Below are 57,671 nucleotides of genomic sequence, written 5' to 3' on the forward strand. Positions count from 1 at the left end.
AGTAAAAGAGCAGGGATTCGCATTGTTGACGGAATCTAAAGTTCCTACGGCTATAATAACCTTACTCTGCTCTTTTGCTCTTTCTGATTAATAGGTCTAATTTAATTGAAAACAAACTTAGGATGGCTATAAGTAATTGCTTGTTCTCGCCTACTTCTGAAAATCCGCAAGGATTTTCAGTTTGGTGTGTACTTGCAAAGTTCCGTGCTAACCCATGCAACTACTCCTAGCCGAGACCGTTAGCCTCAATTACTAAAAAAATAAATTATATGATTAATAAGCCATTAATAATACTTATAACCTCACTAATAATGATTATTCATAATTCATTATTTTCTCAATCAAAAAAGGACCAACAATATTTATTTGAAATAGGGCTTGTTGATAGTTTATATTCAAAAACATTAGATGAATACAGAAAGATTTGGGTACATGTACCGGAAAGTGTAACATCTGACAAGAAAAAAAAATATCCGGTTCTCATCGTTTTAGATGGAGATACACAACTACTTAAAATTAGTGCAATTCTGCAGCAACTTGAAAGGGTTAAAGTACCCGAAATGATTATTATAGGAGTGGATAATAATACTAACAGACTAAGAGATTTAACACCAACAAAACCCCACAATCCAAGTCCGGCTTCCCCTTTACCTGGTGACGGGGAGAAGTTTACTCAGTTTATTCAAAATGAATTGCTTCCTTATGTAGATAGCAAATATCCTACAACACCTTATCGCACCTTTTTTGGACATTCTATTGGGGGGTTACTTGTATTAAATTCATTATTTTTAAATTCCGCTAGTTTTGATAACTATATAGCAATTGACCCCAGTCTATGGAGGGGTGGCGATTACGATTATTTAAAAGAGTATTCGACTTATTTAGAGAACAATCAATTTTTTCATAAATCACTTTTTGTAGGAGTTGCCAATACGATGTCAATATTAAATTTAAATCTTGACACGATTTCTGTTTTAAAAGATAACTCAAGAGCAACAGAACATATTCGTCATATTTTGACCTTTGCAAAGACAGCAAATGTAAATAGGCAAAATAAACTAAATTTTGATTGGAAGTATTATGACAATGAAGACCATAATAGTGTTGTTCTAAGATCAACCTATGATGCTTTATGTTTTCTCTTTAGTTGGTATCCGGAAAATAAAAATGATTTGATGAAAATTAAAAACGCTGATACGCCTGTTGATGAAGCGCTCAATATATTTAATAAACGATATAAAGAACAAAGTAGTCATTTTGGATATACAGTTATGCCGGAAGAACAAGTAATAAATCGACTTGGTTATCAATTATTATCGATGGGGGAGAGTGAAAAATCATATGCTTTCTTTAAAATGAATATTGACTATTATCCCAAAAGTCCTAATGTATATGATTCTATGGCAGATTATTTTGAATCTGAAAAAGACAAAGAAAACGCTTTAAAGTATGTAAGAATAGCATATGAAATTAGTGGCGAAGACTACTATAAGGATAGAATCAAAAAGCTTGAATCAAATAAATAATAGAGGCTAACAGCACCTAAGAAAACATGGGTCGGACAGTGGTTCCCGCAAGGTTCGTTCTTCGTGGCTTTCTTTGTCACAGACGAACAGGAAAGTACTCCGAAAAGCCCCACGTTTCTTAGCTGCAAACCGTTAGCCTTCATTATGAACAACCAATGACCAAATGATAAAATTTTTTAGAAAAATAAGACAAAACTTACTAATGGAAAACAACTCTGGAAAGTATTTCAAGTACGCAATTGGAGAAATTGTTTTGGTCGTCATTGGAATATTAATTGCACTTCAGATTAATCAATGGAATGAAAATCGAAAGGAAAATAATGCGTTAAAAACATTAACTGAAAATCTAAATAATGAATTCCAAAAGAATTTGAAAGAACTTGAGATTGACTTATCACGTGTTAAAAATTCAATTACTGCGAGTAATACTTTATTATCATATACCGGTATAAAAAATATTGAGGTGGATAACATAATAATTGATAGCTTAATTTATTATGCTGTCTCTAATCCTACTTGGAATCCAAGTTCTTATGTATTAAATGACATCAAAAATTCTGGTAAATTATCAACTTTGAAAAATGAAAACCTTAAACTTCTTTTATATGATTGGGATAGACTTTATGAAGATATCCTAGAATGGCATGCTGGCTCAACTAATAATACAAACCGACTAGTTTATTTTGTAAGTGAAAAAGGGTCTCTAGTTAATATTGACTACCATAATAATAAGAATAAAAAGGGCACAAAGTTCGACATTGAAAATATAGACTTATTACAAGAAATACGTTTTGAAAATGACCTAGAGAACAGTTTATATTCTTTAATAGAATTGGAGAAAAGGTATAATAAAGCAAGTGTTTTATTAAATAAAATTATAGAGCTCTCGAATAGTAATGATATTACAAAATAAAATAACGAAAGGCTAACACCATGTATAATTCATTGCTATGGCTAGTGCTCATCTGGAAAATTCCTTCGGAATTTCCTCTGGCTAGTATTTGTTTACTAAATTAGTTGCGGCACACGCAACTAACCATACACCAAACGCTGTAAACAATTTAAAACAAACATAACAAATGAAAAAAAAATGAAATTAACTTACGTGGTTTTAATTAAAAAAATTTTCGTTTATTTACATAAGAACATTTGATATAAAAAAAAGTGGTTACCCTATGAGTTACCCTATGGCAACTTAAAAAGCGGAACCCTTTGATATCACTGATAAAATTTAAAGGTCATCGGAGCCTCTTTTGCTTCCTGTAAATGAATCGTATCTAAAAACAAGGTTGGGTTAGGTAAATTAGTGAGCATACCATTAAGTTGTGCTAATGCTCTACTAGCATCAATAGTCTTTCGTAATACTTTAGTGGTTTCTAATGTTACCTTTGGTGGTAATAGTGGTAAGCTATTACAGGGTATATTTCTATTAAAATCTGTCATTTTGAACAAGGGTAATAATTACTTGCGTTATATAAACGAGGGTAAATATACTAAAAATCTACCTTTGTTTATACTATAAGGGTAAAACTTACGCTCGTTAATTCTTGTGTTGCCAGTACATAAATAACAACTTTCATCATAACTTGGTCTCACTTCTTTTGAAACGGTTTCATTTTGTCCTTGCCAGGGTCTTTTGGCGCGATGTGGTTATACCAAGACCCATTCTCCTGTTAAGATATTTAAACGTTTATGAGAATAATCTTGTAGGTCTGTGTTCATATTTAAATTAAATTGTCTTTTAATTCATTATTTCATTCTGTTCTGAACGAATATTTTGTTCCCATTTCCATGCAGAATCAATCATATTTTCCAAGTCTCTTTTTGCTATCCAACCTAATTTCTCTTTTGCCAAATTTATATCCGCATATAATTGAGGTACATCTCCCAACCTTCGGTCAGTAATGGTATAATTTATTTTTTTACCTATTATTTTTTCAAAAGTATTTAGGATGTCTAAAACAGAATAGCCATTTCCTGTACCCAAATTAAAAATTTCAAAAGGTGTTTCTTGATTATGATTTAAAAGCCTTTTTAAAGCGATTACATGTGCCTCTGCTAAATCTACAACATGAATGTAATCCCGAATTGGTGTTCCATCCTTAGTTGGATAATCATTACCAAATACCATCAACCTATCCCTTACTCCTGCTGCTGTTTGGGTTATATATGGCATTAAATTATTTGGGATGCCGTTAGGTAACTCGCCAATGTGTCCTGATTCATGAGCCCCAATTGGATTGAAATACCGTAAAGAAATAGCTGATAAATTTGAGTTTGAATTAATAACATCTTCAATGATTTCTTCAGCAATTTTTTTTGTGTTACCATAAGAAGAAAATGGTCGTTGTGTTTTATTGTCTTCAGTTAAAGGTAATGTTTCAGGATTACCATATACGGTAGCTGAGGAAGAAAAAATAAAATTACTTATATTATATTTTTCCATAGCCATTAACGTATTGATTAATGCATACAGATTATTATGATAATATTTTAAAGGCTTTTCTACAGATTCGGAAACAGCCTTGTGAGCTGCAAAGTGAATTACAGCATCTATATTTTTATGATAACAAAACATATTATCACACAAAAAACCATCCTTTAAGTCAACTTCTAAAAGTTTTGGCTTAACACCAGTTATTATCTTAATTCTATCAATTACATCCTTGTTTGAATTTGATAAATCATCAATTATCAGTACTTCGAAGTTATTCTCTATTAAAGCAACTACAGTATGCGACCCAATATAACCACATCCTCCTGTAACTAAAATCTTTTTTTTCATTGATATTCATTATTATTTATTTAACTCATTTTAATCTTTGGCTTTTGCATTCCATACTAACAAGGCTAATATTAATGAAAGAATTGCGGCACCTAACCAAAATATTTTAACTGTTGAAAAATCATAAGCATCTACACCATTTGTAATGGTATGATTATCTCCTATCAAAAAGCCACTAATGGTATCTTGAATACCTGCACCAATATAACTTGCTATACCAATAAGGCCTAAGGCAGCACCTGATGCTTTTTTTGAAGCAATATCAACAGCCATTAACCCTCCTAAAAAGGTTATTAAAATGCCAATTGCAAAGCCAAAAATCAGCATACTTGCTGTATCTACCCATGGATAACCGTCTGGATAAAAAAGAAATAATGAAATAGCTGTTACATTTAAAATACCTGCAATCAATACTGGGACATTCCTGCTTCCATTAAAAAATTTATCTGATATTATACCTGATATTATAGTGCCTACAATTCCACTAATGGCACTCACAGAAACAATAGAACTTGCCTCTAAAGTTGTATAGCCTTTTTGTGCTTCTAAATAGTAAATACCCCAACTTTCTATACCATATCTACTCACATACATTAAAGCACTAGCAAGAGCCAATATCCAGATGTATGGATTTTTTAATACTTCTTTCTGTAGGGCACCAACTGATTTTCCTTTTACAGAAATTGGGGCATGATCATTTTTATAATCCGCAATTGAAGGTAACCCTTTACTTTCTGGAGAATCGTATAAAAATAAGGCAACTATTATAGCTCCTACTAATCCAAGAAGACCTGCTCCCCAAAAACCCCATTGCCAACCTGAAATACTCACTATAAACGCAACTAATATAAACGTGATAGCTTTTCCTAACCCATGGCTAGCACTCCAAATACCGTAATATGTTCCTCTCTCTTTATTACTAAACCAACGTGACAAAGCAACTACGCTTGGGGCAGCACCCATAGATTGAAACCAACCACTAAAACCCCATAAAATAGCAAACGCCGTAAATGATGTAATAAAACCTAAAGCCAAATTTATGAGAGCGGTCAATAACAGACCTGTTGACATAAAACGGCGAATATTACTTCTGTCTGCTAAAAATCCATTTGTAAGTTTACCTATAGCATAGGCAAAAAATAGCGCAGAACCTATCATTCCAATTTCTGAATCACTTAATATACCTGAATCAACAATGGGTTTTTTTACTACACTTAAACTCAACCTGCAAACGTAAAACAGACTATAACCAATGGTTGCTGCCATAAAGACAGACCAACGAGAACGATTATATTTTTTCTTTATTTCATTAGGATTTTCTATAACTTCAACAGCTAATAACGCTGTGTAAAAACTTGTGATTTTTTTTATCATACGTAAATTTTAGTAAGTGATTTTTTAAAGAAAACAATGCTATTATTAGTGCCATTTAAAAAGGCACAGCAGGACACTACGCCAATTCAAATTCTACTAAACTAATAAAACAAGCTATTAATCATGGAGACCTTTTTCTCTTAAATATTTTAATAATAATGCTGGCCTGTCTGTCTGAATAATATCGATGTGATTATCTATAAACCAATTATAAATTTTTGGGTTCTGAACAGCTTTTTCGTCATCGTGCCCAGCGTTATGTTGAGGCCAAAGTGCATTAACCCAAATACTAGCGCCTTTTTCTCTAATTGTTTTGAATTGATTAATGAATTTAATAGTATCACTCTCAACAGTAAACTCAAATGCAACAGGTAATTTATTAGATGATAAATATTCATCAACTATTATATTAGCCTTACCATTTGGCAAGCTTATTATTGGCATAAAATGAACTTTCCCTAAATAGTTTCCAAACTCCTTTTCAACGGTTGATAATTTTTTTGAGCCTTTAATAACTACTTGATCTTGCGTTCCTGTTTCTTTTATAATCTCATAACATTTATCAAAAATTTCATAACTTTTGTCTAAGTTCACTAAAATTTTATCCTTAGATAGCTCAAGTGCCTGCCTTAATGTAGGCACTAAATGTTGAGTTGCTACACCTAACCCATCAACTAAACGCAAGGTTTTGAGTGAATCTAAAGTCCATTCACTTATAAGTCCTTTTCCAGTTGTAGTTCTATCTATAGTTTTGTCGTGCATTAAAACCAACTGGCCATCTTTAGTTTCTCGTATATCTATTTCAACCATATCGACCCCCATATCAATACAATTTTGGATGGCTTGAAGAGAATTTTCTGGTGCATTTCGCCAATCTCCGCGGTGTGAAACCACAATAACCTTATTATTCTTTGAATCTTCTAGGTTTGCTACTTTATCCTCAATAGAAGATTTTACTGTTGCTTTTGCATCGTTGGATTCAATTGAATCACACGGACACTCATTTTTACAACCAAAAAAAACGAGTAATAAAACTATAACTAGCGAATTTGATAATCTCATAATTTAAAATAGATTAATGAACTTAAAGTAAAGCAAACACAACATCTTTCAAACAATGCTGCATCTGCTTTATTTATATTCTTTTTAAATAATTACTTAATAACTAATTTAGTTGTTGCTAACTTATCGTCTTCTACTACCTTCAAAATATACACTCCAGTTCTCAAATTTGAAGTTGTAATTTTTTCATTTGCTTGGATATTTTTTGAAAAGAGTTGTTTACCTAGCATATCAAAAATTTGAACTGATTTAACTCCATTTGATACCGTTGATATGTAAAATTCCCCATTTTTAACAGGATTAGGATACACTTTAAAACCATTAATAGCAGATACTCTATTGGTTGATAAAGTGATGGCATTAACATTTGATGTATGCTTTGCGTTTTTACCATACATAGGCCAACCTCCTACTTGTAAACCTGCAGAAGATGTAGTTAAAGCACTTAATTTACCACCAGAAGCTGTCTCAACACCAACGTATATTTTACCATCTGAATCAATAGCTGCTGGAGATGTAATTTTAGTTCCTAAACTTAAAGGAGTGTAAGCTTCTGTCCCATCACTATTAAGGACATAAAACATGCCACTTGTATCACCAAAATAAAGTCTTCCTAAATTATCAATTGCTGGTACAACTTCAATTGCTACATTTCCAGATGTATTATAAGTCCATAATATTGTACCATTCGCAGGATTAAACGCTTGCATTTTCCCTCCAGCATTACCTAAATACACCGTACCATCTGCAGCTACAGCAGGACCTCCTTTTTCAGCATTTTCACCCGTAAAAGTTACAGACCACTTTTCAGTACCATCTGCTGGGTTATATGCTTTTAAAACACCATCTCCCGCGGCATTTAATTTGGCAGAAGCATAAATCGTTCCATCATTTGCAAGTGCTATTGCTGAACTCGCATACCCCCCTGATCCATAAGTTGCAGACCACTTTTGAGTTCCATCTGTATTAATGGCATAAATATTATCATTGGTCGCTATCGCATAAATAGTACCGTCTGATCCAATTGCTGGAACACTATTAAAATCTGTACCTATCCCAAAAACCCAATTTTGTACCGTTAAATCCAGAGAAAAGTTACGTAAACCTCTATCGTTATTATTACGAGTTAGTATATAAATTTCTCCATTGGTTGCAAATGCAGGAGCTGAATAACGTACTCTAGAGTCCATGTAAAAAGTACGTAAAGTATCTCCAGTTGCGGCATTAAATCTATGTACTCGTCTTCCAAAATGTCCACTTATATAAACAGATCCATCAGCATTTATTGAAGGGCTGGATATAATTTGATCTACTTTATCTTGTAAAGCACCTTCATTTACATGCCCTTGCCATTTTAAAGTGTTATTTGGATTTATAGCAAAAACATTTTGAGGAGAAGTGTCATAGGTTAGTGTATTTCGTGTTGCGTAATCACAGGCTATGTAAATGGTACCATCGTCTGCAATGGCTGGGCCCGAGTAAGATACTTTATCTGGTAATGTGTAAGACCAGCTTTCCACTAATTGACCATAAGTGGCCATAGATAATAATAATCCGAGTACTGTGTAAATTTTTTTCATAATGTTTAAGTTTAAAATGTTAGCTGTTAGGACGGTTCATTTTACGAACCGTCCGATATATAATTAAGTAATTGAATATAAAGTGTTATCTACCCGTATGCTTCGCGTCTTTAGAACGCATAGGCCAACCTGTTGTGGCTGGACCTGTAGCATTAGTTTTTAAAGCATAAAGCTTAGCCGTACCATCTCCTTGATCTGCTCCTACGTAAATGACACCCTCATTATCAATTGTAACTGAACTCCAAACTCTGGTACCTAATTCCTTTTCTTTCCATTTTTTATTTCCCTCAGAATCTATTACGTGTAAGAATCCAGATTCGTCTCCCACATAGATATTACCATCATTGTCTATTGCGGCAGTAACTAAAGAAGAGCCAAATAAGTCATAACTCCATTTAATTGAGCCATTTGTTCCATTATAAGCAATAAGTTTACCGTCTTCTCCTGCTAAGTAGATGGTGCCATCGGGTGCAATAACCGGACCTCCTCTTGAAACTTTTGCACTTCTTGCTACCCGCCATTTTTCAGTGCCATCAGGATTATAAGCTATTAATACCCCACCTGCAGTTGGGTCTAAATTATTACCTTCGCCAGAAAAGAATATTGTTCCATCTTCACCCAAAGCTGTTGCACATGCAGTCCAACTACCATATTGAGATTTCCATTTCTCAGTGCCATCAGGATTGATAGCATAGAAAAAATCATCAGTACTTCCAATAAATATTGTACCGTCTGTTCCAATAGCAGGTGTAGCATTTATATCACCCCCTGATAAAAAACTCCATTTTTCAGTGCCATCAGGATTTAGTGCAAATAATCTGTCAGATTGTGAACTGATATAAATAGTTCCATCTTGGGCAAAAACCGCTCCATTATAACGTGGGTTACTTCCTGTATCAAACTGAAAGCGTAAAGACCCATCTGGGTTAAATGAATACAAATTATCATCATAAGAACCTATATAGATATTCCCATTAGCATCAATAGAAGCAGTTGTTCTATTTATATCACCTGCTGCAAATCCCCATTTTTTTGTTCCTCCTGGATTTATGGCAAACATATTTTCTAAACCATTTTTAGCGCTACACGCCATATATACTGTACCATCATCACCTATAGCTGGAGAGGCACTTTCTAAAACACCTGGTAAATTAAAACTCCATAGTAAGGTAGGTTCTATGGTTGCTGTGGAGGGCTCTACAATTTCAATCGTTTTTGAAAACTCATTTCTGTTAATGTTACCGGTGTCATCGGTAACCGTTAATGCCACTACATATATACCAATAGGCAAAATAACTGATGGTGATTGTTCTGTAGAAGTTATTCCATTTCCAAAATTCCACGACCAACTAACAATAGTGCCATTTTGATCAAAGGACAAATCTGTAAAAATTGCTGGTTGCCCTTCATTAATTAACAATTCATTTACTTTGAATGCCGCTACCGGTGAAGTATCTATCGTTTCATCATCATTGTTACACGATAAAACAAAGAAAAAGATTAATATTGAACTGTATTTTAATATTCTTTTCATATTATTTTAGTTTAAGTTTTTTTGTTGTAAATAATTCTTAATATACTCAGGGTAATCGGTCTGTAAGACACGACCTTCAAGTAGAATGAACTTATCAATTAAACGATTACTATCTGATTGAGGTGTTGTACTAGTGTTCACATACACATTGGCATATACAGCCCAACCTTTGTTTTTTGCCTCTTGAATTAAGGTTTCATTAAATGAATTATCAGAATAATGCACAATACTTAAATTTGTGCTTGTATAGGCATTGAATTCTGAAACATTATCTATATATGGTAATACCACCAAATCTTGGTTTGTATTTAGCATGCTTCTAATTAAATTATTGTCTTTGGTGTAAAATTGTACTTGTTTTAACATGCCATATTGTTTTACTAATGCATACACTCTATTAAAAGGTGCTTTATCATTGATGTCTAAGTTTATATAAATTTTACCTCGTGCTTTTTCAAACACCTGATTTAATGTTGGTATCTTCTCATTGGTCAACGTACCATTTTCTTTATACAGATTGAATTGCTGTATTTCTTGTAATGTATAGTTACTAACATTTCCAGTGCCGTTTGTTGTTCTATCAATGGTAGCATCATGCATCAAAACTAATTCTCCGTCTTTGGTTTGCCTAACATCAATTTCAATCATACCTATATCGTTATTAATCGCCTTTTGAATACCGGCTAAAGAATTTTCAGGCGTATCAAGTTCTGTTGCTCTATGAGCACAAACCAAAATCTTATTATTAAGCATAATACCATTTAATTTTTCTTTTAGGGTACTTCTACCACTAATGTCGTTAGACAATGAGACAACAAATTCTTTGGAAGAAGTCTTTTCTTGGGTATCATTTTTTACTGTAAGATTTACAATATAATCTCCAAGTTCAGAATATGTATGTGATGGATTTTGAAGTGTAGATGTTGTTCCATCGCCAAAATCCCATACTATTTCATTAATAGTTCCTGTTGTCGTGTTATTGAACACAATGGACTCTCCCACTAAAACATCTTGAGTAATCACTGAAAAAGATACATTTAGAGACTCCTGTTTTACAGGAGCCTCATCTTTAGAACAAGAGACTAAAACAACTAAAGCAATACAATAACTTGCTATTCTTTTAAAGCTATATAACATACTTTGAGTTATCATCTTTTTAAATTGAATTAAATTTTATTACCAATTAGGATTTTGAGCTAAATTTGGATTTAGCTGTCTGTCACCCGATGGAATGGGATATAAATAATCTCTAGTCTCATCAAAGTTTTTTGATCTATCAGCAAATGGCACTAAATTTCCACTCGACCCATTTGACAAAGTAATAACTCCTCCTATTTCAACTTTTTGAGGCGCAGCTGTAGAAGGAGAGCCTGTATACAACTCTACATCAAGAGAACCATTACCATCTAAATCAAAAGCCCCTAACCCAGAGAAATACATACCATTAAAATGGTTTTCAAGAAGTTTTCCGTTTTTCCATCGCATCAAATCATCATATCTAAAGCCTTCAAGAACTAACTCTACTCTTCTTTCTCTTCTTATTTCTAAAATAACACCAGCATTTGCTCCAGAAACATTAGAATATCTAGCTTGTAAAACAGGATCTGGAGAAGCATTTGCTATACCTAAATTGAGTAAAGGCATTCCCACTCTGGCTCTTAACAATCCTATAGAATTATCGATGTCTTGCTGGGTTATCAAACCTAATTCTGCTTTAGCTTCTGCAAAATTTAATAACACCTCAGCAAATCTCAAAATAGGCAAATCTTGAAAACCAACTTGGAAACCATCTTGGGTTTCATCTGTCACATATTTGGCGATTTGATAACCACTAATAGCTGCTGAAAAATCTGGAAGTAAAGGAGATGCACCATCAATCCTAATATATCCAGGAGTTCTAACGGTTTGTGACATTCTAGGGTCTCTATTCTGAGACTCCTGAAGAAAAGTTTTAGTTTCATAATCTACTTGATTTGTAAAGGAATTACCATCATTCATCAAATAGGTGTCTACAATAGATTTTGTTAAACCTATGTCCTCTTGTGTTGGTGAGGTGAAGTAATAATTTACACTGTTAACAACATTTAAATCTTTACTATATCGTCTTGCCAGCATGATTTCTACCTCTTTAGCATCGTTAGATGCAAATAAATCTCTGTAGTCATCATTAGTATTGCCTGTTGAATACAAAGCGTAAGGCCCCTCAGTCATAACTTTTTGTGCTGCTTGAAAAGCTAGTGTTAAAAGTTCATCTGCTCCAGAAAGATTACGGTATTTTCTATAGGTACCTTCAAACAAGCAAATCCTTGATTTTAAAGCTAAGGCTGTCCAAATATTAACTCTATCAGATGATTGGTCAGTATTTAAGTTAGCAATCGCTCTATCTAGGTCCTCAATAATTTTTTCTGTTATAAATACTCTAGAGTCTCTTGGTTTTAATAACAGGTCTGTGTCCTGACTTCCAATCACTTGGTCGTACCAAGGTACATCTCCAAAGCGTTTTAATTTGTTATAGTAAAAATAGGCCCTAAAAAATGACGCTACTCCACTAAATTCCTTTTTTGCTGCTTCATCTTCACATTGCTCATAATATTTAAAAAAAGTATTAATTTTTCTTAAATCATCCCAACTCCATCCACTACTTCCTGCAGTAGAAGGTACAAGTCTTTCCCCTGACTGTTCTAAAGGCACACCATTGTATAATATATTATCTGAAAGTTTATCTAATCCAATAATACCATCAAATCCAGGTAAGTCATTGTAAAAACTGTTAGTGTATAATTCTAAATCCGAAGCTGTTTGAAATGAATTTTCAGGAGCAATTTCAGATAAAGGTGTTCTGTCAAGAAAATCATCGTTACAAGCAACCAATAAAATACTTATGAATAAAAGTTTAACTATATTTTTCATCTTTATCTTTTTAAAATTTAATATCTAATCCAAATGCGTAAGTCTTAGTAAAAGGATAAGCATTCCCATTACCCAATTGTTCCGGATCAACAGTTCTGTCAGGGTTATGGTCATATAATGGAGAAAACGTAAATAAATTAACTCCAGTAGCATACAATCTAATATTATCCACATGTAATTTACTCACCAATGTTTGAGGAATTGTATACCCCAAAGTGATATTCTTAATTCTTAAATAAGCAGCGTTTTGAAGGTATTTATCCGAATTAACTCGTAATTGAGCTCCTTCATAATCACCACCTCTTTCGGCATAAACAGCTAATCGAGGAAAATATGCATTAGGATTATCAGGAGACCAAGTCATACTCTCTATACTTTTAGGATAAAAGTTTTCATATTGTCGAGCGAAAGGACCCCAAAAGAAACCATTATCAGTGCCTGGATTCCAATCGCGCTGCATAATACCTTGAGCAAAAACATTTAAATCAAAACCAGCAAATTCTGCACCTAATGTGATACCGTAGTTGTATCTAGGATTCGTATTTCCAATTTTCTTTAAATCACCGGGATTTGATAAGGTCCTATCACCAGAAGATATTACGCCATCACCGTTTAAATCTGCAAACTTAATATCCCCAGCCACTGGATGATTTATTAGATAGTTATTGCGAATACGCTCATTTACTAATACTTGATCTGCGTGATTTAAATATTCATCATCTGTTTGAAAGAAGCCTTCCACAGTATAACCCCAAATTTCACCTACTTCTTGACCTACATAGAACTGTTGAATATCTCCATTAGGATTATCAAATTTTGTAATATGAGTTCTACTGTCGCCTAACGTAAAACCAATATTATAGCTTAATTGTTTTCCTGCTAATTTCAATTCATCTTTCCAGTTGATAGAAAGTTCAAATCCTTTAGTTCTTAAATCAGCTGCATTTTCCAATGGTTCATTAGCACCAAAAACAGAAGGCAATTGCTTCCCTTGGGTCAACATATCTTTAATATCTCTTTGATACCAATCATAGGTAATATTAAATCTGTTTTTAAATGCAGATACATCCACACCAAAATCTAACGTTTCAGACGTTTCCCATGTGAAGTTTGAAGATACTGGGTCAGGCGTCGTGAAGTAATTAGTTAAACTACCATTTGAAATATAACTCCCTTGTCGAACAGATAAGGTTGAGATATAATCATACGCTCCGATGTTTTGATTTCCTAATGACCCAAAAGATGCTCTTAATTTTAGATTACCTACATATGGCTTTATGCTTTCCCAAAAGGCTTCATTACTAAGCTTCCAAGCAACAGATGTAGAAGGGAAAAAACCAAGTCTGTTATCTACTGGAAATCTTGAAGACAAATCAAATCTACCGTTAAACTCAATCAAATATTTATCAAGCAAATTATACTTTACTCTATAAAATCCAGCTCGAATTGCCCACTCTTCTTCAACAGAATTCAAGAAGATATTATCTCCTGTAGCCAGATTAAACGAATTAAGATTTTCCGATAAATTTCCGTTTCTGCTAGCAATATTTCTTTTAAATGAGTTCCATTCTTGATTAAAACCCACTAAAGCAGAAAAGGTATGATTCTCTAATGGATGAAATTCAAAATCAGCATAAGCGTTTATAGCCTGATATAATTCATTGCGCTCTAATTCTTTATAAGTTTCAGTGTTGGTCTTATATAAGGAAACCCCTTCACCATTAGGTTGGTTAGTATAAGGGGCTGAAATTATTCTAACCCATTCGCTTTGCTGTCTTTTTCTAAAACTATAATCTCCGTGCAATTTGAGCCCTTCAGTTACATTAACCGTAAAAGATGAAGTATTGAAGACTTCAAAATCTTTTTCTTCTCCTTTACTTTTCCCATATATTAAGTCAGCAAAGGTTCCATCCGCTATGTCTCTATTATTTGTGTAAGCCCCTTTTATTATTAGAGAGCCATCTGGATTGGTTGGCAAATACAATGGTGCTGCATGAAATGTGTATTTCCTCCAGTCTTCACTATTACTTGCACCACTTAAATTTCTAGCATTGGTAGCTGGGTGGCTATAATTTTTACTAAAAACGTTAATTGAATTACCTATTTCTAACCATTCATAAGGCTTTGCATCAATTTTTGCCCGAACTGTATAGGTATCCAATACATCCTTATTTATTTTGTAAATTCCGTCTCTCGTATAAAACCTGCCTGATAGATAAACGTTTACTTTATCAGTTCCTCCGGAAAGGTTTAAATTATGTTCTGATGACGCCTGAGAATCACTAAACAATGTATTCCACCAATCTGTATTTCCATAATGAACATAACGTTCAACACCATTTACCGTTTTAATTAAAACGGAGGGTAAAGTGGGGTCTTGACGTCTAGCTTCTAAATAATCATAATCTTCTTGAGAATACCCTAAATAGGTACTTGAATTTTCTAACAAACTTAATTTATCGCTCAATCTTGCCCAATCTAAACCATCTGTAATAAAATTATCAGTTCTAATTGTTGGTGAGCTCCAGCTATAATTAGTATTGTAGTTAATCTTTAATTTACCTTCCTTCGCATTTTTTGTAGTAACTAAAATCACACCAAAAGCAGCACGGGCGCCATATATGGACGCAGAAGCGGCATCTTTTAATACAGAAATAGATTCTATATCTCTAGGGTTTATTCTATTGAGATTTCCTTGTACACCATCAATAAGAATCAATGGGTTACCACCATTTATTGAGCCAATCCCTCTGATATTAATATTAGCTTCTTCATTAATACCCCCATCATCAAGGGTTACATTTAAGTTAGGAGCAATCCCTTGAAGTAATTGTCCTGTATTGGGTCCTAAATTATTTTCTATTTGACGAGAGGTGATTTGCTCAACGGCCCCTGTTAAGTTCTCTTTTTTTACAGAACCATAACCAACTACCACAACCTCATCAAGTGCAGCCGTGTTTTCTAAAAGTTTAACCGTTATATTAGATTGCCCGTTCAATGGAATTTCTTGAGTAGTAAATCCAATATATGAGATTACTATTGTAGCATTTTTGTTGGTAACCTCAAAGGAGAATGCACCATCGAAATCAGTTTGTGTACCATTGTTCGTTCCTTTTTCTAAAATATTGGCTCCAGGTAATGGTTGTCCAGATTGATCAATAACAATTCCATTAATTAAATGTTGCTGAACCTTCTTATTCGGTATTTTCTCTTTTACTACAACCGTATTATCTGCTCCAACAGATACCACAAAATTACCGCTAGATAAACTTTTTTCTAATAACTCATTTGCTTGAATAATTCCCTTTTTAACTTCAACATTCGGAAAATCTTTAAAAATTCCTTCCTGATAAATAAACTTGTAATCTGTTTGTTGCATTATTAAATCAAAAACCTCATCAACCGTTAGAGTTTTATCTGATTCAATTTTGATTTTAGCATTTTGAGATAACACGTTACTAGGTGTAAAGCTAAAAACTGCAGTAAAGCAGAAGAAAATAAAGGTTCTCATCATGTTAATTAGTAACTTCCTTCTTATATAAAAAAGGACATAGTTTAGTTTAATTTTCATAAATTTGATTGTTATTAGTTAAGCATTTGATTAATTAGTAATTGTTAAAAAAGGGGATATAAGTTTTATACTTTCCACGGTCTAAACTTTGTTCCCTTTGTTTTTTATTTCAATATTATTTGTTTACCATTTATTTCATAGGTTTTTATTACACTTAAACTTTTGATTGTTTCAAGGATTTCCTTAATATCTTGATTTTTACCTAAGACGCCTTTGAATGTTATGTCTTCAAGTTTTTCGTTCTCAAAAGCAACATCTACGTCATACCATCTAGAAATCACTTTCATGATTTCTTTTAACGATTTACCTCTAAAACTAAAAATACCATTTCGCCATGATGTTTCTGCGTTTACATCGACTTTAGCGATTGTTATACTCTGATTTCCTAAATTTAAGTTTGATTGTTGACCAGGTATTAATTTATTATACTGACTACCAGAACTAATAGCCACTTCACCTTCAACCAGAGTAGTATAGATATTTGTTTCATCTTTGTAGGCTTTAATGTTAAACTCTGTGCCTAAAACCTCAACTTCTTGTGATCGATTAAATACTTTAAATTCAGCTCCTTGATGTTCTGTGCTTGGTGACACGTCAAAATAAGCTTCACCATAAACTAATTCTACAACACGCGCTTTTCCTTCAATAAAAGTAATAGGATATTTTAACTGGGATTCGGAATTTAACCATACCTGAGTACCATCTGATAATTTAATAAAAAATTGACCTCCTCTTGGAATGGTTAGGTAGTTGAATGCAATCTCTGATGTTTTTTTATCTCCTGCCTTATACACAATTTGTTGTCCGTTACTATTAACATTTTGTGATTGGTAGTCATTCCCTTTTTCTAAGATTACAACAGAACCATCTTCTAAAGTTAGCGTTGCTTTATCTGAACCAGGTAAAATAACCTTAACATCTTGCTTAACTATGATGGGTGTATTTTCAATAGGCTTATTAATTAAGGTTTCCTTTAATAAATAGGCAGTAGCTAAAATCCCAATAATTAGGGCAGCAGCAGCATATTGATACCATTTTTTATTGCTGATTTTGAAAACAGTTTTGTCTTTTATTTTTTGAGATTTCTTCTGAATAGACTCCCAAGCTTTTTCCTTATTAATAGCAGCATAGTCATCAATGTTATCAACTAAATCTTCAATTTTAATGTTTTTTGAAAAGGGATATTGTTTATTGAATTTCTTTAATTGCAATTCTTCAGAAAGCGTTAAGATTTTTAATCTTTTCTTGATTAAAAGTTTTGATATATGAAAAATATCGTTCATTCTATTTGTAGTATTTATATATAGAACAACTAAGCTTTAATAAGGTACTATTAAAAAGTATCTTTTTTTATGAAATATGGAAAATATTTAGGAATAACTCCCGGAATCCCAATTTTAAAATAAAATCGAATTGGTTTTAAATAGCTATTGAATACTACAAATACCTAAGTTTTAATTGAGGCAAGAAAGAAAATTATGCCAATAAAAAGAAGATAATGGTGCTTAAATCTTTAAACTGTTCCCTTAATATTTTATAAGATTGAGATTTTAACGTTTTAACGGTTTGTAGTTTTATATTTAGTTCATCAGCTATCTCACTATTTTTAAGCCCTTTAAGGCTTAATTTAATAATTTGCTTTTTCCTTTCGGGAAGGACTTCAATAGCATGGTATAATTGGCGAACAATTTCTTCCTCAAGAATTTGTTTTAAAAATAAATTATCGTCTTCTATTGACTGAATTGTAATTTCAGCGTATTTATTTTTTACTTTATTATGTTTAATCACATTGTAGCATTTATTGCGTACAGTTTTATATAGATAAACCTTCAATGATACCTCATCAGGAAATATGTTTTCCTTTTCCCAAAGACTAACAAAAACATCTTGAACCAAATCCTCGCATTCAGCTTTTGTATGCAAAAATCGATTAGCATATTGTACGAGTGCTTCGTAATATGCATCAAATATTTGCTTCAAATTACTTTTACTGCTTTTATTGTCTTCTGTAACCAATATATTATTTAATATGGATTCAATAATTCGCAAATTAAGTAAAATAATAGGAATTACTTAATAATTAAAACATCAACATTATATAAATTGAACAAATATGTATAGATTATATAATCACTAAATATTTACTTTTTTAAATTTTACAACCTATTACCATATTAAAAAAAAGAAAATCATCTTAAATAATTAAAAACGAAACATATTTTTAAGATTTTTTTACTAAAAGTTTGCTGCAAACAAAAAAACCCCAACCAAAAAAGGTTGAAGGTTTTACTTGTAGTTGGAACTAGACTCGAACTTTTAGTTAGCAACACTTAGATTCTTATAATTGAAATTAAAAAATTAGAGAAGAGTTTAACTTTTTAAAATAATTTTCGTTTATTTACATTAGAACATTTGATATAAAAAAAAGTGGTTACCCTATGAGTTACCCTATGGCAACTTAAAAAGCGGAACCCTTTGATATCACTGATAAAATTTAAAGGTCATCGGAGCCTCTTTCTCCGCATAATTTAAACCTTAACAATTGTTAATCAATTTGTTAGGGTTTTTTGTTTTTATATTTAGTCCATTATTAGCCGATATATAGATAAAAAAATACTCAATTTCATTAAAATAAACGGTTAAATGTTCAGACGACTTATAAAAACTCTATGTAAAAAGTAACAGGTTAGAAAAGCAATTAAAAGACCTTTACCAAACTAATTCACCAAAAGAAATATTATTTGATATGATAGAGAAATCAAGTAATTAGTATATTTATAACTTATTGAAGTAAATCAAACCAACCTTATGATACCATTCTTCAGGAAAATCCGTAAAACACTTGCAGACGATAACAAGCCTATAAAATATTTTAGGTATGCCATTGGAGAAATTATCCTTGTTGTAATAGGAATTTTGATTGCGCTTCAGATTAATAGTTGGAACGAACAGAGGAAAGAACGCATTCAAGAAAAAATATTCCTTAAGCGTTTTGTAGTTGAGTTAAACACCAATCTAGAAAACATTTTGACCGCTATTTCTTTAAACAAAAGCCGTATTCATCGTGCTGAATTTTTGTTGAGGACGATAGATAAGCCACAGCTGGCCGTAGATTCTTCCAGTTACTTTATGAAAAGTATCGAACATGCTAGTTATACCAACATACCGCTTATTTCGGACAATGCTTTTGAAGAACTCAAATCTAGTGGAAATCTTTCTCTAATTAGTAATGAGGCTCTCAGGGCAGCACTTCAAAAATACTACTCTTGGACATCATCCGAAGGGCAATATAATTTTCTCCAACAAGACATTCAACTTAATTATTCTCAGCTTAAACAGGGCATTTTTACAACAAGTCAAGTTATAGACATGGGCGATTATTATATTACTAAAAATTATAGTGCGATTGAGGCAAAAGAAACATTTGAACGCATGTTGAACAAACCCAAATTTTTGGAGTTCATACCTTATGTTATCCAAAACAAGCTGATGGCTGGAAATAGTTATGACGATATCTGTAATCAGGCCAAAGCCATAAAAATATTGCTTAAAGCAGAATTAGACAAACAAAATGATGATTAAAATCTTCAGCAAAAACCAATGATACCATTCTTTAGAAAAATCCGTAAAACACTTGCAGACGATAATAAACCATTGAAATACCTGAGGTATGCTATTGGTGAAATTGTGCTTGTGGTTATCGGTATTCTCATAGCCTTAAGTATTAATAATTGGAATGAAGATAGAAAACTTCAAAATGAAGAACTAAAATTGCTTTTTGATATAAAAACCAATTTAGAATCTAATTTAGCTAATTTTAAACGTGACACCATACGTAATCATGAAGATCTATACAACTATCAAAAAATTGAAACTTATATTAAAAATAACCTCCCTTATAATGAAGAACTAGATACTAGTTTTGGAAGGTTAACATTTTGGGCAAGTCCATATATAATAAATACTGCATATAGTTCTTTACAAACTAAAGGTTTAGACCTCATTTCAAATGAGGTTCTTAAAAATGCAATTGTAAATATGTACGAAATAGAATTAGCAAAAATTATTCAAGATTATGACACAAGTGAAAGCGAACTCATGTCAAATATTGTGACACCTTTTTTCGCAAAGCATATGAAGCGTTTCCATGAAGAAAATTTAATGCTCTCAAGACCGAATGACTTTGAGGGTTTAAAGCAAAATGAAGAATTCAAAAATATATTAAGTATGATTTTAAGGCAGCGCAAAAGAGGCTTTGAGTTTTTTAGAGATATCATGATTTCAATGGATAATTTAATTAATGAAATAGATAAAGAGCTACAATCAAGACAATAAAAATTAACGAAAGCACAAACCACTAATCAATGATAAAATTCTTTAAAAAAATACGATACGACCTTATGGAAAAAAATAAAACTGGTAAGTATTTTAAATATGCTGTCGGAGAAATAGTCCTCGTAGTTATTGGAATATTGATTGCCTTGCAAATAAATAATTGGAATGAAGAGAAAAAAGGAAAAGCAGAATTAAATCAATATTTGTTAAGTTTAAAAGAAAATATAAAAGGAGATATCAAAGTTCTAGATTCTTTAATTAAAAAAAGAGAAGTTATCGTAGCATACTGTAAAAAAGAGCAGCTTAATTTTTTAAACAAGACATTTGATTTTAACGATACGCGCTACGCATTATATTCTTATAGAGATTTTTATTTCAAACCAAATACTAGTGCTTATGATGGCTTAAAAAACTCACCATATTTAGGAAAATTAAATGGGTCTGATTTAAATAACCTAATCATTGACTACTATGCCAAAACGCATCAAATGGCAGAAGCAGAAAAAAGTTATAATGATTATGTCGAAACATTAGAAGCTAAAATGGCATATGACGTTGATAGAACTTTAATGATGGCTTACATTTTTATGAATAACGATGAACTGAAAGCCACAAAAACTACTCAAGAAGAAATTAACAACGTATTTAAAGATATACATGATTCGACGGCATTTAGGAATATCGTCAGTCAGGCAGTAGCGCAAGAATGGAATATAATTACACCTTATAAAAGAGGAAAATCCATAGGATTACATATAATTACTGAAATAGATAAAATGACAGATTATTGATGATTGATGATTGATGATTATTTAAAGCTTTAAAAATAATGAAAGCACAACAACGTATAAAAATAATTGCTATTTTGTGCTTAAATATAGGTAGTTGGGTATAAAAAACAGTTATGCCTTATTGTTTTTATCAACAAATAATCATAAATGAAAATATTTACCGTCTTATTCAGAATAGTACTGGTCATTTTAGGCTGTATAGCTGGCTTCATTGGAGGAGCGCAAATTGGTGCAAGCATGGGATACACTGGTGGAAGCTCAATAATCTCATTTTTCATGGCTTTAGTGGGTATTCCAGTTGGTGCTGTCATTGGACTTTTGATTGGCATATTTATTTTCAAAAACAACAAACCACAACAAACACTTAAATAAATATGCGTCCTTAGTCACCTGACGTGGCGGATAATCATAGTGCCTCTAAAAACTTAGTCGCATACTGGTTTTAGTTGGACCTTATGTGACATTAAACATTATAAAAAAAATCAAGAGTTTGCGTCTTATTTAGGGGAAGAAGGACAGAGTTTGCTTTTAAATATTAAATATCATAAATTATATTGAAATAGAATTCAAAATAAAGATGAATAACAAATTTAAATACAGAATTTCCTTCGTTATTGCATGCTTACTTCTCAATAGTATTATACCAACAAAGCTATGGTCACAGGATCTTAGTGATAAAATTGACAGTAAGGAGTTTGACCCCGCCACTTTGATGTGGTACAAGGAACCAGCAAAAATATGGGAAGATGCATTGCCTGTTGGTAACGGAAGGCTGGGTGGCATGGTGTTTGGAGGTATTGAAGAAGAACAAATTTGCCTTAATGAGGATACTTACTATTCAGGTGGACCTTACAGCACCGTTGTTAAAGGCGGCCACAAAGTATTACCCGAAATTCAAAAATTACTTTTTGAGAGAGAGCCAATAAAAGCACACAAATTATTTAGCCGAAATCTATTGGGTTATCCAATTGAGCAAATGAAATACCAAAGCTTAGGTGCACTTCATTTGTTTTACAAAAAAGGGCAAGAGTATAGCAATTACAAACGTTGGTTGGATTTATCAACTGGCGTCGCTGGTGTGTCTTACAAAATTGATGGAGTGACATACACAAGAGAAGTAATTTCATCACATGTAGATCAAACAATCGCAATTCGTCTCACATCCAATAAACCAGGAATGCTCTCTTTTGAAGCAGAACTCAGAGGTATGAGAAATAATGCCCATTCCAACTACGGAACAGATTATTTTTGGATGGATGGAGAAAATGAAAATGAATTGGTCCTTAGAGGAAGGTCTGCAGATTATCTCGGTATTGACGGCCAAATGTTATACGAAGGTAGAGCACGATTTCTCAATGAAGGCGGTAAAGTTAGTCTGGACGACAGCCGACTTATTGTTGAGAATGCAGATGCAGTGACCATCTACTATGCAGCAGCAACCAACTTTGTTAATTACAAGGATGTAAGCGGTGACCAGGCACAAAGAGTTCAAGACTACATGAAAAATGTGGATAACAAGCAATACAAAAAAGTTCGAGAGGAAGCAATTCAAGACTTTCAGCATCTTTTCAAAAGGGTAAGCATGAGTTTTGAATCTACTCCTTCCTCCTATCTTCCTACTAATGTTAGGGTTGATAGTATTCAGAACAATCCTGATGCACAAATGGCAGCCTTGTCTTACCAGTTTGGGAGGTATTTACTAATCTCTTCAAGCAGAGTTGGTACACAACCAGCCAATCTCCAAGGTATATGGAATTATAATCCAAATCCATCATGGGATTCAAAATACACAACCAACATCAACACGCAAATGAATTATTGGGCAACAGAATCATCCAATCTTTCAGAACTTCACGAACCTCTCTTCAAGATGATTGAAGAGTTAAAAGATGAAGGAAGCAAAGTTGCTAAAGAGCATTATGGTGCTAAAGGATGGGTTTTCCACCAAAATACAGATTTATGGAGAGTTGCTGCGCCAATGGATGGTGCACAATGGGGAACATTCACAGTTGGAGGGGCGTGGTTAACTACGCATATGTGGGAACGCTACTTATACTCGCAAGACAAAACATTTTTAGAAAGAGCATATCCTACTATGAAAGGAGCAGTTGACTTCTTTATGGATTTTCTTGTAGAGCATCCAAATGGGAAATGGTTGGTTACCAGCCCATCTAACTCACCAGAGAATCCACCAGCAGGACCCGGTTACAAATACTTTTATGATGAAGTTGTTGGATATTACTTCACCACCATTGTTTATGGTTCTACAATAGACATGCAGATTCTTAAAGACCTTTTCAGTTACTACATTCAAGCGACTGAGATCTTAGGTAAAGATGGTTATTATGCCAACGAGGTAGCCAAAGCAAGAGAACGGTTGGTTCCCTCACTAGTTGGTAAAGACGGAACACTTCAAGAATGGACTGAAGATTATGGTCAGATGGAAAAACACCATAGACATTTCTCACATATGTATGGAGTGTATCCTGGCAATGTACTTTCTGTGAAAAGAACTCCAGAACTTGTAGCGCCATTAAAAAAAGTAATGGATTTACGTGGTGATGAATCAACAGGTTGGTCTAGAGCTTGGAAGATGGGAATTTGGGCAAGGTTATATGATGGTGAAAGAGCTTTAAGAATTTACAAAGGATACCTCAAAGATGTATGTACCAAATCACTTTTTGCATTATGTTCAGGGTCAATGCAAGTTGATGGCTCTCATGGGGTAACCGCAGGAATTACAGAAATGTTGGTACAGTCTCATGAAGGTGTAATTGATATCCTTCCAGCCTTACCGAAGGAGTGGGGTACTGGAAAATTTGATGGTATTTGCGTTCGAGGTGGATTCCAACTAAAAATGGTTTGGAAGGATAAAAAAGTTACAGATTTAGAAATCCTCTCTAAAGCAGGTATCCTATGTAAACTCGAAATAGAAGGTAAATTCAAAATAATGGAAGGAGGACAAGAAGTTGCTTTTACAACAAATAAAGACGGATCTCTTCAATTTAAAACCACCAAAGGCAAAACCTATCAATTAATAAAAATTTGATATAAAAAGAATAGAACTATCGATTCATTTATTCATGGGAAGTTGAATCCTCTCTTTTCAGTAATAAAGAATACAAAGCTTTGTTTTTTGAAATATAAAGTAGTTAACCTTTTGGTTACCCCTCGGTAATTAAAAAAAAGTAAACTCTCTATTTACTAATAAAAACATAACAGGTTCCTGAGGGGAATTCTTTACAGAATAACAACCTTAACATTTGGAAATCAATTAGCTAGTGTTTTTTGTTTTACTTAGTCACACCACATTATTCCCGAATTATTTATATTTATAACATTCAGAAATATTTTCTAACTACCATACAACAGTTTTCTTTAATTTATTAAAGGGCCGCCAATATTCTTTCTGGAGTGATTGGCATGCGATATACCCTGGCACCACAAGCATCAAAAACAGCATTGGCTATTGCGGCACCTACACAAATAATAGCAGGTTCTCCTCCACCTTGCGCTTTGGCATCCATTTTATCGATAAAAACACATTCAATTTTTGGTGTTTTTGAAAATCTAGTAATTTCATAACGATTAAAATTCGTAGTTTTCATTTCGCCTCCGTTAAACTCTATTTCTTCATATAAAGCATATCCTATGCCCATAGTAATACCTCCTTCGGTTTGCAAAATAGCTCCATGTGGATTTACTACTTGGCCCATATCCTGAGAACAAACGATTCTGATTGGTTGAACCACGCCTGTTACTTTATCTACAAATACCTCAGCAATCATGGCCACCAGAGTACCGGCATCTTGTCCGAGTGCAATACCATAGCCATGTCCCGGTTTTTTTTCTCTGTCATAACCAAAGGTTTGAGAAGCCAGTTGCAATGTTGCAATCATTTCTTTATTTTCCAGATTGTTCAAGCGGAAATCCAACGGTTTAATTCCGGCTGCATGTGCCACCACATCGATGTGAGATTCCCGTGCAAAAGTAGTGGTATTATTTCCAGGAGCCCTCCAAGCACCAGTTCCAAATTGATGAACACCTGATTGATTGAAAGATCTAATTCGTTTGTTTGGAATGGCGTAAAACAATTCTGTACCCCTTGTTCCGGCACAGTAAATATCAAAATCCCAAACCTTTAGTTTCCCATTGTTATCAGTACCCCCTGCTACTTTTACCACAGCAGCAGTACGGAAATTATCGTACATAAATTCTTCTTTCCTGCTCCATACCAATTGGACCGGTTTCCCACACAATTTTGCAATGGTAGCTGCCTCAACAGATTGTTGGCTGTTGGATTTTCCACCAAAACCACCGCCCAAAAATATTTGTTTGACATGTACTTTCTCCAACGGCATCTCCAAAGCCTTAGCCACGGAAGACCGGGTGCCAAACGGACTTTGCGTGGAGGCCCATATAGTCACTTTATCCCCTTCAAAATAGCAGGTAGCCACATGGGTTTCGATGGAGGCATGTGCTTTATAGCCATCATGGTAGGTGGCTTCTTTGTAAATCATTGAAACTTCTTTCCCTAAAGGTAAACTTCCTTCTTTTTCAAATACTTTATTGTCTTGAATAGTATCTTCCAAATATTGAAATATGGTTTCTTGATTTGCTTTTGCTTTCGGAGCCTCCCAAGTCACCTGAATGCTATTAGCTGCTCGTTTAGACACTTCTGGATCAGCATGTACTACAGCTACCAAATTTTCCCTTTCTATCAACTCCACGCCTGCAAAATCAGATAATTTTGAAGCATCGACTTTTACTTTTCTAGAACCAAATACTTCTGGTCTCACAATAGTGGCATGCACCATTCCAGGCAAAATGATGTCTGCCGAATATTTAGCCTTTCCTGTTACTTTAGCCTCTGCATCTAAACTCCTGATAGGTTTACCTATTAACTTAAAATCTTTAGCTTTTTTTAATTCAGGTTTCTTGGTCAAACTCCGAACAATCTTTTTGCCTTTGGTCAATTCCGCATATGCTATTCTTTTAGAGGAATCATTCTTAACTGAAACGATCCCTTCTGCTACCTGCAGTGAAGTCTTATTCAAACCAAAATGGTCTGCAGCAAGATCCAATAATACTTCCCGTGCTTCTGCAGCTGCAGCTCTCAATACCGGATCTGTAAAACGTGTTGTTAGGGAACCCCAGGTACCTGCATCATAAGGACACAATTCTGTATCACCCATAATCATATCCACATCATAAATTGAAACTTCCAATTCCTCTGCCACGACCTGAGCCAGTGATGTAATAATCCCTTGTCCCATTTCAATTTTACCGGTAAAACAGTCTACTCTACCATCTTCTTTTACCCGCAAATAGGCATTAAAATCTAGTTCTTCTATAGGCTGACCATCTTGAGCAAAAAGAGAGCTAAAAGATATTTCACCCAAACAAAATACAACCAACACACCGCCACCTAAATTTTTTATAAATCTTCTTCTGCTATACGCCGTTTCGTTTTTAATTGCTGATTTCATAATTTCACTTTTTTAGGCATTTCTTTTCCTGCTGTTTCGATCGCATCCACAATACGATTATAAGCACCACATCGGCATAAATTAGATTCCATTCCAACTATAATTTTTTCCCGACTAGGATTTGGGTTTTGCAATAGAAAACCATAGGCATTCATAATCATTCCGGAAGTGCAAAAACCGCATTGCAAGGCATCATGAGAAATAAATGCCTCCTGAATGGGATGCAATTCCCCATCAACACTTAATCCTTCTATTGATATAATTTCTTTCCCTTCAATATCTTCTGCAAGTGTCATACAAGAACGGACCGGTTCTTTATTGATAAGTACCGTACACGCACCACATTCTCCAATACCACAACCATATTTGGTACCGGTTTGCTCTAAATATGTTCGGATGATTGTTAGTAAAGACTCCTGGCCCTGCACTTCTAAAGATACTGGCTTGCCATTTAAAGTAAAATTAATCTGTTTCATCTTTTACTCTTATTTATATGATAGATTGAATTTGCTTATTTTTCAACCATAAAAAACCTATTCAATTTAAGAAATAAATGCCAAATTCTGAAAGACTTTATTTTCTAAACAATAATAATATGGTCTTATAACCCTTTAAAACATACTGATAGCAAGGCTTAAAGTGATTAAAAAGAATCAAAATAAATAAGAAGAAATAACAAATCTTGAGTACTCTTATAACAACGCCTCTAACAATTTAGCTAATATTAAATATGTTTCACTTTTGCATCCAATCGGTTAATCACTTTTCCATAAATGATTAAAGATATGGCAGATGTTAATGCTATAACTGCAAAGAAGTACCAAATATAATGTGCATTGCTAGATGCTATTGCCCATGATTCATGTGAATCAAATAATCTTGGATCTGGACAATATTTGGACAGTAACCAACCTGATAGGCCAAAACCAATTATAGATGATAAAAACGAGTGTAAATGGCTAAAACCAAGATATAGACCTTCTTCGCCTTTGGGTGCTTGCAATGAAAAAAACTCAAGATAACGTGGTGAAATGAAGGACTCTGCTAAAGCTTGCAATGCAATACCGGCTACCATCATTAAAGCAATTGGATGCATACTCATAAATCCTAAGTCAATGTCCCCTCCGCTCAATAAATTCCCTGAAGCCATCGCTAAAGCCGATAAAGGCATAATGAACATTCCTACTGTCATAGATATCAACGGCGTTTTACTTGCCATTATTCTAGTTACAAAGGTTACCGTTAACACTACAACGAGTGGATTTACATTGGCGTACCAAGATGGTGAAGCGCCTTCACCTGCCATACGTAATACGTATTTTGGCATGGTTGCATATAATTGATGCTGAACCATCCAGAATCCCGTAATAATCAAAATGAGCGCAAGCAATCGTCCATTAGTACAAACTTTTATTAAAGCCGTCCAAATTTCACTAATTGTCTTTCCTTGACCTTCATCTTTAGCACTCTTATAAAAGAAAATAATCATGATCAAGGCTAAGGCAGTTAAACCAGCAGAAAAATAATTGATATACACCAGCCCCATATCCCCCATGGCCATTCTTAAGGGTTTCACTATAGTTTTACCAGAAAAAGCACCAATATTCACCATCATATAAAAAATAGAGAATCCCTGCGCTCGCGTAGCTTTTGTGGTTTCTTTGGCTACAGTTCCAGTAATAACTGACTTAATAAACGAACCACCAATCATAATAATTATCATGATCGGAACAATGGCCCATTGTTGTGGAGACTCCAATAATCCTGTAAATTTTATAATCTCATTTGAATAATCTACTAAGCCATTAGACTCTAACACAGTAGGAATCACTGCTAAACCAAAATAACCAATACTCAATAAGGTAAATGCTATTAAAAGGGAATATTTAAATCCTATTTTATCTGCTAATGCCCCCGTAAACGTTGGTAGTAAGTAAAGACCACCTGAAAAAACACCAGAAATTAATCCAGCTTCAACATCTGTGAAACCGAGAATTCTCGATAGATATAAGGTTATAACTATAAAAACTCCGTAATAAGCGCCTCTTTCCAGTAATTCTACAATATTAGCAGTCCAAAATGCACGTGAAAATCCTTTTAATCTTGCAAACATGTTATATTTTTTTTGAGATTTATAAACAATTACCGAAAGTAACAAATTTTGATTAAACCCTGATTGATTTAAAATGCAGACATTTGAAACAGCCATTAATCAGATTAAAAATTAATGATAATAAGATTAAATGATTTAAATAATTAGAGGTCATAGTTTATAAAAAGACTTCTAACAATTTAGCATTATTAGATATGAGTTCAACATTTAAAATGGTTGCTGGTAACAGCATGGTTTGTCCAAGATGTAATTGACAAGTATTATGACCATACTTAATTTCAGCAGTGCCTTCAACACACATATAGATAACAAAGGAATCTAAACTTGAATAATCTTGTTTTAAGCTTCCTTTAAGCTGAATAATATTGGTTTTAAAATATGGAGAATAAACTAATTCACTGGATTTATTTTCCTTTAAAGTATAGGATGTTTTATAATTATCATACAATTTGTAGTCAATCGCTTCAAGAGCCAATTCAGTATGAAGTTCTCGTTCTTTACCCGTTTTAGCATCCACTCTTTTGTAATCATAAATTCTATAAGTAACATCAGAAGTTTGTTGAATTTCAGCTAATACCACTCCAGCCCCAATAGCATGCACTCTGCCTGTCGGGATATAAAAGGTATCGCCCTTTGAAATTTCTTCGCTATTCAAAACCTCTAAAATTTGTCCTTCATCAAGTTTTCTTTTATAACTTTCTCGAGTGAGTTCTTGATTAAACCCTACTATCAATTCAGCCTTTTCCTCAGCTTCCATAATATACCACATTTCATTTTTTCCAAAAGAATTATGGCGCGTTTTGGCCAATTCATTACTTGGATGTACTTGAATGGATAATGGTGTTTTAGCATCGATATATTTTATGAGTATAGGAAAATTATTTCCAAAAGCGTCATAAACCTTTTCCCCAACTAATTTACCCTTGTAGGTTTGAATAAGGTCTTTAAGCGATTTACCTTTTAAAGGACCATTTGAAACAATAGAAATATCTCCATCAACATCAGAAAGTTCCCAGCTTTCACCAATTCCCGTTTTTTCTGAACCCTTTTTAAAAACGGTAGTTAACTTGTTACCACCCCAAATACGTTCTTTCAAAATAGGATTAAAAGTTAAAGGAAAATCTAATGTCATAATTCAATAATTTCTAGCAAATGTATTAAAATTATATCGCTCTGCGGAATGACAAGTCCTTGAACGCTATTTTTTATATTTACAACAAAAAATAGGGTACTTTTGTAATATAATTTTATAAAAATGCGAGTTTTTGAGTCTATTATTACTGTAACTGAAAAGGATTTAGATGAACTGAATCATGTGAATAATATTAGATATGTGGAATGGGTTCAGGAAATAGCGAAACAACATTGGTTAAAAAATGCTTCACAAGATACGCTTGAAAATTATTTTTGGGTCATGACAAATCATTGCATTGAATATAAAAATGAGGCCTTTTTAAATGATAGCATTAAACTTAAAACCTATATTAAAAAATATTCAGGCGCCACCTGCACGCGGGTTGTTCAAATTACTCATAATCAAACGAACGCCCTATTAGCAATATCTGAAACAAAATGGTGTTTAATTAATGTGCAAACAAAACGTCCTGCCAGAATAACTTCAGAAATAACTGATTTATTCATGTAATCTATATTGAAAAAATAATTGATATTAAAAGGTAACTTTTATATTTGTGTTATGAAGCGTCTCTTATATTTTATAATCACTTTTTCTTTAGTCCTACTTTGGAGTTCTTGTAGAAAAGATTTTGAATTTTCACCGAGTAAAGGAGATCTTCAATTTTCAAAAGACACGGTTTATCTGGACACCGTTTTTACTAATATTGGGTCTAGCACCTATAACTTAAAGGTTTACAACAGGAGTAACAGTGATATTGTCATTCCTTCAGTAAATCTGAGTTTAGGAGAAGGCTCATCCTATAGATTAAATGTAGATGGTGTTTCTGGAAAAACGTTTGAAAATGTTGAAATTCTTGCAAAAGACAGCCTGTATATTTTTATAGAAACTACTATAGATATTTCAACTTTTGCCAATTCAGGAACCTTTTTATATACGGATCAAATAGAATTCAATTCCACTTCAAATGTTCAAAAAGTGGAACTGGTTACCCTTGTTCAGGATGCCGTTTTTATTTATCCCAATAGAGATAATACCACCAAGGTTATTGAAACCTTAAGCTTAAATATTGGCGGAGAACTGGTAGAAACAGATATTCAAGGACGAGAATTATTATCTGAAGAACTAACTTTTACAAACACAAAACCTTATGTTATTTACGGTTTTGCTGCAGTACCCAATGGTGAAACGGTCACTGTCAATCCTGGAGCACGATTACATTTTCATAACAATTCTGGGCTTTTAGTGACTGAAGGCGCATCTATTAAAATTAACGGTGAATTTAGTACCGACCAAGATCTGTTAGAAAATGAAGTTATTCTGGAAGGTGACAGACTGGAACCCAATTTTTCAGAGATACCCGGACAATGGAGCGCTATCTGGCTTTTAGATGGAAGTATCAATAACTCCATTAATTACACCACTATAAAAAACGCTACGGTTGGTATTCTTAGCGATGGTAATCCTGATGAAGCCTCAAATAAACTTAAGATTAACAACACTCAAATATATAACTCCAGTGCTTTTGGTGTTTTAGGTAGAAATACCTCAATTGCTGGCGAAAATCTAGTGATAAACAATTCCGGGCAGTCTTCATTTGCGGGGACTTTAGGAGGAAAATATAATTTTACACACTGTACTATTGCTAATTACTGGAATAATAGCTTCAGGCAATTTCCTTCGGTCTTGCTAAACAACTTTATTGTTGATGCAGATAATAATGCCATTCTTTCTGATTTAACCGAAGCCAATTTTAATAACTGTATTATTTACGGCAATGATAACCCTGAGATTTTATTAGATGAAATTGAAGATGCTGCGGTGGTTTTTAATTTTAAGTTTACCAACTGTTTAATACGTTTTGAAGATAACGGCAACAACTTTACGGGCTACAATTATGATTTTAATGACACCACGCATTACGAAAGCGTTATTTTTAATAAAAACCCGGATTTTAAAGATGCTTTCATAAACCAATTGATTATTGGCGATAATTCTGCGGCTAATAACCAAGGTAACATCATGTTTTCAAGCCAGGTACCCTTTGATATTTTAAATATAAACCGGACAGCTTCACCAGATTTAGGGGCTTACCAGCATATTACTTTTCCAGAGTAAGATTAAGGTCTTTGCTGGGAGTAAGTTTATACGGTGCACAGGCTAAGTAAAACAATCTCACAATACTTTACTAAAACAAATCTATTTCACACAATAAACAGATTGCTTCATTCCATTATATTTCATTATCAATGACTTGAGTTTTTTGTTTGTGTATGGCTCGACTTTAAAGGGGAGTTCTACTTAAGTATTTTTGCCTACATCTTCCATAAAACTGACCTGAAACCAGAAAAATTTATCTTTTCCCATTTCCTGGAATTTGACGAGATGTTCGACAAACATGGAAGTTTTAAGCTCCCAAACAAAAAAAGATCACAGAATTAAACGAGGAACAAAAAACCTGACATCCCTTGCTGAATCTTGTTCAACAAAGGTTATCAGGTAATTCAAAAATAAATAACTTATTTTATACTTTAATCTCTGTATCTTTAATTTCTACCACTTCAAGATCAAAAATAAGGTCTTTGCCTGCTAAAGGATGATTTCCGTCTATGACAATACTTTCCTCTTTCACTTCAACGACACGTACATTGTTTTCTTGCCCATCTGGAGATTTAGAAACAAGCCCCATACCAACTTCGGGTGTAATATCTTGGGGAAGTTCGCTTCTATTTACCTCTTGTCTTAAATCATTATTGATATCTCCATATGCCTCCTCTTTAACAATTGTAATGGTTTTTTTTTCATTTAATTTCATATCGATTAACCCTTTTTCAAAACCAGGAATTATCTGTCCTTTTCCTAAAGTAAATTCTAAAGGTTCTTTTCCTTCAGAACTGTCAAAAACCTGTCCGTTAGATAATTTACCTGTGTAATGTACTTTTACTGTGTTGTTCTCTTTAACTTGATTCATACTTTAAATTTTAATTTTTAAAAAATACTCTTTGCATAATTCTTACGCAGCAAACATTTTTATTTTAACTTACTTTAGCAGTAGCTGCCAAAACCAGGCCAAAGCACTAAAAATTTGGAATGGATATATAGTAAACCTATGTATTGATGAACTTAAAATGTAAAAATTGTACTATAGCCCTTTAATGATGGTAAAGGACAATTTTTGAGCCTTTGTCAAAATAAACTCATAAAAAATATTTATAATCGGTAAATATGTCAGTTAAATCAAACCTTCACAAAATAGTTAAGTCAAAACCATAAAAAAATTACTGTGTAGATTAGGTCTATAATTATTTCAAAAAAAATTAGAAACAATAAAACAAAAGTTAAATCAAGAATAATTGTAATCAGATTAAGTAAGTTTCTAAAAAAAGAATACGCAATAGTGTGGATTAAAATCGTAGCAATCTTTTAAACTTCCAAAAACCGTCTTTCAAATTAAAATTTTAATACTATTCGAAGCTTTTATTTGTCAGAAAAAAGACTTGATTTTGTGTCAGATTCGTTATAATCAATTAAATCTCACCATCTATTTTGGATATACCTGACCTTTTATTTGATAAAGGCTATATTCACCCGTACTTTAAAAAACCCAATGATTATAAAAATTACTGTCCTCGCTATTTATGTCTCTATTTTATTTTTAATCGGAATTCTTGCCTCACGGCGAGTTAAAAGCATGAGCGATTATTATGTGGGAGGAAAAAATATGGGCTTTTGGGCTGTTGCTTTTTCTGCCAGAGCAACCGGCGAATCAGGATGGCTATTAATTGGTTTAACAGGAATGGGCGCGATGGCCGGCTTTTCAGCCTATTGGGTTGTTATTGGAGAATTGCTAGGGGTTTTAATTTCATGGCAATTTATGGCTAAACGATTTAAAAAGAGATCAGACGATTATAAAGCCATCACCATACCAGACTACCTTGAAAGTCATTTTAAATCATCAACAAACAGTCTTCGGATTATTTCGGCTTCAGCCTTGGTTATTTTCGTTGTTATTTACGTCGCATCTCAAATGGATGTAACAGGAATTGCATTCGAATCCCTGCTTAATATAGACTATCGCATTGGTGCGCTCATTGGTTTTGTTATTGTGCTAATTTATATTTTTATTGGTGGATTTGTTGCGGCCGTCTGGTCAGATATGTTCCAAGGGATTTTAATGTTTTTTGGGCTGGTTTTACTACCAATTGTGGTGTGGTTCTCTATGGACCATGGATCCGGAATCACGGAAGGATTGAATGCCATCGACCCAACGCTAACACAAATAATGGGACGAAGCGAAGACGGGTTGATGAACCTGTTTACTATTCTGGGTTTCTCAATGATTGGATTGGGCTTCTTAGGATCCCCGCAAGTTTATGTCAGATTCATGTCCATTAAAAGTGAAAAAGAAATTGATAAAGGAAAATGGGTTGCCCTTATTTTTACCCTCTTAACAGATGCAGCGGCAGTAACCATTGGTATTCTTGCTCGCATTTATTTCACAAAAGAAGGGCAGAATCCGGAAGCCATATTAGGAAATGGTGGGGAAGATGTTTTAAGTATGATGACCCACGAATTCTTACCAACCATACTGGTGGCCATTTTTATTGCCATCGTCCTTTCAGCCATTATGTCTACTATAGATTCGCTTCTCATTATTGCTTCTAGTGCCATTACGCGGGACTTTTATCAGAAAATATTCAGACCCGATTTAAATGATAAAGATTTAACAAAATTATCAAGATTAGTAACGGTCGCGATGGCATTAATAGCACTTGGGATTGCTATTCTTTTATACAATCTGTATCCTGATAGGCAGGTTTTCTGGATCATGATTTTTGGATGGTCTGGAATTGCAGCCACATTCTGTCCGGTCATTATTCTATCACTTTTTTGGAAAGGATATTCTGAAAAAGGCGCTATTGCCTCAATGATTACAGGTTTTACATCCGTCATATTTTTTAAGTTTGTGGTCGCAAATATGGAAGGCTTCGGTGTTTATTTTAAAGAATTAGATGTGCTGGCGCCTTCCTTTGCCTTAGCCATGTTGGTTGGTTATATCATTTCAAAAATAGTCCCTCCCAAGCATATTGCTAAAGCCTTAAAAGAACCCATTGAATGAGGGGAAGCATGATACTTTATTTAAGTGCGTATCGTTTTTTAAGCTGAAAACCCTAACTTCGTTTACAATTGATATAAACCATTGATTTTATTTCAAAGTGACGGATAGTATCCCTTTTTTGTCATAAAATCATCAATAAATTTTTATCTTAGAAAAAATTAATCAATCAAATAATATGAAAAAAATAATCACAGTCCTTTTCACTCTGGCCAGTTTAATTTCTTTTAGTCAAATTAACGCGAAACTCATGAGGTACGTTGATGTTTCGGAAACTCAAATTTGCTTTGTCTATGGAGGCGATATTTGGGTGGTTGATAAAAACGGAGGCATGGCAGTCCAATTGACTAATTCACCTGGTGAAGAGTCCTATCCAAAATTCTCTCCAGACGGTAACGAAATAGCGTTTACAGCTAGTTATAGAGGAAATCCAGATGTTTATGTCATGTCCACTTTAGGAGGCGTTCCGCATAGAATTACTTATGGTTCTCATTCTGACAGGATGGTAGAATGGCATCCCTCTGGTGATAAAATTCTTTTTGCGTCACGTCGGGAAACTGGTATTCCTTCAGGAAGGGTAAATCAGCTCTTTCTTATTCCTAAAACAGGGGGAATGCCAGAAAAATTACCTATCCCCTATGGTGAAATAGCAACTTATTCAGCCGATGGAAAGCAGTTAGCTTACATCACAAAAATTACAGAAACCTATCCTTTTAAAAGATATCGTGGGGGCTTGACTTCTGATGTTATCTTATTTGACTTAGAAAATAAAACAGCCAAAAACATTACTGATAATGTGGCTAACGATGGTAAACCTGCATGGGCCAACAATAAGATCTATTTTTTATCAGATCGTTCAGACGATATGCGTTTGAATATTTGGAGCTATGAAGTTAGCACAACATCAATCAAACAAGTAACACATTTCAATGACTTTGACATCACCTATTTATCAGCCGGACCAAAAGACTTGGTCTTTGAAGTAGGAGGCACATTACACCTTATGGACCTGGCTACGGAACAATCAAAAGAAGTAAAGGTATCCGTAGTGAGTGATTTGACTTTAGAGATGTCTCGAAGAGTTAACGTAGATAAGAAAATCAATAATATGACGGCCTCACCGGGTGCCAACCGAATTGTTTTCGAAGCTCGAGGTGAATTATTTAATGTACCGGTAAAAGAAGGTTTTGTGCAAAATATTACTGGAAGCTCTGGAGCCTTTGACCACAGCCCAACCTGGTCCCCAAATGGTGATTACGTTGCCTATTGGAGCGATAAATCAGGAGAATATGAGATTTATTTACAAGCGATGCGCACTGACCAGGAAGCGAGAAAACTAACCTCAAGAAATAAAGGCTACGGATATACACTTCATTGGTCACCAGATAGTAAAAAGTTAGCTTTTATCGATGAAAAAAATAATATCAGTGTTGTGGATGTGACTTCTGGTAACATCGAGATTGTAGATAACTATAATTGGAATTATGGTCATGGTGGCCGCTATAACTATCCAATCAATTGGTCTCATGACTCTAAATATTTAACATACTCCATTGGTATGGAAAATGAAAATGAAGCCATTTTTATTTACGATTTTACAAACAAAAAAGCCCGAAAAGTAACGAGTGGCTTTTACAATGATCATCATTCTATTTTCAGTGCGGATGGCAAATATTTAATGTTTTTAACGGACAGAAACTTTAATGCTGAGTATAGTGGTTTACAGGATGGCACGTGGATTTATCCCAACACTACGCAGCTGGCCGCTATAAGTCTAAGTAATGATTCACCTTATCTACTGCTCGCAAAAAATGATGATTTAAAAGACGAAAAGAAAGAAGAGCCTGCCGATAATAAAGACAAGAAAAAAGGCAAAGAAGAAAAAACAAAAGAACCGGCAGTTAAATTGGACCCCATAAAGATTGATTGGAACGATTTAGAAAGCCGACTTGTGATTCTTCCTGTAAAACCAGGTAATCTGTCTGACCTCATGGCATTTGAAGGCAAAGTTGTTTACATGCGTTATCCAAATTCCGGATCTGCTGGAGGAGACCCAGAACTCATGTTCTATGACTTAAAAGAAAGAGAAGAAAAATCCATCATGGCAAAAATCAGTGGTGTGGTGGAATCAGCCGATGGAAAGTCTTTATTGGTAAAAAGCGGTCCACAATTTGGCATTATCAAGCCAGAAGCAGACCAAAAGATTAAAGATGCCATCCCAACTGATGGCCTAGTCATGGAACTGAACCCAAGAGAAGAGTGGCGGGAAATTTTTGATGATACCTGGAGACGCTATCGAGACTTTTTTTATGACGAAGACATGCAACAAGTCAATTGGGAAGCTCTGCGCACACAATATGGTGCCTTGATTGAAGATGCCCGTTCACGCTGGGACGTAAGCTACATTCAATCAAACCTTTCTGCTGAACTGAGTGCAGGACACACTTATACTTTTGGGGGTGACAACCAGAATGTTGAAACTGTTGGCACAGGTTATTTAGGGATTGACTGGGCTTATGATGCCAAAGGTTATAAAATCAAGAGAATCGTCAAACCCGCGCCATGGGATGCCGAAAACAGGTCACCCTTCGATCGTCCGGGTGTTGGGGTTTCTGAAGGAGACTACATTCATTCCGTGAATGGCATGGTACTTCCATTAGACAAAGAACCTTTTGCAGCTTTTGAAGGGCTGGATGGCAAAACAGTGGCTTTAAAAATTAGTAAAACAGGTAATGTAAGTGATGCTAAAGAAGTTATTGTCACCTGCCTGACTGATGGCCAGGAAAGCAATATCAGGTATCTGGACTGGATTGAACAGAATAGATTGATGACTGAAAAACTTTCAGACGGAAAACTGGGCTATGTTTATATGACCAATACTAGTGAACGCGGGCAACTTGATCTGGTAAAAATGTATTATGGTCAACTTGATAAAGAAGGGTTTATCATTGACGAACGTTTCAATGGTGGAGGTCAACTTGCGGATCGCTTTCTGGAATTAATGACCCGACCTGTAATTTATAATTTATATTGGCGCCATGGTAAAGGAACGACCGTTCCTTCAAAAACCAACACAGGTCCTATGGGTATGTTAATTAATGGCTGGGCTGGTTCAGGAGGTGATGGACTCCCCTGGGCTTTTAGAGAAATGGATGCTGGCCCCATTGTAGGCGAGAGAACCATAGGGATTTTGGTAGGACCCGCAACAGGACATCAACTTATTGATGGCGGTGGCATTACAGTGCCAGGCGCAAGACTATACTATAATAATGGCAATTGGTTTGATGAAGGCGTTGGGGTTAAACCTGATTTTGCCGTCTGGGATGATCCAAATTTAATAATGCAAGGACGTGATCCACAAATGGAAAAAGTGGTACAAGAGGTTATGGACTTATTAAAAACCAAACCAGGTATTGCCACGCCGCCGCCAACTAGACAAGATCGCACCGCTAAGGGATTAAATAAAAAAAACAACTAGATTATATAAAAATTTATTATTTATATATACTCATAAGTGTGTATAGCGCTTCTAAGTCTAAAAACTTAACTTTGCTTATAGTTTGATATAAACTATTGAAAAGGATTCATATCATACTGTTGAATCCAATTTAAAAACCAAAAACATATGAATAAGACTAGATACCCAAGATCGTTTTCACATATCGGAATTACTGTTCCAGATATAAATAAAGCTGTTAATTTTTATCAAGAGATTATGGGATGGTATATAATTATGTCACCATCAAAAGTCCTCAAAGAAAATGATACAGCAATTGGACAAATGTGCATTGATGTTTTTGGTGAAGACTGGGAATATTTCGAAATTGCTCATATGTCAACTTCAGATGGAATAGGAATAGAATTATTTTCATTTCTTAACGGTAAAAAGGAAGCACCAGAGTTTAATCCATTCAATACAGGACTTTTTCACTTTTGTGTTCAAGATCCAGATATTGAAAATTTGACAAAAAAAATTGTGGAATATGGAGGAAAACAAAGAATGCCAATAAGAGAGTATTATCCTAACGAAAAACCTTTTAAAATGGTTTACGTTGAAGATCCTTTCGGAATCGTATTCGAGATATATACTCACAGCTACGAACTAACATATTCTTCTGGAGCTTATCAGAACTAAAAACTGTATGCTACAATTACTAAAAGTAATTTTTTGTTCTCGACTACCTTGAAAATTCCTAACGCATTTTCCAAGAGGTTTGTATTTGCTATTGTTAGGTGATTAAACAATGCAAATAAACTTATAGATTCACGTTAAACGCAGCTTCCTTTTTGCGTTAACGATTGAACGGTCTGTTTGAAATCCTTTTTGCAAAAAGCAAAAAGATTGAGTAGTGAAAGCGTGTTAAAACGCCCAAAAAACAAAAAAATCCCGCACAGAGCAGGATTTTTTTTATGCGATACATTAAAATACTATACAAACAACGGTTTGCCTTTCATCATTTTATTAACTTTAACTTTAACCGCTTCTAAAACCACTTCATTCTCATAGTTTTCAATCACTTCGTCAATTAAATCAACTATGACTGACATATCTTCCAACTTTAATCCTCTGGTAGTAATAGCCGCAGTTCCCACACGGATTCCTGAGGTTACAAACGGAGATTTATCATCAAACGGTACCATGTTTTTATTTACTGTAATATCGGCCTTCACTAACGCCTGTTCCGCATCTTTACCAGATACATTTTTGTTGCGTAAATCTATTAACATCATATGATTATCTGTTCCGCCAGAAATAATATGATAGCCTTTACTAACCAGGGCTTTTGCCATAGCATCGGCATTTTTCTTTACTTGTAATTGATAATGTAAAAATTCATCTGTTAAGGCTTCTCCAAAAGCAATAGCCTTAGCAGCAATGATATGTTCTAATGGTCCGCCTTGATTACCTGGAAATACCGCTGAATCTAATAAGGCTGACATTTTTTTCAAACTACCATTTTTTAAGGTTTGGCCAAAAGGATTATCAAAATCTTGACCCATCATGATCATGCCTCCACGAGGACCACGCAAAGTTTTATGCGTTGTTGTGGTAACGATATGACAATGTGGTAACGGATCATTTAAAATACCTTTAGCAATTAAACCTGCAGGATGTGAAATATCTGCCAATAAAATGGCACCAACGCTATCTGCTATTTCTCTGAAACGTTTAAAATCAATATCACGTGAATAGGCCGAAGCCCCTGCAATGATTAATTTTGGTTGTTCTTTAGTAGCAATCTCTTGTATTTTGTCATAATTTAAAACACCTGTTTCCTGCTCTACGCCGTAAAACACTGGATTATATAATTTACCTGAAAAATTAACAGGTGATCCGTGTGTTAAATGCCCCCCATGAGATAAATCAAATCCTAAAATTTTATCTCCTGGATTTAAACATGCATGATACACCGCTGTATTTGCCTGACTTCCGGAGTGTGGCTGTACATTCACATATTCTGCTCCAAACAAGGTTTTTGCTCTGTCAATAGCTATTTGCTCCACTTCATCCACCACTTCACAACCACCGTAATAACGCTTCCCAGGATAACCTTCTGCATATTTATTTGTTAAAACTGAACCAGCTGCTTCCATGACCTGATTGCTTACAAAATTTTCTGAAGCAATGAGTTCTATACCGTGTAATTGTCTTTCTTTCTCAGCTTGTATTAGTTCAAAAATCTGTTCGTCGCGTTGCATAAATTATTTTTGTAGTTAAAGAATGGCGCAAAAATAACAAATAGATTAGTTTAATTCATTAAAAAATATATATTTACCTATAAGTTTTTAACCGTTTTATCAACGATTAAAAAGAACATACATTTTGATTGTTTTTTTTATTTAAAATAAAAAAAATGTGTAGGTTTGAATAGAATTTCATAATAAAATTAAAAACAAAAAGACATGTTAATCTCAGCAAATAACCCAGATAGAAAATCATGGTTACACGTGGATAAAAATTCTGATTTCCCAATACAGAATATTCCTTTTGGTGTTTTTCTTACGCGCGACGATATCATTACCATTGGAACACGTATTGGAGATACTGCCATAGATCTTGGTGCCTTGCATCAATTAGGCTATTTTGAGGGAATTGCGTTAACCGATGATATTTTTCTTCAGGATTCTTTGAATGATTTCATTGCCGATGGCAGAAAAACGTGGAGAGCCGTTAGAGGTAGAATCGCCGAAATTTTTGATTATGAAAACGAAACCCTTAAAAACAATAAACAACACAAGGAAATTGTTTTGTTTAGATTGGATGAAATTGAAATGCAATTACCAGTTCAAATAGGTGATTACACAGATTTTTATTCCAGCATAGAGCATGCAACTAATGTAGGCACTATGTTTAGAGATCCTGACAATGCCTTATTACCAAATTGGTTACACATTCCTGTTGGTTATCACGGCAGAAGTTCTTCTATTATTCCCTCCGGAATACCGGTACACAGACCGCAAGGACAAACTTTTTCAGAAGGTGCTCAAGAACCAACTTTCGGACCTTCCAGATTAGTTGATTTTGAATTGGAAATGGCCTTTATCACTACGGATGCGAATGATTTAGGAGAACCTATACCTGTTAATGAAGCGGAAGAATATATTTTTGGATTGGTTTTATTTAATGACTGGAGTGCCAGAGATATTCAAAAATGGGAATATGTGCCTTTAGGACCCTTTTTATCAAAGAATTTCGCATCTTCTATTTCTCCCTGGATTGTGACTTTAGATGCATTAGAACCCTACCGAGTTGAAGGGCCTAAACCCATTAAACCGCAATTACCCTATTTACAATGTAAAGGGAAAAAGAGTTTTGATATTCAGTTAGAAGTGGCCATTCAGCCAAAAGGTGCTAAAGAAACAGTTGTTACTAACACCAATTTCAAGTATATGTATTGGAACATGTCTCAGCAACTGGCACATCATACAGTCAATGGTTGTCCCATAAATTCTGGTGATATGATGGGTAGTGGTACCATTTCAGGGCCAACGCCAGACTCCTATGGGTCTATGCTTGAATTAACCTGGAGAGGTGAAAAACCCATTAAAATGAAGGATGGTACTGAGCGAAAATTTATTAACGATTTTGATACTGTGATCATGAGAGGACATTGTGAAAAAGACGGAACACGCATAGGTTTTGGGGAAGTCAAAACACAATTACTTCCTGTCTATATTCCTAAAAAAAAATAAACTAAATTTTTAAATTTTAGAAGAAAGCATTTTAATTTAATTAAAATGCTTTCTTCTTTTATACTCAATCTATTTTATAAACTTAGAAGTTAAGGTATTTACGAATAATACATTGCCAATTTTATCATATCCCTCAAAGAATTGAATATCAATACCTGTAGTTCCTTTACTTTCCTGAAAACCAATAACCGTAAGGTCTGCATCCTGAGAATACTCATTTATTAAATCTAATTTACTACCTCCTTTATCTAAGGCAAGAACGCGTATGTTATTAGCTGAAATTGGTAAACGACCACTGGAAGTTAATTGAATTAAATGTTCCTTTTCTTGCTTTAAACTTTCAGTTGGAAACGCCGCATAAATCTTAATCTGACCTTTTTTCCAATCCCGATGTCCCAGGATTATATAAGACAGTAATATCATTAAATTGGCATTTTCATAGTCGTCTTCGCTAATCCAAACATGAATATCCTTTTTATAACCAAATCCTTTATCAGAGGTTGCTAAAATACACAAATCGTATTCTGCTGTTTTTAACACACTGTAATTATCAATGATACTTTTCAGCCATTCAGTTTCTCCTTTTTTGTATTCAAACAACATCATATTATTAGGTTGCCCAGAAATACCTGGTTGCTGAATAGCTTGTACAATAGCAGCAGTATTTGAGGGAGAAATAAGAGTTTCTAAAAAGACATTGGATTTACTTGAGGAAGATATTTTAATTAATTTTTCCAAATTTTTCTCTGCATTTAGTTTAGACTCTTTCGAAAAATTATCTTTTTCAAAATGAATGTAGGTCCCAAATCCATATCGATAAGAAATCCATTTCATCATTTCAAGTGCACTATACCTTTCAAAACTATCTTTGGATAAACATAAAACCGCAGGTCTCCAATCTTCCTCCGCTTTAGCCTTTTCCGCCTTTTGCAAAAATACTTGCAAAGTTCTGTTAAACTGATGAATAACACCTTGGAAAATATTTGCCATCCCTTTACTGGTATTGCTCTTTATTGAAATGTAAAAATATAGCACAACCATAAGCGCTATCGCTGCCATAGCATATGGCGTATTTATTTTAAACATCAGATAAATACACATAATGGCGCCAAGCAATGATAAATACCATTTTGATTTAAAGGATGGTCTGTAAGAAGGATCAGCCGCAAAATGCTGCATAAAGGAAATCAAACAGAGTGACCCATAGGTCACCATAAAAAACATAGATATAATTTCGGCAACGGCATTAACATCTCCCATTAAAACAAAAATAAGAGCAATAACACTAGTAAAAATAGTGGCATTCCTAGGCTCGTTATTTTTTTTGCTGCCTTTAGAAATCCAAAAATTTACAAATTTATTATGAAATACCTGATCTCCACCTATTGCCTGAAGCGTTCTTGGAGCCACCATAAATGATCCTAAAGCAGAAGAAATAGTCGCCGCTGCCAAACCAATAGGGATGATTGGGCCCCACAAGGCAATTTTACTCATTATTAATTGATCATTTACTAAATCTGTGGGTGATGCAGAGCTAAACAATTTATAAGCAATAAAAACATAAATGATCATACCCGATATGGTAGCCGTTAAAGTCCCATAAGGAATTGATTTTTTCGGATCCTTTAAATCACCCGAAAGTCCAACACCTGCGGTCATACCGGTAAAAGCTGGAAATATGATGGCGAAAACGAAGAAAAATCCATTTTCAGAATCTATACTTTTAAATAACAATGAACTATCAAAAACCTCATTATATGGCGTTGAACCCATAAAGAATAAAACCAGTGAAACCGCTAAAATAGCCACAACAACATATAAGGCCTTCATGCCTAAATCGGCTCCTTTGGTAACCATTAAGGATATTAACAACAACAATGCAGGAATAGTGAATAACCGGTTATCATATAGAATGTAACCGAATTCTGATTCTACCCAAGGTTTTATGGCATCAAAAGCTTCGCCAAAAGCAATGACATAAAAGGCGACACTTATAGCCTGTGATAAATATAAAGCAATGCCAATAGCAGCACCAATATTTACCCCAAAAGACCTTGAAATAATGAAATACTCGCCACCACCTTCAACTTTTTGATTGGTTGCTATTTCTGCTAATGCCATAGCGGTTGGGATGGTTACTAAGTGTCCAATGAAAATGATAAGTAAAGTCCCCATAAACCCAACGGAACCTGTTGCGTAACCGAAACGAAGAAACATGACTGCACCGAGAATAGTTGAAATAGCCGTTAAAAAAACTGGAAGCGTTCCAAAATTAGCTTTTACTTCATTAAGAGATTTACTCATTTTTAAAAGAAATTAATTAATAGTTCATTTCTAAATTCAATATACTTTGTATTCTTTAAATTTATGCAATATTTAAACACAACTATATAAAAATACCCCGTTATAAAGATTTCCCTTATGTAACTCAATACATGAATGAACTTGGAGCGTTGAAAATATTTAAAAATGAAGCATGATATTGAGCTGAAATTTATTAATGTTTAATCCGATTATCATAAGGAGACATTATGAAAGGTGCCCAGAATCGGTTTTAGTGAAGTTTCTACCAAATACTTGCCAATTTTCAAGAAAAAAAATAAGATAAAACCTACATATATTTATAATATATTACATTTTAACGGATTTATTAGCTTTTTATCTGTTAGTTTTGTATTTTGGCACTACTATTGGAATAAAACTTCAATAACCCAAAATCTTGAACAAATGAAAAAAATATTACTTTCTACCCTCATTTTCACACTAATACTTTCCTGTAGTACTAGTAAAAAAATTGAAAAAGCAGTGAGCATTGGTAATTACGATCAGGCCATTTATGATGCCATTGGCAAATTGCGAACTAACAAAGACAAAAAAGGAAAAGCAGAATACATAATCATGCTTCATGAAGCTTATAATAAAGCTACTGTGCGTGATTTAAGTAATATTGATTTCCTGAAAAAAGACAACAATCCTGAAAACTATATCCGCATTTATGATGCCTATGTTGGTTTAGATGCCAGACAGGCCCGTATTAAGCCTTTACTGCCTTTATACGTAAATAATAAAGAAGTACGTTTTAATTTTAATAATTACAATAATGACATTATAAATTTTAAAAATAATGCCTCTGAACAACTTTATAAAAATGCGACTGCCCTTTTAAAATCTAACAACAAGTTAGATTTTAGAACTGCATATCAATCTTTGAGTGATATTGAAGATATCAATCCTAATTATAAAGATGTACGCGAACTCATGGAATTAGCACATAATAAAGGAACCGATTTTGTTTTGGTTATTATGGTCAATGATACTCAAAAAGTAATACCTACCAGACTTGAAAATGATTTATTAAATTTTAGCAGCTACGGTCTTAATAACTTTTGGGCAGTGTATCATAGTACCCCTGAAGATAAAATCACTTATGATTATAATATGCGCGTTAACTTAAGAGATATCAATGTATCGCCCGAGCAAATTAAAGAGAGACAAGTTATTAAAGAAAGGCAGATTGCCGACGGTAAAAAGAATTTGTTGGATGATAGAGGGCAAGTTGTAAAAGACAGTCTTGGCAACAATATTCAGGTAGATAATTTAAAAACGGTACGTTGTGAGTATTATGAGTTTACACAGTTTAAAGCCACACAAGTAACGGGTAAGGTAGAATATGTTAATTTAAATACCAACCAGTTAGTAGATGCATTTCCAGTAACCAGTCAATTTGTTTTCGAACATATTTATGCGACTTCCAGCGGTGACCGTCGCGCTTTAGACACTAGCCTAATACCCTTTTTAGAAAGACGTGCTGTACCCTTCCCATCTGAAGAACAAATGATTTATGATACAAGTGAAGATTTAAAACTCCAGTTAAAAAATATTATAAATTCTTATACTTTTAACTAAAACAAAAACTCCCAATTAATTTTGGGAGTTTTTGTTTTAATAATTTTAACTTTCTTTCAAATAGTCTCCAGAAGCTATTAATCTTAAATGGTCTGTAGGGTTATTATATAAATAAACCCAAGTTCTTAATATTGTGCCATCATTCAAAAACGTCTCAATCAATTCTCTTCTATATTCATTGGGATATTCAGTAGAAGCTTCACCAACACCTTCATAATCATCTAAGATTTTGAAAGTTTTAATATGGTCATGAATCTTAAAAATATGCCCATAAACCCTTTCTGATGCTATTTTACTTAATACAGCCCCAGGGTACCACGAAACCTCAAATAATTTTCCATTAAAATAGCCTTCTCCAACAAACTCAGAGTTTTTATCCAAAAATTTAGACATGTAACTATTAAAACCCTTTAATAGCGTTCCATAAACAAATAAGTAGTCAGATTTCATAGCAGGATAAATTATTGATTTTTTTGCACATAAAATTCACAAAGCGTTACTTCTTTTCAATCCACCAAACCCAAAACACAAATAGCCACATTAAATTTGCAGACCAAGCTACCGCATAGATTGACGGCGGTGGTGGGCCAAAAATATTCATAAAATGAATCAATAAAAAAACAACAACCAAAGACCAAAACACCACTTTACGTTTAAAGGTTACAGTTTTATAGTATAAATAAACACCAATTAGAAAAAGTCCGGTTTCTAAAATAATTTCAATTATGGGGGTGTTCCATAAACCCATACCAACTTTTAAATCGGTGAAAGGCGACAATGGTAAATCAGGTCTGTGTGTTATAAAATCTAAAATCCAATGGCTAAAAACTAAACATCCCAACAATAAAGATCCTTTCTTGTTTTTAGTAAATGCTAAATAAAAACTCGCAAATAAAATTGCCCAAACAACAGTCATAAATAAACTATGCGAGTACGGATAAGAAGTGAAATTAAGAGGCGTTAATGCCGTGTTACCAGGATCTATTTCAAAGGTCTCAAAGCCTAATAAAACAAATATTGGCCATAATAAATCTAATAATTGCACTGCTACAAACATCATTACACGTGATGGACGTTTGTCTATTTTTTTAGCTCCGAAAGCCAAAGCGTAATGCCCAATAAACACAGTATAAAAAATATTAAAGGTTGAAAATAAATATAGTTATTTCAAACGAAATTAATTATTTAATGCAATATTCCAAATTTAAATTTTTGTATTTAAAATTTATAAAATGTTCAAGTTTAAGTAATCTGAAGTAAATATTTAACAAACCTATCCTTGATTGATAATGAAAATACTTTGCTTTTGTATTTGTAATATTGGCCCTCTGTTTCATACTCACTTATCAGATAATAACTTGAAGTATAATACTAAAATAATTATAGAATATAATAAGATATGTTTATATTTTATTAATTTAATTTTTATGATTTAAGTCGTATATTTGAGAAAAGGTAGTTCTATGAATAATTTTTTCAATGAACTGAAGCGTAGAAATGTTATCAAAGAAACCATAGCCTATATCGTTGTGGCTTGGGTTTTTTTGCAAGTCACTACTATGGTGTTAACCATTTTTGAAGCCCCTTCCTGGGTTTCTAAAACCTTAACATTTCTTATTGCCATGGGTCTGCCTGTCTGGATCTTTTTTTCATGGGCCTATCAGGTCACTCCTGAAGGATTCAAAAAAACAGAAAGGATTTCAGAAGATCAGGTCATTACTGTAGCTTCCAATAAGCGCTTGGATATTCTGATTGTTATTTCATTGATAATTGCCATTGCTGTAGCCTTTATTAATAAACCATCAAATAGCATAACTTCCAAAACAATAATTTCGAAAGACCTTGCTTCTTATCATTCTATTGCTGTATTGCCTTTTACTGATTATAGCCCAAGTAAAGACCAGGCCCATATTACTGATGGAATGGCAAAAAACTTAATCCAAGAGTTGGGAAAAATAAGTTTATTAACCATCCCGTCTGCTACTACAATGAAAACATACAAAGAAACGAACAAAACCTTACCTGAAATAGCCAGAGAGCTAAACGTAGATGTACTTCTTGAAGGGTTTACTGAGCGAAGAAATGATAGGATGCGTATTACCACTTCATTAATTAGTGCAAATGATAAAACATTGTGGACCCAAGATTATGAGGTAGCCATGGAAGAATTTAATGTATTGAGTTATAATATTTCCCAGAAAATAGTCAAAGAATTAAAACTTGTACTCAGTCCTGCAGATTCAGCAAGATTTACAATGCCGGCTCTGGTAAATCCAGATGCCCTGGAAGCATACCTCAAAGGTATGCAAATTATAAAGGAGGGTCAAAGTTTTGAAGACATCAAGCTGGCTGGAAAGTATTTTCAGAAGGCTATTACATTGGATTCCACATATGCCCGCTCCTATGCCCATTTGGGATTTATTTATAACCTTTATCCCTATTTTTCTGAAAAATCACCTATAGAAGCCGCAAAGATGTCAGAAGCTGTAAATAATATCGCGTTACGACTGGATCCTCAATTAACATTGGCATACCTCAATCAATTCAAGAATTTATATTCTACAGAATGGAAATGGGAAGAAGCACTTCCTATTTTATCTAAAGCCGAGTCTTTATCGCTCAATGACCCCGAAGTCCTGGATTTGTTTATAGAATATTATGTTACTTCAGGAAAATTTGACAAAGCGTTTAGCACCCTGGAAAAACTAGGTCAAAAAAAGGAATTTCGCGATTGGTATTTTTCTAACAAGGTATATATTCAGTTTCATAGCCGCAATTTAGAGGGTGCACTAAGAACTGGTGAGGAATTCCAGAATTTATATCATAAAGAGTTACCTGCTCCCAGGTTGCATATGTGGGCCCTTTCTTTATTGGGCCGGCATCAAGAAGCAGTGAGCACTGCTCGACAAATTTTGACTAATGAGGCTAATTTAATACCAATTAATCGCGGAGAGATAGGATGTGTTTTAGCAAGAGCCGGTTTAAAGAAGGAAGCACTTGAGCAGCTCATAATACTGAAGAGTTCTAAGCTAAAATATATCGATCCGGTTTCTATTGGTCTTTTATACATGGGGTTGGGGGATAAAGATCTGGCTATGCAATATTTTGAGCAAGGTTATGAGACACATGCCCATTGGATGATCTATTTAAAAAGAGCACCTCCTTTTGATACTATGCGCGGTGACCCCCGATTTGAAAAATTGATACAGAAGTTAAAATTTCCGTAAAAAATTAAATAAAACAGTATCAGAGAATAAAAATAAAGCACCATCTCATTAATGTAAATATTACCTAAAATGAAATTTTTCGAAGAACTGAAGCGTAGAAATGTTATCAAAGAAACCATAGCCTATATCGTTGTGGCTTGGGTTTTTTTGCAAGTCACTACTATGGTGTTAACCATTTTTGAAGCCCCTTCCTGGGTTTCTAAAACCTTAACATTTCTTATTGCTATGGGTCTGCCTGTCTGGATCTTTTTTTCATGGGCCTATCAGGTCACTCCTGAGGGATTCAAAAAAACAGAAAAGATTTCAGAAGATCAGGTCATTACGGCAGCTTCGAATAAGCGTCTGGATATTCTGATTGTTATTTCATTGATGGTTGCTATTGCCATAAGTTTTATCAATAAAGGGGATTCTAAAAGTACAAATGTAGTTGCAAGCAGTGAAGTAATCATAGAAAATTCGATTGCCGTACTGCCCTTTCTGGACATGAGTCCCAATAAAGATCAGGAATACCTAAGTGATGGTATTGCGGAAGAAATACTCAATCGTTTGTGTAAATTCAAAGAATTGAAAGTAATGGCAATGACTTCTTCATTTTCTTTTAAAAACAAAAATGAAGATATAAGAACCATTGGGAAAATTCTTAATGCGTCCCTTATTTTAGAAGGTAGTGTTCGTAAAAATGAAGACACTATCATGATTTCTGTAAGACTTACCAATACCGAAAACGGAAATATACTCCTGTCTGAATCTTATTCAGATGATATACATAATATTTTCGGTCTGCAATCAAATATTTCTATTGATATTGCTAAAAAAATAGACGCCAAATTATCGCTTAATGGGAATAAACTCCTAAATAGAAAAAAAATTAATCCAATGGCTTATGAAACCTATCTAAAAGGAAGATCACAATTTATTAATGGGCCATTAAATATGAATGAAGGCGAAATATTTAGGGCAAAAAATTATTTCGAATCCGCAGTTCAACAGGATACTACTTTCGTCGAGGCCTATGCATATCTCGCTCTTACTTATTATAATTTGGCAGACTGGGCATTAGATCGAGATGAAAAATCAAAAATTAAAATAGCGCTTGATTCAGCAGAAATACTTGCTAAAAGGGCTTTATTTCTTGATTCTCTGAGTTCAGGAGCACATTTGGCTATGGGGAGCTTCTACTTCCATCAATATAATTGGTTGGAAGCTGAAAAAGCAAAAAGAAAGGCTGTTGAATTAAATCCAGGTGGGACAGAAGAAAAATTTATACTGGCCTCCTTTTTAGGCCAATTTGGACAAGTTGACGAGGCACTGAGGCTGGATGAAGAAGCTTTAAAACTAGATCCTCTAGATGTCAATAGCAAAATTAAATATGCCCGCGATTTGTATCGTGCTAGACAATATGATAAAGGGATAGAACAATGCAATCTTATTCTTAAGGAAGAGCCAAATTCAATTGGAGCCTTACAGTTCCAATATCTTTGCTATTCAGGCAAAAAACAATTTCAGGAAGCCGGAAAAACTTGGGCAAAAATTTTAGAATTAAAAGGCGAAAATAAATTTGCAGAAATCTATAAGACTTTTGAATATAAAACGGCCATAAAGAAAGCACTTTTATATATTAATGATTCCATTTCATTAGGGGTTATTCATCCTATTGAAATGTCAATGTTCTACGCAGAACTTGAAGATAAAGACAAAACATTTAAGTATTTAAATTTAGCATATGAAAATCGTTTACCTCAAATCAGTTATTTGAGTCAACATCAGTTTGATTTCATAAGAGATGACCCCAGTTATTTAGATCTTTATAAAAAAGCAGGTTTTAAAGCTTATTACGAAAATAAAAGATAATTTAAATCTAATTTTTATATGTGTTGAATTACTCCATAAGAGCATTTCAAATTATTTATATTATTTAGATTTGATCATAACGAACCCAAAATAAAGGAATTCATATCCAAATTATAAATACTTCGATGGCTTTGATATGCCAATGCAAACTCCCCTTTTTTTATGACCAATAATTGAGACGATTCATGTCAACTTCACACACTTTTAAAAGCTGTCTTAAGAAAAATACCCAATTTATTAATGGGCCATTAAACATAAATAAAGGTAAAATATTGAGGACGAAAAATTAATAAAAAACATTAAACACTCCTTGGTATGTGCTTAAAAATTAAATAAAATTCATAAGCTTAACAAGTACATCAAATATTAATTAGATTTACCAAAATCAATCATTTTTTCCAAAAAGAATGTCTAAAGAAAATTTACGAAAAGATAAAACTTGTTTAAACTGCCAACATAAAGTAGAGAAACGCTTTTGTCCCAATTGTGGGCAAGAAAATTCAGAAATAACCAAATCGTTTCACCACCTATTTCTTCATTTTTTTAAAGACTTTACTCATTATGACAGTTCTTTCTGGAAAACCATTTTTTATTTATTCTTTAAACCTGCCGCTTTAACTAAAGAATATTTATCAGGCAGGCGTTTGTCCTTTTTAGCACCCATACGTTTATATATTTTTATAAGTTTTATTACCTTTTTCTTGATTTCATTATTCCCAAATAAAACTATAGAAATTAGTAAAGAACCTCAAGAAACTTTAAAAAATATAGTTGTACTTCCTTCTATAGATTCTTTACATATTAAAGAAAAAAGTATAGATGGATTAACTCGAGTGGGCCTACTTTCGCAACAAAATAATGATACAATTAAAAAAATATTAAATCAAACTAAAGGAACTGATAAAAAAGAAGTAGCTGATTTTGGTTATGAATCTATCACAGAATTAGACTCGATCCAAAAACATACCAGTGAAGAAAAAAAAGTAGGTCCAACTGAATATTGGTTTCTTAAAAAATGGCTGGTTGTGAAGCAAGAAAATACAAATGAGCAAATTAGAGAAAAATTCATTCTTTCTTTTACTCGTAATTTACCAAAAGTATTGTTCCTGTATATGCCTGTTTTCGCATTTATATTATGGCTTTTTCACAATAAGAAAAAATGGTATTATTTTGATCATAGCATTTTTACCCTTCATTATTTTTCCTTTTTACTTTTGCTTATTTTAATATTATTTTTTACAGATAAACTTATCCCATTATTGGGCAAAAACCCTGTAGTTGACTGGATCAATTTTAGTTTAAAATCTGCAGGAGTGTTTTGGATGATTTATTATTATTTCCCGGCACATCGCCGTTTATACGAACAGCCCATTGTGAAATCCTTTTTTAAAAGTATTACAATAATCATCATTAATCTGCTAATTATAACACTATTAACTGTGGTTTTTGCACTATTTACGTATATAAATATCCATTAAAAATCTACTAAAATACTTAATTTCTTAAAATTACTTAGAGAATGGACTACTCGAAGAAATCCACTCAAAGCCATAGTATTCATGACACCCTTTGAATTATTAGCAACCAGTGCTCCTCTTTTTTATCATTAGTCATTGTGGTGACTTATGAAACATATGAGCTTATTCTTAAATTAAAAATCAAGGCAGATGATTATATTAACTCTCTATAAATTGTGTGTAGTGCTGGTAACGTTCAAAAATCTGGAGTACATAATTATAAGGTTCTATGCCACGCACATAGCCATATTTTACAACAGGGTCATTATAATTTTTGGGTAAGCTTAGCTCTAAAATAATATCTTCTACGTTATCATCCCAAACATTGGCATTTAATCCTCGTTTTTCTGCAAGGTTTTGCGCATCCTTTACATGGTATAAGCCACAATTATATGACGCCAAAGTAAATTTTGTCCGTTGAATTGAATCTGTAATATGCCCAAAACTTGTCCATAATTGTTTTAAGTATTTTGTACCACCTTTTATACTCTGAACTGGATCTGCTCTATTTGTGACGCCTAATTCTATAGCAGTTTCTGGCATTAATTGCATTAATCCTGAAGCCTTAGCCCATGAACTCACTCTTGGATCGAACTTTGATTCTTGATAAATTTGAGAAGCAACAAGTCGCCAATCCCAATTTAAAGTTTTTGTGTACTTTTTTATTAAATCATCATAGGGGCTTATTTGCTGTTTGTTTAAACTATAAAAATCACTTTTTATTCGTCTTCTATAGAATTTCTTGTTTTTGAAATACTTGTTATAAATAACATTAAAGTCTATTTGTCTTTTTAATTGTTCTAACCAGTTATTTGTAGCTTCAAGTAAATCTTTAGAGTTATGCCTTGTAGCCCAAGCTATTCTTTGAGAAAAACTAACAGGAACATTCACATCTAAAATTGGATAATATGTTTCCATAATACTCGCAATGTTGTTTTCTGCAATGGTATATTTAATGTCTCCTTCAGCAACTTTTTCTATTATTTCATCTGTAGACATTTCAACAGGTAGTATATTTAAATGTATTGTTCCTCCTAGTTCTTTAGATAAATTATATATTCTTTCTTTAGAAGAAGACAGATCTCTAACAGAAATTGTATCTCCTAATAAATCTATGGGATCATGTACTAATGATTTTTCTAACTTACCCCAATTCATATTCTGCCAATTAGCAGGTTTTTTTTGTACTAAAACTTGCTTAGTTAAATACAAATGATCCGTAAAAGAAACTTTTTCTTTTCTATCGGTGGTAATAGCTAAACCATGAGCTACAATATCTCCTTCTCCATTATTTAATTTTTCAAAAAGCTCATTTACATTTTTTACCACTATTATCTCTAGAGTGACATCTAAATACTTAGCAAATCGTTCTAGTAATTCAAATTCATATCCCATAGGACGTCCCTTATATAGATAATAAGTAGTCCCACTATATACCATTAAAGCACGTAAATTTCCAGATTCTTTAATTTGCTCTAAATCCCATTCTTTGCTGGGTTTAATTACTTCAATTTTGCTAATGGAATCCTTTTCACAACAAAAAAGTAGAAACAAAAAAAAGCAAACCAGTTTTAAACTTATATTTAAACCAAATTTCTTATTCATTAAAATTTTATTGATAAACTCTGATATAATCAACTACCATAGCACTTTCTTCAAAAGAAGGGTCAACATCTGATTCAATCGCTATATTAAGCAATAAATATTGATCAGTTGTAAATGGCCATGTTTCTGAATCTCTTACAGAAGGTTCATATGTATAATGAACAACATCATCAACACTGAACACCATTTTTTCTTCAGACCACTCGATACTATAAATATGAAATTGATTTGAGACATTTTCTACAACCTGACCTCCAATATTAACGACATCATCTCCAGCACTAGATGCTGTATGTACTGCACTTTGCACATGATTTTGTTTTTTTCCCCAATGCTCTAAAATATCAACTTCGCCACAAACTGGCCAATACGTAGTTCCAAAACCTTGTTTTTGCCAATAAGCACCAGGTTCATCTATATTTTTATTAAGCATCCATATAGCAGGCCAAGTACCAATACCAGTCGGTAATTTTGCTCGTACTTCCACGCGGCCATAAGTAAATGCGAATTTTGAATTTAATCTAGCTGAGGTATATTCTTTAATTTCTCCCTGATCATTAAATATTTCCTTCTTAGCAACAATATTTAAAAAACCATCTTTTACATATGAATTTTCTGTTCGGTTTGTATAATGATTTACCAAACCACCATACCAATCACCACCAGATGGCAATTGCGTTTGAAGAAACCATTTTTCTGAATTAATTGGGCCATCATCATTAAACTCATCAGACCAAATTAAATTATTAAACTGTGTACTTGACTTACTTTTTGAATTTCCGCAATTAGTTGTTAAAAAGGAAACAAATAGCAATAATATTAACGTAAAAATTCTCATATACAGAAGATTGAATAAAAACAACCTTCTAAATATACAGTATCTGTAATATTAAAAAAAATTAAATACCTATTAAAACCCTATATAAATTGACCTAAATTGATATTGTTAATAGAACCGTGACTTGAATGTGCAACGACTACCCCATTTTTTACAACCAATAATTGTGGCGACTCATGAACCACATTAAATTGAGATGCAATTTCATTAGAAACATCTCGGTAAGCTATTAAATCAAGAAAATATAGATCCATACTATTTTCTGAAAAGACATAATCTTGTTCAAATTGTTTCAAAACCATTCTACTGGTACCACAACGACTAGAATGCTTAAAAATAATTTGCGTTTTAGTGGATGATTTATCCTTTATATCATCCAATTGATTTATTGAATTTAAGGGTATCCAATGTAATTCCTTTTTATCTACTGCTTCAGATGAACTGTTAAATAGCTTTTCAAATAATCTCATATTTTGTATCTTATAGTAAGGTTTGTCGATGGCTCTAATACAATCTTACAAACTGCCTAAAAGTCACAATATCATTGACTTTAACTGACGTTTTGTCTTCAAAACTATGTTGGTAAGATTATTGAACAAATCTATTAAAAAGAAAAAAATAAAAAAGATATGAACCTTAATAATTTTACAATAAAATCACAAGAAGCTGTTCAGCAAGCGCAGCAACTTGCTCAAAGTTTCGGTCATCAACAAATAGAAAATGAACATATTTTTAAAGCTATTTTTGAAGTTGATGAAAATGTCCTGCCATTTATTTTAAAAAAATTAAATGTTAATATTAACATTTTAGAACAAGCCCTTGATAAACAAATTCAAAGTTATTCAAAAGTTACCGGAGGGGATATTATTTTTTCAAGAGAAGCGGGTAAAACATTAAATGAAGCTTCTATCATTGCCAAAAAAATGAAAGATGAATTTGTTTCAATTGAGCATTTAATTTTAGCTGTTTTTAAATCAAATAGCAAAATTGCACAAATGCTTAAAGACCAGGGTGTTACTGAAAAAACCTTACAAGCTGCTATTGATGAAATACGCCAAGGTGAAAATGTGACTTCCCAAAGTCAGGAAGAAACATATAATGCCCTTAATAAATATGCTAAAAACTTAAATCAACTTGCAAAAGATGGTAAGTTAGATCCTGTTATTGGTAGAGATGAAGAAATACGTAGAATTCTACAAATTTTATCGCGCAGAACTAAAAATAATCCCATTTTAGTTGGTGAACCAGGTACTGGTAAAACCGCTATTGCTGAAGGTTTAGCTCATAGAATTGTTGACGGAGACATTCCAGAAAATTTACGAGACAAGCAAATTTTTGCTTTGGATATGGGTGCCTTAATTGCCGGTGCCAAATATAAAGGTGAGTTTGAAGAGCGTTTAAAAGCCGTCATCAAAGAAGTAACTAATAGCGAAGGTGATATTGTGCTCTTTATTGATGAAATACACACTCTGGTAGGTGCTGGTGGGGGTCAAGGTGCCATGGATGCAGCCAATATTTTAAAACCAGCATTAGCAAGAGGTGAATTAAGAGCTATTGGAGCCACTACTTTAGATGAATATCAAAAATATTTTGAAAAAGATAAAGCTTTAGAACGTCGTTTTCAAAAGGTGATGGTTTATGAACCAGATACTGAAAGCGCCATTTCTATATTACGTGGTATTAAAGAAAAATATGAAACACATCACAAAGTAAGAATTAAAGATGAGGCTATTATTGGTGCTGTAGAATTATCTCAACGTTATATAACCAACAGATTCCTACCAGATAAAGCCATAGACTTAATGGATGAGGCTGCCTCAAAATTGCGAATGGAAATCAATTCTAAACCGGAAGAATTAGATGTATTGGATAGAAAGATTATGCAACTGGAGATTGAAATTGAAGCTATCAAACGTGAGAAAGATGAAGTTAAATTAAAAGTTTTGCGTTCAGATTTAGCAAACATTAAAGAAGAACGAAATGAACTTAATGCTAAATGGAAAAGCGAAAAAGAGGTCGTTGACAATATTCAAACCATTAAACTTAATATTGAAAACTTCAAATTAGAAGCCGAACGTGCAGAGAGAGATGGTGATTATGGAAAAGTAGCGGAATTACGCTATGGCAAAATAAAAGACGCTCAAGAGAATTTAGAAAAACTTCAAAAAGAACTGCAAGAAAATCAATCTGGAAGCTCTCTTATAAAAGAAGA

Annotated in this window: 41 protein-coding genes and 1 pseudogene (1 of these 42 running past the window's edge); 18 read left to right on the forward strand and 24 right to left on the reverse strand. The window is 33.5% G+C overall.

All coding sequences use genetic code 11. From position 1 onward, the window contains the following. Positions 1–311: 311 nt before the first annotated feature. Together V8G56_RS14995 and V8G56_RS15000 are read left to right on the forward strand one after the other, a co-directional pair. Positions 312–1,526 (forward strand): alpha/beta hydrolase-fold protein, encoded by a 1,215-nt coding sequence (locus V8G56_RS14995; RefSeq protein WP_395439277.1) that lies wholly within the window; start codon positions 312–314, stop codon positions 1,524–1,526. A 202-nt stretch (positions 1,527–1,728) separates the two neighbouring features. Beyond that, entirely contained in the window at positions 1,729–2,439 is a 711-nt protein-coding gene (locus V8G56_RS15000) for a DUF6090 family protein (RefSeq protein ID WP_395439278.1), read from the forward strand. A 305-nt stretch (positions 2,440–2,744) separates the two neighbouring features. On the opposite strand, the gene V8G56_RS15005 is transcribed toward V8G56_RS15000, so the two are convergent. The 12 genes and pseudogenes from V8G56_RS15005 to V8G56_RS15060 form a co-directional block, all read right to left on the reverse strand. Beyond that, on the reverse strand, positions 2,745–2,969 hold the full coding sequence (locus V8G56_RS15005) for a Fic/DOC family N-terminal domain-containing protein (RefSeq protein WP_395439279.1): 225 nt from the start codon (positions 2,967–2,969) through the stop codon (positions 2,745–2,747). Between the two features lie 27 nt (positions 2,970–2,996). Further along, positions 2,997–3,248 (reverse strand): annotated as a pseudogene (locus V8G56_RS15010) (hypothetical protein). 19 nt (positions 3,249–3,267) lie between these two features. Further along, positions 3,268–4,311 (reverse strand): UDP-glucose 4-epimerase GalE, encoded by a 1,044-nt coding sequence (galE, locus tag V8G56_RS15015; RefSeq protein WP_395439280.1) that lies wholly within the window; start codon positions 4,309–4,311, stop codon positions 3,268–3,270. A gap of 30 nt (positions 4,312–4,341) precedes the next feature. Next, positions 4,342–5,685, reverse strand: a complete 1,344-nt coding sequence (locus tag V8G56_RS15020) for an MFS transporter (RefSeq protein WP_395439281.1) — start codon at positions 5,683–5,685, stop codon at positions 4,342–4,344. Positions 5,686–5,802: 117 nt separating this feature from the next. Then, complete coding sequence (locus tag V8G56_RS15025; RefSeq protein WP_395439282.1) at positions 5,803–6,747, reverse strand: glycerophosphodiester phosphodiesterase family protein; 945 nt, start codon at positions 6,745–6,747, stop codon at positions 5,803–5,805. Between the two features lie 92 nt (positions 6,748–6,839). After that, positions 6,840–8,327, reverse strand: coding sequence for an outer membrane protein assembly factor BamB family protein (locus V8G56_RS15030; protein ID WP_395439283.1), 1,488 nt, complete (start codon positions 8,325–8,327; stop codon positions 6,840–6,842). An 85-nt stretch (positions 8,328–8,412) separates the two neighbouring features. Then, entirely contained in the window at positions 8,413–9,861 is a 1,449-nt protein-coding gene (locus V8G56_RS15035; protein WP_395439284.1) for an outer membrane protein assembly factor BamB family protein, read from the reverse strand. A gap of 6 nt (positions 9,862–9,867) precedes the next feature. Beyond that, the gene (locus tag V8G56_RS15040) at positions 9,868–11,013 is read right to left on the reverse strand and encodes a glycerophosphodiester phosphodiesterase family protein (RefSeq protein ID WP_395439285.1); all 1,146 of its coding nucleotides are present in this window, start codon (positions 11,011–11,013) and stop codon (positions 9,868–9,870) included. Between the two features lie 24 nt (positions 11,014–11,037). Further along, the gene (locus tag V8G56_RS15045; protein WP_395439286.1) at positions 11,038–12,771 is read right to left on the reverse strand and encodes a RagB/SusD family nutrient uptake outer membrane protein; all 1,734 of its coding nucleotides are present in this window, start codon (positions 12,769–12,771) and stop codon (positions 11,038–11,040) included. A gap of 10 nt (positions 12,772–12,781) precedes the next feature. Next, positions 12,782–16,342: a SusC/RagA family TonB-linked outer membrane protein gene (locus V8G56_RS15050; RefSeq protein ID WP_395439287.1), complete on the reverse strand. Its 3,561-nt coding sequence runs from the start codon at positions 16,340–16,342 to the stop codon at positions 12,782–12,784. A gap of 104 nt (positions 16,343–16,446) precedes the next feature. After that, positions 16,447–17,625, reverse strand: a complete 1,179-nt coding sequence (locus V8G56_RS15055; RefSeq protein ID WP_395439288.1) for a FecR family protein — start codon at positions 17,623–17,625, stop codon at positions 16,447–16,449. Positions 17,626–17,818: 193 nt separating this feature from the next. Then, positions 17,819–18,358, reverse strand: a complete 540-nt coding sequence (locus tag V8G56_RS15060; protein WP_395439289.1) for an RNA polymerase sigma-70 factor — start codon at positions 18,356–18,358, stop codon at positions 17,819–17,821. Between the two features lie 792 nt (positions 18,359–19,150). On the opposite strand from V8G56_RS15060, the gene V8G56_RS15065 reads away from it, so the two are divergent. The 5 genes from V8G56_RS15065 (at position 19,151) to V8G56_RS15085 (ending at position 24,517) form a co-directional block, all read left to right on the forward strand. After that, positions 19,151–19,924 (forward strand): DUF6090 family protein, encoded by a 774-nt coding sequence (locus tag V8G56_RS15065; protein WP_395439290.1) that lies wholly within the window; start codon positions 19,151–19,153, stop codon positions 19,922–19,924. 18 nt (positions 19,925–19,942) lie between these two features. Beyond that, positions 19,943–20,677 carry a DUF6090 family protein gene (locus tag V8G56_RS15070; protein ID WP_395439291.1) on the forward strand — a complete coding sequence of 245 codons (735 nt, stop codon included), beginning with the start codon at positions 19,943–19,945 and terminating at the stop codon, positions 20,675–20,677. A 29-nt stretch (positions 20,678–20,706) separates the two neighbouring features. After that, the gene (locus V8G56_RS15075) at positions 20,707–21,468 is read left to right on the forward strand and encodes a DUF6090 family protein (protein ID WP_395439292.1); all 762 of its coding nucleotides are present in this window, start codon (positions 20,707–20,709) and stop codon (positions 21,466–21,468) included. A gap of 147 nt (positions 21,469–21,615) precedes the next feature. After that, a complete protein-coding gene (locus V8G56_RS15080; protein WP_395439293.1) occupies positions 21,616–21,840 on the forward strand; it encodes a hypothetical protein in 225 nt (74 codons plus the stop codon). Positions 21,841–22,045: 205 nt separating this feature from the next. After that, positions 22,046–24,517, forward strand: coding sequence for a glycoside hydrolase family 95 protein (locus tag V8G56_RS15085; RefSeq protein ID WP_395439294.1), 2,472 nt, complete (start codon positions 22,046–22,048; stop codon positions 24,515–24,517). Positions 24,518–24,854: 337 nt separating this feature from the next. On the opposite strand, the gene V8G56_RS15090 is transcribed toward V8G56_RS15085, so the two are convergent. The 4 genes from V8G56_RS15090 to V8G56_RS15105 all read right to left on the reverse strand — a co-directional run bounded on the left by V8G56_RS15090 (position 24,855) and on the right by V8G56_RS15105 (position 30,202). After that, the gene (locus V8G56_RS15090) at positions 24,855–26,957 is read right to left on the reverse strand and encodes a xanthine dehydrogenase family protein molybdopterin-binding subunit (RefSeq protein ID WP_395439295.1); all 2,103 of its coding nucleotides are present in this window, start codon (positions 26,955–26,957) and stop codon (positions 24,855–24,857) included. Further along, positions 26,954–27,433: a (2Fe-2S)-binding protein gene (locus tag V8G56_RS15095; protein WP_395439296.1), complete on the reverse strand. Its 480-nt coding sequence runs from the start codon at positions 27,431–27,433 to the stop codon at positions 26,954–26,956. The genes V8G56_RS15090 and V8G56_RS15095 overlap by 4 nt, the downstream gene beginning before the upstream one ends. Before the next feature lie 248 nt (positions 27,434–27,681). Continuing rightward, positions 27,682–29,070 carry an MFS transporter gene (locus V8G56_RS15100; protein ID WP_395439297.1) on the reverse strand — a complete coding sequence of 463 codons (1,389 nt, stop codon included), beginning with the start codon at positions 29,068–29,070 and terminating at the stop codon, positions 27,682–27,684. A gap of 157 nt (positions 29,071–29,227) precedes the next feature. Next, positions 29,228–30,202 carry a type I phosphomannose isomerase catalytic subunit gene (locus V8G56_RS15105; RefSeq protein ID WP_395439298.1) on the reverse strand — a complete coding sequence of 325 codons (975 nt, stop codon included), beginning with the start codon at positions 30,200–30,202 and terminating at the stop codon, positions 29,228–29,230. Positions 30,203–30,325: 123 nt separating this feature from the next. On the opposite strand from V8G56_RS15105, the gene V8G56_RS15110 reads away from it, so the two are divergent. Together V8G56_RS15110 and V8G56_RS15115 are read left to right on the forward strand one after the other, a co-directional pair. Beyond that, positions 30,326–30,715 (forward strand): acyl-CoA thioesterase, encoded by a 390-nt coding sequence (locus V8G56_RS15110; protein WP_395439299.1) that lies wholly within the window; start codon positions 30,326–30,328, stop codon positions 30,713–30,715. A 51-nt stretch (positions 30,716–30,766) separates the two neighbouring features. Continuing rightward, a complete protein-coding gene (locus tag V8G56_RS15115) occupies positions 30,767–32,323 on the forward strand; it encodes a hypothetical protein (RefSeq protein WP_395439300.1) in 1,557 nt (518 codons plus the stop codon). Positions 32,324–32,729: 406 nt separating this feature from the next. On the opposite strand, the gene V8G56_RS15120 is transcribed toward V8G56_RS15115, so the two are convergent. Continuing rightward, on the reverse strand, positions 32,730–33,176 hold the full coding sequence (locus tag V8G56_RS15120; RefSeq protein ID WP_395439301.1) for an FKBP-type peptidyl-prolyl cis-trans isomerase: 447 nt from the start codon (positions 33,174–33,176) through the stop codon (positions 32,730–32,732). A 636-nt stretch (positions 33,177–33,812) separates the two neighbouring features. On the opposite strand from V8G56_RS15120, the gene V8G56_RS15125 reads away from it, so the two are divergent. The 3 genes from V8G56_RS15125 to V8G56_RS15135 all read left to right on the forward strand — a co-directional run bounded on the left by V8G56_RS15125 (position 33,813) and on the right by V8G56_RS15135 (position 39,456). Then, positions 33,813–35,324 carry a sodium/proline symporter gene (locus V8G56_RS15125; RefSeq protein ID WP_395439302.1) on the forward strand — a complete coding sequence of 504 codons (1,512 nt, stop codon included), beginning with the start codon at positions 33,813–33,815 and terminating at the stop codon, positions 35,322–35,324. A gap of 175 nt (positions 35,325–35,499) precedes the next feature. Then, complete coding sequence (locus V8G56_RS15130; RefSeq protein ID WP_395439303.1) at positions 35,500–38,799, forward strand: S41 family peptidase; 3,300 nt, start codon at positions 35,500–35,502, stop codon at positions 38,797–38,799. Between the two features lie 147 nt (positions 38,800–38,946). Continuing rightward, positions 38,947–39,456: a lactoylglutathione lyase family protein gene (locus V8G56_RS15135; RefSeq protein ID WP_395439304.1), complete on the forward strand. Its 510-nt coding sequence runs from the start codon at positions 38,947–38,949 to the stop codon at positions 39,454–39,456. Between the two features lie 293 nt (positions 39,457–39,749). Here V8G56_RS15135 and glyA read toward each other — a convergent pair whose 3' ends face one another. Next, positions 39,750–41,021: a serine hydroxymethyltransferase gene (glyA, locus tag V8G56_RS15140; RefSeq protein WP_395439305.1), complete on the reverse strand. Its 1,272-nt coding sequence runs from the start codon at positions 41,019–41,021 to the stop codon at positions 39,750–39,752. Between the two features lie 204 nt (positions 41,022–41,225). Between glyA and fahA the strand changes: the two genes are divergently transcribed. Next, complete coding sequence (gene fahA, locus V8G56_RS15145; RefSeq protein WP_395439306.1) at positions 41,226–42,515, forward strand: fumarylacetoacetase; 1,290 nt, start codon at positions 41,226–41,228, stop codon at positions 42,513–42,515. Between the two features lie 69 nt (positions 42,516–42,584). Here fahA and V8G56_RS15150 read toward each other — a convergent pair whose 3' ends face one another. Further along, positions 42,585–44,819 carry an APC family permease gene (locus tag V8G56_RS15150; RefSeq protein WP_395439307.1) on the reverse strand — a complete coding sequence of 745 codons (2,235 nt, stop codon included), beginning with the start codon at positions 44,817–44,819 and terminating at the stop codon, positions 42,585–42,587. Positions 44,820–45,242: 423 nt separating this feature from the next. On the opposite strand from V8G56_RS15150, the gene V8G56_RS15155 reads away from it, so the two are divergent. Then, on the forward strand, positions 45,243–46,421 hold the full coding sequence (locus tag V8G56_RS15155; protein ID WP_395439308.1) for a hypothetical protein: 1,179 nt from the start codon (positions 45,243–45,245) through the stop codon (positions 46,419–46,421). Between the two features lie 45 nt (positions 46,422–46,466). Here V8G56_RS15155 and V8G56_RS15160 read toward each other — a convergent pair whose 3' ends face one another. Together V8G56_RS15160 and V8G56_RS15165 are read right to left on the reverse strand one after the other, a co-directional pair. Continuing rightward, positions 46,467–46,871, reverse strand: a complete 405-nt coding sequence (locus V8G56_RS15160) for a gamma-glutamylcyclotransferase family protein (protein ID WP_395439309.1) — start codon at positions 46,869–46,871, stop codon at positions 46,467–46,469. 46 nt (positions 46,872–46,917) lie between these two features. Further along, positions 46,918–47,547 (reverse strand): metal-dependent hydrolase, encoded by a 630-nt coding sequence (locus V8G56_RS15165; protein ID WP_395439310.1) that lies wholly within the window; start codon positions 47,545–47,547, stop codon positions 46,918–46,920. 337 nt (positions 47,548–47,884) lie between these two features. On the opposite strand from V8G56_RS15165, the gene V8G56_RS15170 reads away from it, so the two are divergent. The 3 genes from V8G56_RS15170 (at position 47,885) to V8G56_RS15180 (ending at position 52,977) form a co-directional block, all read left to right on the forward strand. Further along, positions 47,885–49,648: a hypothetical protein gene (locus V8G56_RS15170; RefSeq protein WP_395439311.1), complete on the forward strand. Its 1,764-nt coding sequence runs from the start codon at positions 47,885–47,887 to the stop codon at positions 49,646–49,648. A 69-nt stretch (positions 49,649–49,717) separates the two neighbouring features. Then, complete coding sequence (locus V8G56_RS15175) at positions 49,718–51,499, forward strand: hypothetical protein (RefSeq protein ID WP_395439312.1); 1,782 nt, start codon at positions 49,718–49,720, stop codon at positions 51,497–51,499. A gap of 407 nt (positions 51,500–51,906) precedes the next feature. Beyond that, positions 51,907–52,977: a DUF3667 domain-containing protein gene (locus V8G56_RS15180; protein ID WP_395439313.1), complete on the forward strand. Its 1,071-nt coding sequence runs from the start codon at positions 51,907–51,909 to the stop codon at positions 52,975–52,977. Positions 52,978–53,175: 198 nt separating this feature from the next. On the opposite strand, the gene V8G56_RS15185 is transcribed toward V8G56_RS15180, so the two are convergent. The 3 genes from V8G56_RS15185 to ytxJ all read right to left on the reverse strand — a co-directional run bounded on the left by V8G56_RS15185 (position 53,176) and on the right by ytxJ (position 55,929). Further along, positions 53,176–54,621, reverse strand: a complete 1,446-nt coding sequence (locus tag V8G56_RS15185) for an MltF family protein (RefSeq protein WP_395439314.1) — start codon at positions 54,619–54,621, stop codon at positions 53,176–53,178. Between the two features lie 7 nt (positions 54,622–54,628). Continuing rightward, a complete protein-coding gene (locus V8G56_RS15190) occupies positions 54,629–55,459 on the reverse strand; it encodes a glycoside hydrolase family 16 protein (protein WP_395439315.1) in 831 nt (276 codons plus the stop codon). A gap of 80 nt (positions 55,460–55,539) precedes the next feature. Beyond that, positions 55,540–55,929, reverse strand: coding sequence for a bacillithiol system redox-active protein YtxJ (ytxJ, locus tag V8G56_RS15195; protein ID WP_395439316.1), 390 nt, complete (start codon positions 55,927–55,929; stop codon positions 55,540–55,542). A gap of 159 nt (positions 55,930–56,088) precedes the next feature. On the opposite strand from ytxJ, the gene clpB reads away from it, so the two are divergent. After that, positions 56,089–57,671, forward strand: partial view of an ATP-dependent chaperone ClpB gene (gene clpB, locus V8G56_RS15200; protein WP_395439317.1) — the 5' portion only. 1,027 nt of this gene lie beyond the right edge of the window; the window shows 1,583 of its 2,610 coding nt (coding positions 1–1,583); its start codon is at positions 56,089–56,091; its stop codon lies off the right edge, out of view.

The organism is Gaetbulibacter aquiaggeris, assembly GCF_044003965.1.
In the GTDB taxonomy this organism is placed as follows: domain Bacteria; phylum Bacteroidota; class Bacteroidia; order Flavobacteriales; family Flavobacteriaceae; genus Yeosuana; species Yeosuana aquiaggeris.

Coding starts and splice junctions, on each gene's coding strand:
- V8G56_RS15100 (WP_395439297.1), bottom strand. CDS start 29,070: ATGTTTGCAAGATTAAAAGGATTTTCACGTGCATTTTGGACTGCTAAT.
- V8G56_RS15155 (WP_395439308.1), top strand. CDS start 45,243: ATGAAAAAAATATTACTTTCTACCCTCATTTTCACACTAATACTTTCC.
- V8G56_RS15020 (WP_395439281.1), bottom strand. CDS start 5,685: ATGATAAAAAAAATCACAAGTTTTTACACAGCGTTATTAGCTGTTGAA.
- V8G56_RS15005 (WP_395439279.1), bottom strand. CDS start 2,969: ATGACAGATTTTAATAGAAATATACCCTGTAATAGCTTACCACTATTA.
- V8G56_RS15040 (WP_395439285.1), bottom strand. CDS start 11,013: ATGATAACTCAAAGTATGTTATATAGCTTTAAAAGAATAGCAAGTTAT.
- V8G56_RS15085 (WP_395439294.1), top strand. CDS start 22,046: ATGAATAACAAATTTAAATACAGAATTTCCTTCGTTATTGCATGCTTA.
- V8G56_RS15185 (WP_395439314.1), bottom strand. CDS start 54,621: ATGAATAAGAAATTTGGTTTAAATATAAGTTTAAAACTGGTTTGCTTT.
- fahA (WP_395439306.1), top strand. CDS start 41,226: ATGTTAATCTCAGCAAATAACCCAGATAGAAAATCATGGTTACACGTG.
- V8G56_RS15095 (WP_395439296.1), bottom strand. CDS start 27,433: ATGAAACAGATTAATTTTACTTTAAATGGCAAGCCAGTATCTTTAGAA.
- glyA (WP_395439305.1), bottom strand. CDS start 41,021: ATGCAACGCGACGAACAGATTTTTGAACTAATACAAGCTGAGAAAGAA.
- V8G56_RS15130 (WP_395439303.1), top strand. CDS start 35,500: ATGAAAAAAATAATCACAGTCCTTTTCACTCTGGCCAGTTTAATTTCT.
- V8G56_RS15030 (WP_395439283.1), bottom strand. CDS start 8,327: ATGAAAAAAATTTACACAGTACTCGGATTATTATTATCTATGGCCACT.
- galE (WP_395439280.1), bottom strand. CDS start 4,311: ATGAAAAAAAAGATTTTAGTTACAGGAGGATGTGGTTATATTGGGTCG.
- V8G56_RS15150 (WP_395439307.1), bottom strand. CDS start 44,819: ATGAGTAAATCTCTTAATGAAGTAAAAGCTAATTTTGGAACGCTTCCA.
- V8G56_RS15055 (WP_395439288.1), bottom strand. CDS start 17,625: ATGAACGATATTTTTCATATATCAAAACTTTTAATCAAGAAAAGATTA.
- V8G56_RS15170 (WP_395439311.1), top strand. CDS start 47,885: ATGAATAATTTTTTCAATGAACTGAAGCGTAGAAATGTTATCAAAGAA.
- V8G56_RS15075 (WP_395439292.1), top strand. CDS start 20,707: ATGATAAAATTCTTTAAAAAAATACGATACGACCTTATGGAAAAAAAT.
- V8G56_RS15000 (WP_395439278.1), top strand. CDS start 1,729: ATGGAAAACAACTCTGGAAAGTATTTCAAGTACGCAATTGGAGAAATT.
- ytxJ (WP_395439316.1), bottom strand. CDS start 55,929: ATGAGATTATTTGAAAAGCTATTTAACAGTTCATCTGAAGCAGTAGAT.
- V8G56_RS15025 (WP_395439282.1), bottom strand. CDS start 6,747: ATGAGATTATCAAATTCGCTAGTTATAGTTTTATTACTCGTTTTTTTT.
- V8G56_RS15065 (WP_395439290.1), top strand. CDS start 19,151: ATGATACCATTCTTCAGGAAAATCCGTAAAACACTTGCAGACGATAAC.
- V8G56_RS15125 (WP_395439302.1), top strand. CDS start 33,813: ATGATTATAAAAATTACTGTCCTCGCTATTTATGTCTCTATTTTATTT.
- V8G56_RS15190 (WP_395439315.1), bottom strand. CDS start 55,459: ATGAGAATTTTTACGTTAATATTATTGCTATTTGTTTCCTTTTTAACA.
- V8G56_RS15175 (WP_395439312.1), top strand. CDS start 49,718: ATGAAATTTTTCGAAGAACTGAAGCGTAGAAATGTTATCAAAGAAACC.
- V8G56_RS15135 (WP_395439304.1), top strand. CDS start 38,947: ATGAATAAGACTAGATACCCAAGATCGTTTTCACATATCGGAATTACT.
- V8G56_RS15035 (WP_395439284.1), bottom strand. CDS start 9,861: ATGAAAAGAATATTAAAATACAGTTCAATATTAATCTTTTTCTTTGTT.
- V8G56_RS15090 (WP_395439295.1), bottom strand. CDS start 26,957: ATGAAATCAGCAATTAAAAACGAAACGGCGTATAGCAGAAGAAGATTT.
- V8G56_RS15105 (WP_395439298.1), bottom strand. CDS start 30,202: ATGACATTAGATTTTCCTTTAACTTTTAATCCTATTTTGAAAGAACGT.
- V8G56_RS15160 (WP_395439309.1), bottom strand. CDS start 46,871: ATGAAATCTGACTACTTATTTGTTTATGGAACGCTATTAAAGGGTTTT.
- V8G56_RS15180 (WP_395439313.1), top strand. CDS start 51,907: ATGTCTAAAGAAAATTTACGAAAAGATAAAACTTGTTTAAACTGCCAA.
- V8G56_RS15120 (WP_395439301.1), bottom strand. CDS start 33,176: ATGAATCAAGTTAAAGAGAACAACACAGTAAAAGTACATTACACAGGT.
- V8G56_RS15045 (WP_395439286.1), bottom strand. CDS start 12,771: ATGAAAAATATAGTTAAACTTTTATTCATAAGTATTTTATTGGTTGCT.
- V8G56_RS15080 (WP_395439293.1), top strand. CDS start 21,616: ATGAAAATATTTACCGTCTTATTCAGAATAGTACTGGTCATTTTAGGC.
- V8G56_RS14995 (WP_395439277.1), top strand. CDS start 312: ATGATTATTCATAATTCATTATTTTCTCAATCAAAAAAGGACCAACAA.
- V8G56_RS15110 (WP_395439299.1), top strand. CDS start 30,326: ATGCGAGTTTTTGAGTCTATTATTACTGTAACTGAAAAGGATTTAGAT.
- V8G56_RS15115 (WP_395439300.1), top strand. CDS start 30,767: ATGAAGCGTCTCTTATATTTTATAATCACTTTTTCTTTAGTCCTACTT.
- V8G56_RS15050 (WP_395439287.1), bottom strand. CDS start 16,342: ATGAAAATTAAACTAAACTATGTCCTTTTTTATATAAGAAGGAAGTTA.
- V8G56_RS15070 (WP_395439291.1), top strand. CDS start 19,943: ATGATACCATTCTTTAGAAAAATCCGTAAAACACTTGCAGACGATAAT.